At 66.3% G+C, this 57,138-nt stretch carries 48 protein-coding genes (2 of these 48 running past the window's edge); 12 read left to right on the top strand and 36 right to left on the bottom strand.

From position 1 onward, the window contains the following. Both AC13GI_RS14895 and gap read right to left on the bottom strand, forming a co-directional pair. Nucleotides 1–430, bottom strand: partial view of a DUF2339 domain-containing protein gene (locus AC13GI_RS14895; protein ID WP_380657599.1) — the 5' portion only. It extends 2,255 nt beyond the left edge of the window; the window shows 430 of its 2,685 coding nt (coding positions 1–430); its start codon is at nucleotides 428–430; its stop codon lies off the left edge, out of view. A 129-nt stretch (nucleotides 431–559) separates the two neighbouring features. Next, a complete protein-coding gene (gene gap / locus AC13GI_RS14890; RefSeq protein ID WP_025874252.1) occupies nucleotides 560–1,564 on the bottom strand; it encodes a type I glyceraldehyde-3-phosphate dehydrogenase in 1,005 nt (334 codons plus the stop codon). 193 nt (nucleotides 1,565–1,757) lie between these two features. Here gap and AC13GI_RS14885 point away from each other — a divergent pair, with 193 nt between their 5' ends. From AC13GI_RS14885 to AC13GI_RS14875, 3 genes are all read left to right on the top strand, one after another. Then, nucleotides 1,758–2,387: an OmpW/AlkL family protein gene (locus AC13GI_RS14885; RefSeq protein ID WP_099820845.1), complete on the top strand. Its 630-nt coding sequence runs from the start codon at nucleotides 1,758–1,760 to the stop codon at nucleotides 2,385–2,387. Between the two features lie 567 nt (nucleotides 2,388–2,954). Further along, nucleotides 2,955–3,773, top strand: coding sequence for a S1/P1 nuclease (locus AC13GI_RS14880; protein ID WP_482996698.1), 819 nt, complete (start codon nucleotides 2,955–2,957; stop codon nucleotides 3,771–3,773). Nucleotides 3,774–3,783: 10 nt separating this feature from the next. Then, nucleotides 3,784–4,584 (top strand): MBL fold metallo-hydrolase, encoded by an 801-nt coding sequence (locus tag AC13GI_RS14875; protein WP_482996697.1) that lies wholly within the window; start codon nucleotides 3,784–3,786, stop codon nucleotides 4,582–4,584. Nucleotides 4,585–4,625: 41 nt separating this feature from the next. On the opposite strand, the gene AC13GI_RS14870 is transcribed toward AC13GI_RS14875, so the two are convergent. The 3 genes from AC13GI_RS14870 to AC13GI_RS14860 are packed head-to-tail and all read right to left on the bottom strand — an operon-like array spanning nucleotide 4,626 to nucleotide 6,758. Beyond that, nucleotides 4,626–5,186 (bottom strand): hypothetical protein, encoded by a 561-nt coding sequence (locus AC13GI_RS14870; RefSeq protein WP_482996696.1) that lies wholly within the window; start codon nucleotides 5,184–5,186, stop codon nucleotides 4,626–4,628. Next, complete coding sequence (locus AC13GI_RS14865) at nucleotides 5,186–6,400, bottom strand: M56 family metallopeptidase (RefSeq protein ID WP_482996695.1); 1,215 nt, start codon at nucleotides 6,398–6,400, stop codon at nucleotides 5,186–5,188. The genes AC13GI_RS14870 and AC13GI_RS14865 overlap by 1 nt, the downstream gene beginning before the upstream one ends. After that, a complete protein-coding gene (locus AC13GI_RS14860; RefSeq protein ID WP_482996694.1) occupies nucleotides 6,393–6,758 on the bottom strand; it encodes a BlaI/MecI/CopY family transcriptional regulator in 366 nt (121 codons plus the stop codon). The genes AC13GI_RS14865 and AC13GI_RS14860 overlap by 8 nt, the downstream gene beginning before the upstream one ends. Before the next feature lie 118 nt (nucleotides 6,759–6,876). On the opposite strand from AC13GI_RS14860, the gene AC13GI_RS14855 reads away from it, so the two are divergent. From AC13GI_RS14855 to AC13GI_RS14845, 3 genes are all read left to right on the top strand, one after another. After that, on the top strand, nucleotides 6,877–7,434 hold the full coding sequence (locus tag AC13GI_RS14855) for a flavin reductase family protein (RefSeq protein ID WP_346580177.1): 558 nt from the start codon (nucleotides 6,877–6,879) through the stop codon (nucleotides 7,432–7,434). Nucleotides 7,435–7,466: 32 nt separating this feature from the next. Continuing rightward, nucleotides 7,467–9,419, top strand: a complete 1,953-nt coding sequence (locus AC13GI_RS14850; protein WP_482996693.1) for an acetyl-CoA hydrolase/transferase C-terminal domain-containing protein — start codon at nucleotides 7,467–7,469, stop codon at nucleotides 9,417–9,419. Nucleotides 9,420–9,518: 99 nt separating this feature from the next. Beyond that, nucleotides 9,519–10,067 carry an NADAR family protein gene (locus AC13GI_RS14845; protein ID WP_099820837.1) on the top strand — a complete coding sequence of 183 codons (549 nt, stop codon included), beginning with the start codon at nucleotides 9,519–9,521 and terminating at the stop codon, nucleotides 10,065–10,067. Nucleotides 10,068–10,176: 109 nt separating this feature from the next. Here the strand turns inward: AC13GI_RS14845 and tkt are convergent, their stop codons facing one another. From tkt to AC13GI_RS14780, 13 genes are all read right to left on the bottom strand, one after another. Continuing rightward, entirely contained in the window at nucleotides 10,177–12,174 is a 1,998-nt protein-coding gene (gene tkt / locus AC13GI_RS14840; RefSeq protein ID WP_099820836.1) for a transketolase, read from the bottom strand. 202 nt (nucleotides 12,175–12,376) lie between these two features. Then, entirely contained in the window at nucleotides 12,377–13,711 is a 1,335-nt protein-coding gene (locus AC13GI_RS14835) for a dicarboxylate/amino acid:cation symporter (RefSeq protein ID WP_099820835.1), read from the bottom strand. 57 nt (nucleotides 13,712–13,768) lie between these two features. Beyond that, nucleotides 13,769–15,469, bottom strand: a complete 1,701-nt coding sequence (locus AC13GI_RS14830) for a BatD family protein (RefSeq protein WP_482996692.1) — start codon at nucleotides 15,467–15,469, stop codon at nucleotides 13,769–13,771. After that, nucleotides 15,466–17,340, bottom strand: coding sequence for a tetratricopeptide repeat protein (locus tag AC13GI_RS14825; protein ID WP_482996699.1), 1,875 nt, complete (start codon nucleotides 17,338–17,340; stop codon nucleotides 15,466–15,468). The genes AC13GI_RS14830 and AC13GI_RS14825 overlap by 4 nt, the downstream gene beginning before the upstream one ends. A gap of 17 nt (nucleotides 17,341–17,357) precedes the next feature. After that, nucleotides 17,358–18,362, bottom strand: coding sequence for a vWA domain-containing protein (locus AC13GI_RS14820; protein ID WP_482996691.1), 1,005 nt, complete (start codon nucleotides 18,360–18,362; stop codon nucleotides 17,358–17,360). After that, nucleotides 18,359–18,808 carry a DUF4381 domain-containing protein gene (locus tag AC13GI_RS14815; RefSeq protein ID WP_482996690.1) on the bottom strand — a complete coding sequence of 150 codons (450 nt, stop codon included), beginning with the start codon at nucleotides 18,806–18,808 and terminating at the stop codon, nucleotides 18,359–18,361. Before AC13GI_RS14815 ends, AC13GI_RS14820 begins: the two co-directional genes overlap by 4 nt. Next, nucleotides 18,805–19,734, bottom strand: coding sequence for a DUF58 domain-containing protein (locus AC13GI_RS14810; RefSeq protein ID WP_482996689.1), 930 nt, complete (start codon nucleotides 19,732–19,734; stop codon nucleotides 18,805–18,807). The genes AC13GI_RS14815 and AC13GI_RS14810 overlap by 4 nt, the downstream gene beginning before the upstream one ends. 8 nt (nucleotides 19,735–19,742) lie before the next feature. Continuing rightward, nucleotides 19,743–20,768: an AAA family ATPase gene (locus AC13GI_RS14805; RefSeq protein ID WP_099820830.1), complete on the bottom strand. Its 1,026-nt coding sequence runs from the start codon at nucleotides 20,766–20,768 to the stop codon at nucleotides 19,743–19,745. A 307-nt stretch (nucleotides 20,769–21,075) separates the two neighbouring features. After that, entirely contained in the window at nucleotides 21,076–23,046 is a 1,971-nt protein-coding gene (locus AC13GI_RS14800) for a type IV pilus secretin PilQ (protein ID WP_482996688.1), read from the bottom strand. 21 nt (nucleotides 23,047–23,067) lie between these two features. Next, the gene (locus AC13GI_RS14795) at nucleotides 23,068–23,574 is read right to left on the bottom strand and encodes a pilus assembly protein PilP (protein ID WP_080150643.1); all 507 of its coding nucleotides are present in this window, start codon (nucleotides 23,572–23,574) and stop codon (nucleotides 23,068–23,070) included. A gap of 26 nt (nucleotides 23,575–23,600) precedes the next feature. Continuing rightward, nucleotides 23,601–24,257 (bottom strand): type IV pilus inner membrane component PilO, encoded by a 657-nt coding sequence (locus tag AC13GI_RS14790; protein ID WP_099820828.1) that lies wholly within the window; start codon nucleotides 24,255–24,257, stop codon nucleotides 23,601–23,603. After that, a complete protein-coding gene (locus tag AC13GI_RS14785) occupies nucleotides 24,254–25,150 on the bottom strand; it encodes a PilN domain-containing protein (RefSeq protein ID WP_482996687.1) in 897 nt (298 codons plus the stop codon). The genes AC13GI_RS14790 and AC13GI_RS14785 overlap by 4 nt, the downstream gene beginning before the upstream one ends. After that, entirely contained in the window at nucleotides 25,150–26,208 is a 1,059-nt protein-coding gene (locus AC13GI_RS14780; protein WP_032951624.1) for a pilus assembly protein PilM, read from the bottom strand. The genes AC13GI_RS14785 and AC13GI_RS14780 overlap by 1 nt, the downstream gene beginning before the upstream one ends. Before the next feature lie 217 nt (nucleotides 26,209–26,425). Here AC13GI_RS14780 and AC13GI_RS14775 point away from each other — a divergent pair, with 217 nt between their 5' ends. Both AC13GI_RS14775 and AC13GI_RS14770 read left to right on the top strand, forming a co-directional pair. After that, nucleotides 26,426–28,849, top strand: coding sequence for a penicillin-binding protein 1A (locus tag AC13GI_RS14775; RefSeq protein WP_482996686.1), 2,424 nt, complete (start codon nucleotides 26,426–26,428; stop codon nucleotides 28,847–28,849). Between the two features lie 234 nt (nucleotides 28,850–29,083). After that, on the top strand, nucleotides 29,084–29,728 hold the full coding sequence (locus tag AC13GI_RS14770) for a hypothetical protein (RefSeq protein ID WP_482996685.1): 645 nt from the start codon (nucleotides 29,084–29,086) through the stop codon (nucleotides 29,726–29,728). Nucleotides 29,729–29,804: 76 nt separating this feature from the next. Here AC13GI_RS14770 and AC13GI_RS14765 read toward each other — a convergent pair whose 3' ends face one another. From AC13GI_RS14765 to AC13GI_RS14730, 8 genes are all read right to left on the bottom strand, one after another. Further along, nucleotides 29,805–30,542, bottom strand: coding sequence for a hypothetical protein (locus tag AC13GI_RS14765; protein WP_482996684.1), 738 nt, complete (start codon nucleotides 30,540–30,542; stop codon nucleotides 29,805–29,807). 69 nt (nucleotides 30,543–30,611) lie between these two features. Further along, the gene (locus AC13GI_RS14760; RefSeq protein ID WP_482996683.1) at nucleotides 30,612–35,870 is read right to left on the bottom strand and encodes an ESPR-type extended signal peptide-containing protein; all 5,259 of its coding nucleotides are present in this window, start codon (nucleotides 35,868–35,870) and stop codon (nucleotides 30,612–30,614) included. Between the two features lie 62 nt (nucleotides 35,871–35,932). Then, nucleotides 35,933–36,640: a pilus assembly protein gene (locus AC13GI_RS14755; RefSeq protein ID WP_482996682.1), complete on the bottom strand. Its 708-nt coding sequence runs from the start codon at nucleotides 36,638–36,640 to the stop codon at nucleotides 35,933–35,935. 17 nt (nucleotides 36,641–36,657) lie between these two features. Further along, complete coding sequence (locus AC13GI_RS14750) at nucleotides 36,658–37,791, bottom strand: CfaE/CblD family pilus tip adhesin (RefSeq protein WP_482996681.1); 1,134 nt, start codon at nucleotides 37,789–37,791, stop codon at nucleotides 36,658–36,660. Further along, nucleotides 37,788–40,511, bottom strand: coding sequence for a TcfC E-set like domain-containing protein (locus AC13GI_RS14745; RefSeq protein WP_482996680.1), 2,724 nt, complete (start codon nucleotides 40,509–40,511; stop codon nucleotides 37,788–37,790). The genes AC13GI_RS14750 and AC13GI_RS14745 overlap by 4 nt, the downstream gene beginning before the upstream one ends. 51 nt (nucleotides 40,512–40,562) lie before the next feature. Beyond that, nucleotides 40,563–41,069 carry a CS1 type fimbrial major subunit gene (locus AC13GI_RS14740; protein WP_482996679.1) on the bottom strand — a complete coding sequence of 169 codons (507 nt, stop codon included), beginning with the start codon at nucleotides 41,067–41,069 and terminating at the stop codon, nucleotides 40,563–40,565. A gap of 292 nt (nucleotides 41,070–41,361) precedes the next feature. After that, on the bottom strand, nucleotides 41,362–41,727 hold the full coding sequence (locus tag AC13GI_RS14735) for a NirD/YgiW/YdeI family stress tolerance protein (protein ID WP_428705328.1): 366 nt from the start codon (nucleotides 41,725–41,727) through the stop codon (nucleotides 41,362–41,364). A gap of 109 nt (nucleotides 41,728–41,836) precedes the next feature. Continuing rightward, a complete protein-coding gene (locus tag AC13GI_RS14730) occupies nucleotides 41,837–42,604 on the bottom strand; it encodes an alpha/beta fold hydrolase (RefSeq protein ID WP_482996678.1) in 768 nt (255 codons plus the stop codon). 93 nt (nucleotides 42,605–42,697) lie between these two features. On the opposite strand from AC13GI_RS14730, the gene AC13GI_RS14725 reads away from it, so the two are divergent. Next, nucleotides 42,698–43,471 (top strand): AraC family transcriptional regulator, encoded by a 774-nt coding sequence (locus tag AC13GI_RS14725; RefSeq protein ID WP_482996677.1) that lies wholly within the window; start codon nucleotides 42,698–42,700, stop codon nucleotides 43,469–43,471. 276 nt (nucleotides 43,472–43,747) lie between these two features. Here the strand turns inward: AC13GI_RS14725 and AC13GI_RS14720 are convergent, their stop codons facing one another. From AC13GI_RS14720 to AC13GI_RS14705, 4 genes are all read right to left on the bottom strand, one after another. Continuing rightward, entirely contained in the window at nucleotides 43,748–44,839 is a 1,092-nt protein-coding gene (locus AC13GI_RS14720; protein ID WP_482996676.1) for a hypothetical protein, read from the bottom strand. Between the two features lie 267 nt (nucleotides 44,840–45,106). Continuing rightward, entirely contained in the window at nucleotides 45,107–46,384 is a 1,278-nt protein-coding gene (locus AC13GI_RS14715) for a citrate synthase (RefSeq protein WP_033831906.1), read from the bottom strand. Nucleotides 46,385–46,680: 296 nt separating this feature from the next. Next, the gene (locus AC13GI_RS14710) at nucleotides 46,681–46,923 is read right to left on the bottom strand and encodes a type B 50S ribosomal protein L31 (RefSeq protein ID WP_010484049.1); all 243 of its coding nucleotides are present in this window, start codon (nucleotides 46,921–46,923) and stop codon (nucleotides 46,681–46,683) included. An 87-nt stretch (nucleotides 46,924–47,010) separates the two neighbouring features. Continuing rightward, nucleotides 47,011–47,949 carry a nucleoside hydrolase gene (locus tag AC13GI_RS14705; protein ID WP_099820816.1) on the bottom strand — a complete coding sequence of 313 codons (939 nt, stop codon included), beginning with the start codon at nucleotides 47,947–47,949 and terminating at the stop codon, nucleotides 47,011–47,013. A gap of 802 nt (nucleotides 47,950–48,751) precedes the next feature. On the opposite strand from AC13GI_RS14705, the gene AC13GI_RS14700 reads away from it, so the two are divergent. Next, nucleotides 48,752–49,162: a hypothetical protein gene (locus AC13GI_RS14700; protein WP_482996675.1), complete on the top strand. Its 411-nt coding sequence runs from the start codon at nucleotides 48,752–48,754 to the stop codon at nucleotides 49,160–49,162. 183 nt (nucleotides 49,163–49,345) lie between these two features. Here AC13GI_RS14700 and recG read toward each other — a convergent pair whose 3' ends face one another. The 6 genes from recG to AC13GI_RS14670 form a co-directional block, all read right to left on the bottom strand. Next, complete coding sequence (gene recG, locus AC13GI_RS14695) at nucleotides 49,346–51,457, bottom strand: ATP-dependent DNA helicase RecG (RefSeq protein WP_236512674.1); 2,112 nt, start codon at nucleotides 51,455–51,457, stop codon at nucleotides 49,346–49,348. Nucleotides 51,458–51,464: 7 nt separating this feature from the next. Then, complete coding sequence (locus AC13GI_RS14690; RefSeq protein ID WP_025874214.1) at nucleotides 51,465–51,851, bottom strand: RidA family protein; 387 nt, start codon at nucleotides 51,849–51,851, stop codon at nucleotides 51,465–51,467. 193 nt (nucleotides 51,852–52,044) lie between these two features. Beyond that, nucleotides 52,045–54,207 carry a RelA/SpoT family protein gene (locus tag AC13GI_RS14685; protein ID WP_025874213.1) on the bottom strand — a complete coding sequence of 721 codons (2,163 nt, stop codon included), beginning with the start codon at nucleotides 54,205–54,207 and terminating at the stop codon, nucleotides 52,045–52,047. Between the two features lie 106 nt (nucleotides 54,208–54,313). Then, a complete protein-coding gene (rpoZ, locus tag AC13GI_RS14680; RefSeq protein WP_005410877.1) occupies nucleotides 54,314–54,613 on the bottom strand; it encodes a DNA-directed RNA polymerase subunit omega in 300 nt (99 codons plus the stop codon). 110 nt (nucleotides 54,614–54,723) lie between these two features. After that, on the bottom strand, nucleotides 54,724–55,386 hold the full coding sequence (gene gmk / locus AC13GI_RS14675; protein ID WP_033831917.1) for a guanylate kinase: 663 nt from the start codon (nucleotides 55,384–55,386) through the stop codon (nucleotides 54,724–54,726). After that, nucleotides 55,383–56,243, bottom strand: a complete 861-nt coding sequence (locus AC13GI_RS14670; RefSeq protein ID WP_380658001.1) for a YicC/YloC family endoribonuclease — start codon at nucleotides 56,241–56,243, stop codon at nucleotides 55,383–55,385. Before AC13GI_RS14670 ends, gmk begins: the two co-directional genes overlap by 4 nt. Nucleotides 56,244–56,365: 122 nt before the next feature. Between AC13GI_RS14670 and rph the strand changes: the two genes are divergently transcribed. Both rph and AC13GI_RS14660 read left to right on the top strand, forming a co-directional pair. Then, entirely contained in the window at nucleotides 56,366–57,091 is a 726-nt protein-coding gene (rph, locus tag AC13GI_RS14665) for a ribonuclease PH (protein ID WP_025874210.1), read from the top strand. After that, nucleotides 57,088–57,138: the 5' portion of a VOC family protein gene (locus AC13GI_RS14660; protein ID WP_380657998.1), read on the top strand. Its footprint extends 336 nt past the window's final position; the window shows 51 of its 387 coding nt (coding positions 1–51); it begins with the start codon at nucleotides 57,088–57,090; its stop codon lies off the right edge, out of view. The genes rph and AC13GI_RS14660 overlap by 4 nt, the downstream gene beginning before the upstream one ends.

Genomic DNA, 57,138 nt, shown 5'->3' with positions numbered 1-57,138 from the left:
CCTGGGTGAACCAGTGTTTGACCGCGCCAATCGCGCGCTCGACCAGGTTCGGCAGGGCCGGTTCTGCCGGCAACGGCGGCAATGCGGGCTCCGGTGGCAACGGTGGTGGCGGCAGCGGACGCGCGGGCTGGGCCGGCAGCGGCAACTCTTCGCGGGCGGCGACCGGCGCTGATGCAGGGGTTGCCGTGGGCCGCAGGAACGAGGGCTCGCTGCTGGGCTCGCGTGTTGCCGCAGGCGCGCGCGGCGGCTCGGCTACTGCCGAGGGCGCACGGCCTACCGTCCCGACCGGGATGGGCGCGACCTGCACGGTCTGTGCGGCCTCCAGCGCGGCGACCCGCCGGCGCAGGCCGGCAATCATCACCAGCGCCACCACCAGCAGCAGCGGTATCGCCAGCAGGACCAGTACTGCCAGGACCAAGAGTGCTTCCATTCCTCGCCTTCCAATGCGATCCCGCGCGCCACGATGGCGGCGGTCGACCGGCCCATGCTACGTCAGGCCGGGCCCCTTAAACGACGAACCCCGGCCAGGCCGGGGTTCGTGCGACGATCTTCGCAGGCCTTACTTGGCTGCGACGACCTTGGCCATTTCCAGGCACTTGTTGGAGTAGCCCCACTCGTTGTCGTACCACGACACGAGCTTGACGAAGGTGCCGTCGAGGGCGATGCCGGCGTCGGCATCGAACACCGAAGTGTGGGTTTCACCGCGGAAATCGGTGGCAACCACCTTGTCCTCGGTGTAGCCCAGGATGCCCTTCAGCGCGCCTTCGCTCTGTGCCTTCACTTCGGCGCAGATCTCGGCGTAGGTCGCTTCCTTTTCCAGCTCGACGGTCAGATCGACCACCGACACGTCCGAGGTCGGCACGCGGAAGCTCATGCCGGTCAGCTTCTTGTTCAGTTCCGGAATGACCACGCCGACGGCCTTGGCCGCACCGGTGGAGGACGGAATGATGTTCTCCAGGATGCCGCGGCCGCCGCGCCAGTCCTTGTTGGACGGGCCATCGACGGTCTTCTGGGTGGCGGTGGCCGCATGCACGGTGGTCATCAGGCCGCGCTTGATGCCCCACTTGTCATTGATGACCTTGGCCAGCGGCGCCAGGCAGTTGGTGGTGCACGAGGCGTTGGAGATGATCGCCTGGCCGGCGTAGGTCTTGTCGTTCACGCCGAACACGAACATCGGCGTGTCGTCCTTCGACGGTGCCGACAGGATGACCTTCTTGGCGCCGGCATCGATGTGCTTCTGCGCGCTGACCTTGTCCAGGAACAGGCCGGTGGCTTCGAGCACGACGTCGACGCCGACTTCGTCCCACTTCAGGTTGGACGGATCGCGTTCCTGGGTCAGGCGGATCTTCTTGCCGTTGACCAGCAGATCCTTGCCATCGACGGCTACGTCGGCCTTGAAACGGCCGTGCACGGAGTCGTACTTGAGCATGTAGGCCAGGTAATCCGGCTCCAGCAGATCGTTGATGGCCACGATTTCGATGTCGTCGCCGAAGTTCAGCACCGCCGAGCGCAGGACGTTACGCCCGATGCGACCGAAACCGTTGATACCAACCTTGATTGCCATGTTCTCAAGCTCCTGCAGCCGCGACAGGTGCGGCGGGGTGGATAGGGCCCACAAGTCTAGCAGGCCGGCCTTGACCACCGCGGGCCAAGGCCGGCGCCCGGACGGGGGCCGGACAGGATTTGATCCGGATCAAAGCGTTAGCGCGGCGTGAGGCCGAGACTGGCCACATCCACCCAGCAACGAGATCCCCCCCATGCGCAAGACCTCCCCCCTGATCGTGGCCAGCCTGGCCGCCGCCCTGTCGCTGGCCGCTGCCCCGGCCATGGCCCAGTCCAAGGGTGACTGGACCATTTCCGCCGGCGTGCACCAGGTCGCCCCGAAGTCGAACAACGGCTGGCTGGCCGGCGGCACCCTGAAGGTCGACGTCGACAACGACGTCAAGCCGACCATCACCGGTGAGTATTTCATCGCCGACAACCTCGGCATCGAAGTGCTGGCGGCGTTGCCGTTCAAGCACGACATCAACATCAACGGCCTGGGCCGCGTGGGCAGCACCAAGCAGCTGCCGCCGGTGGTCACCCTGCAGTACCACTTCAACAGCAAGGGCAAGGTGTCGCCGTTCGTCGGCGCCGGCCTGAACTACACCACCTTCTTCAGCGAAGACACCACCGGTGCGCTGGCAGGCAGCAAGTTGAAGCTGCAGGATTCGTGGGGCCTGGCCGCGCATGCGGGCATCGACTTCGCGATTGGCGAGAAGGGCGCCCTGCGCGTGGACATGCGCTGGATCGACATCGACAGCAAGGTGAAGCTGGACGGCGAGAAGATCGGCACGGTCAACATCGATCCGCTGGTCTACGGCGCGTCCTACGTCTTCAAGTTCTAAGGGGTTGTTTGGCGGGGGTTTCGCCCCCGCTCCCCCGCTACAGGCAAAACCCTCGCAGCATGTTGCCCCGGTATGTGTGTGCCGGGGCTTTTTTGTTGGACACGACCGGCGCAGGTACCGGTGTAGGTCGAGGCAGGGGAAGGGGCCGGGACACGCCGTAAACCCATCCCTGGGGGCTCGATGGCGCCATCCATGGCGCCAACGGTCCCGTCCCCTTCCCCTGCCTCGCCCTTCCATTTTCCACGCGCGCGCAAGCGCAAGCAGAAGCCGGCAACCGCATTGCGCAGTTGCCGTCGGCTGCATGCGATTGCGGGCTGCAGGATGTGATCCTGCATTTGACTGTGATTCTGCTTTTGTCGTTTGCATCCGCCAACGCGGCCATGTTGGATGGTGGCTGCAGGGGCAGGCGGTGCGGGACCGTCCGCGGCATGGATGCCGCGGCCGAGCCTACAGGGACGTACTTGCGGCGTGTCCCGCAGCGCCTGTCCCTGCAGCCATCCGCCCAGAGAACAGGAACGCGCCGCTTTCCATCAACCACCCATCTCCCCCGCTGGCTAGAATGAGCGGATGAAAGCACTGCACTCCCTGTTCCTCGCCGCCGCCATCGCGCCGGCCCTGCTGACCCTGTCCGCACCCGCCCATGCCTGGGGCGCGCAAGGCCACCGCCTGGTCGCCGAAGTGGCCGACAGCCGCCTCAACCCGACCGCGCGCGCCGAAGTCGACCGCCTGCTGGCCACCGAACCCGGCGCCACCCTGGCCAGCATCGCGCCCTGGGCCGACCAGCTGCGCGCCAAGGACCCCGGCCTGGGCCGTCGCTCGGCCGGCTGGCACTACGTCAACATCGCCGAAGATGGCTGCCATTACGAGGCGCCGAAGCACTGCAAGAGCGGCAACTGCATCGTCGAAGCGCTGAAGGCGCAAAGCGCGATCCTCGGCGACCGCAGCCTGACCGATGGCGAGCGCCTGCAGGCGCTGAAGTTCGTCGTGCACCTGGTCGGCGACATCCATCAGCCGATGCACGCCGGCTACGGCCATGACAAGGGCGGCAACGATTTCCAGCTGCAGTTCGGCAACCGCGGCACCAACCTGCACTCGCTGTGGGACAGCGGCATGCTCAATACCCGCAAGGTCGACGATGCCGGTTACCTGCCGGTGCTGCGCGCGCTGCCGGCGCCGAAGCTGGCACGCCAGTCCAACCCGCAGCGTGATCCGGTCAGCTGGGCTGAAGCCAGCTGCCGCATTTCCGTGCAACCTGGCGTTTACCCTGCCTCGCGTAAGATCGGCGACGACTACACCACGCGCTACCGGCCTGTGGCCGAAGCGCAGCTGCGACTGGCCGGCGAAAACCTGGCGCAGTTGCTGAACCGCGTGCTCGCCACACGCTGAGGAGTATCCGATGTCGGTCCAGGTGCAATCGTTCTTCCACCGTGACAGCAATACCTTCAGCTACCTGGTCAGCGACCCGGCCAGCAGGGAGGCCGCGCTGATCGACCCGGTACTGGATTACGACCCGGACACCGACGCCAGCAGCGAATCGCCGGTGCGTGCGATGCTCGACGCCATCGCGCAGCAGCAGCTGCACGTGCGCTGGCTGCTGGAAACCCATGCCCACGCCGACCACGTGTCGGCGGGGCGGCGGCTCAAGCAGCGGTTCCCGCAGGCGACGTTGGCCATCGGCGAAGGCATCCGCGCGGTGCAGGCCACGTTCGCACCGCGCTATGGCCTGCAGCTGCCCGAGGAACATGCGGTCTTCGATCACCTGTTCGCCGATGGCGAGACCTTCGCACTGGGTGAGTTGCAGGGACGCATCATCGCCGTGCCCGGCCACACCAGCGACAGCATCGCTTATCTGATCGACGATGCTGTCTTCACCGGCGATTCGCTGTTCATGCCCGATGGCGGCACCGCGCGCTGCGACTTCCCCGGCGGCGACGCCGCGCAGCTGTACCGCTCGATCCAGCGCCTGCTTGCCCTGCCCGATGCCACCCGCGTGTTCGTCTGCCACGACTACGGCCCGGGCGGCCGCGATTTCGCCAATGAAACCACCATCGGCGAACAGCGCGCGCACAACATCCACGTGCATGAGGGCGTGGCCGAAGCCGAGTTCGTCAGCGTGCGTCAGGCGCGTGATGCGACGCTGGCAGAGCCACAGCTGATGCAGCCGGCGGTGAAGGCCAACATCCAGGGCGGGGCGTGAGGGCTGCATAGCCGCCTCATCGCTCCGGCAATGACGCGGCGTCATTTGCCCTGCGTGCGCACCACATGCTGGCCCTTCACGATCTCGAAGGTGAAGGCATACAGCAGGCTCACCGGCACTGGCTCAACGCGCTCGGCGCCTTCGCAGTCGCCACGGTCGTTCGGCACCTTGCCGGGTGCGAAGTGGCAGACGGCGGCGGGAGAATACTTCCACAATGCCACCGCCTCCTGCGCCGCCTGCAGCAGAGGCGCATTCTCGCTTGCCGCGCCTGCAGCGCATTCGCTGCGGTCGACCAGCGCCAGGCTTCGCTCGACAGCCCCTTCGGCATCGATCACCACCTGCAGGCAGATCGTGGTTGGCGCCAGCTCGGTGCGCGGGTCACGGTGACCGATCTGCGGATCCGGCGCTGCATACAGCTGCGGCATCCGATAGCCTTCGGTTGCTCCCAGCGTGTACGCCTGCACCTGGCTGCTGCCACCTTTCCCTTCCGCATGCAGGCGTTGATGGCCGACGCTTTCATTGCGGGTATCGACGGTGGTCAGCCGTTCCCGGGTAGCGCAGCCTGCCAGCATCCCCGCTGCCAACAGCAGCGCGATGCGCATCACCTGGCGGTCTCCGTCACGTCGTCGCTCTCATCCATGGCGAAGGTGATCGGAATACGCACGGCACCCGCCACCGGCTTGCCGTTCTTCAGCGCCGGGCGATAGGTCCAGCTTCGCGCTGCTGCAATCGACACTGCGTCGAACACGCCCGGATTGGTGGCGCTCACTACACGCACATCGCTGACAGCACCCTGCGCATCAACGTCGACGCGGAGCACCACGACGCCTGCCTGGCTCTGCTCGAACGCGCTCTTCGGGTAGCTCGGCGGCGGCATCTTGTCGACCTGGATCTCCCGATCCATGACGGCCGCCGCTGGGCCGACCGCCATTGCGCCACTCTGGCTGGCCCACGCCACCGCCCCCATCCCCAGGCACAACCCGACCACCAGCACCTGACCCGACACCCACGGCAATGCCTTCCGCTTGGACTGCTGCAACATGGCGATACGCTCCTTCAACACGGGTTGGCTGCGCCAATGGCAGACCGCCGGCGCAACCGGGTGGACCAGCTGCGCCTTCAGCAGCGTGCTGGCGTACAGGCCGCGCAGCGCGGGCTGCGGGGCAATGGTGCGGGCATCGCAGGCCAGTTCCTGGTCACGCAGGAAACGACGTGCGGCCCATGGCAGCAGCGGGTGGAACCAGAACATCGCGCGCATCAGCAGCAGCACGCCGTTGGCCCAGTGATCGCCGTTGCGACGATGGCTGCGCTCGTGCTGCAGGATCAGGCGCTGCTCCTGCGCGGTGAACTGCTGGTCGAAATCGGGGCCGACCACGATGCGTGGCCGCCACAGGCCCACCAGCGCCGGTAGCCCGGGATCGCCACTGGCCTGCCAGCTGCCATCGGCACGCGCCCGCAGGCCGCCCATGCCACGTTCGAAGCGGCGCTGTGCTCGCAGGTCGCGCAACAGGCAGACGGCCGCGCCCAGCGCCCACACCAACAACAGCAGCAAGGGCCATTGCAGAGATGATGCAGGCAGGGCCTCCACTGCTTCGGGCACGACCTTCAGCGGCAAGGTCGGCACATGCTGCAACAGCGCGACCTGCGGCAGGGGAAGCAACAGCGCCGCGAGCAGCAGCGGCAGCAGCCACCAGCTGCGATACACCAGTCCAGCGCCGCCCAGCCGCAACAGCAGCGGCCGCACCGCCGCCTGCAGGACCACGCCCAGCGCCAGCCACAGGCTGGCCTGCCACAGCCCATCAAGCAGCTCATTCATGGTCCAGCTCCTGGATCAGCTTCTTCAGTTCGGTGATGTCCTGCGCGCTGAGCTGGCCGCGCTCGCTGAAATGCGCCACCAGCGGCGCCACACGGCCTTCAAACACACGCCCGATGAAGTCCCGGCTCTGCGTCTCGACCCATGCCTGGCGCTGCAGCAGCGGCCGGTACAGATAGCGCCGGCCGTCGCGCTCGGCGGCGATCGCGCCCTTGGTCAGCAGGCGGTTGAGCAGGGTCTTGATGGTCGGCTCGGCCCAGTCGCGGTGGGCCAGAGCGGCCACGACCTCATCGGCGGTACGCGGTGCCTGCTGCCACAGCACCTCCATCACTACGGCCTCGGCTTCGCTGATCGGGGTCATGGTTTACATCCGTAATCGACAATTCGATTACGCGCGTAATCGAACCGACTGTCAACCCCTCGACCCGTACTTCATCGCGCCTGCGCCAGCATGGGGGGCCTCCACCGCAGGTACCGGCATGAAGCCTTTGCGCAAGCGTGATTTCCCGGTCGAGCAGGCCCGGCGCTTTCTCGAGCCCGGCCCCATCGTGCTGGTCAGCACCGCCTGGCGTGGCCAGCGCAACCTGATGACGATGGGCTGGCACATGGTGATGGGCTTCTCGCCCTCGCTGGTGGCCACCTACCTGTGGAACGAGAACCACAGCTTCGGCCTGGCCCGTGGCAGCGGCGAGTGCGTGATCAACGTGCCCGGGGTCGAACTGCTGGACACCGTGGTTGACATCGGCAACTGCAGCGGCCGCGACGTCGACAAGTTCGAACGGTTCGGCCTGGATGCGGTGCCGGCGCGGGACGTGGGGGCACCCTTGGTGGGCCAATGCCATTCCAGTTTCGAGTGCCGCCTGCATGACGACAGCCAGGTCGAATCGAGCAATCTCTTCATCTGGGAAATCGTGCGCGCGCACGTTGCGCCGCGCCCCAAGCTGCCGCGCACGGTGCATTACCGCGGCGATGGCCGGTTCATGGTGTCCGGCGCCGAAGTCTCGCGTCGACGGCGGTTCAAGCCCGACATGCTGTAATGCCAGCACTCCCCCCAGCAGGACCGCCCCGGATGACCGAACACCTCACCGACCTCGACGCCGCCGTTGACTGGCTGTTCGCGCGCGTGGATGGGCCGCTGCGGATCGGTGCGCCGCTGGCGCTGGGCAAACCCCACCGCCTGCTCAACGCCCTGTATGCGCGTGTGGAACAGGACCCGTCACGGCCGCTGCAGCTGTATACCGCGCTGTCGTTGAACCCGCCGCGGGCGAAGGGAGACGGCCTGGAGGCGCGCTTCATGGCGCCGTTCGCGGCGCGCCATTTCGGTGAAGACTTTCCGCGCCTGGCCTACGCCGATGCAATCGCGCGTGACGCATTGCCAGCGCATGTGCAGGTGGAAGAGTTCTACATGCAGTCCGGCGCCCTGCTCGGTTCGCGACAGGCACAGTCCAGCTACACCAGCCTCAACTATACCCATGCTGCCGACGCCGTCGCCCAGCGCGCGCCGCAGGTGATCGTGCAGAAAGTAGCGATGCGCCCGGACGACCGGCGCCTGTCGCTGTCCTGCAACAACGACATCACCCAGGACACGCTGGACGCGATGACCGCGCGCGGCCTGCCGCGCCCGCTACTGGTCGCCGAGATCGATCCGCAGCTGCCGTATCTGGGCGGCACGGCCACGGTCGACGTGTCCTTCTTCGATCTGGTCATCACCCCGCCAGCACCGTATCCGGCGTTGTTCGGGCTGCCGCGGCAACCGGTGGCCGACGCCGACTACGCCATCGGCCTGTATGCCAGCACCCTGGTGCGCGACGGCGGCACGCTGCAGATCGGCATCGGCACCTTGGCCGATGCACTCAGCCATGCACTGGTACTGCGCCACACCGACAACGCGCGCTACCGGCGCGTGCTGGATGCGCTGGACCCGCAACTGGCCAGCCATCCGCTGGTACAGGAGATCGGCGGGCTGGAGCCGTTCGAGATCGGCCTGTACGGCTGCAGCGAAATGCTCAACGAGGGCTTCCGCCGGCTGGTGCAGACTGGTGTGATCAAGCGCAAGGTGCATGATGACCTGGCGCTGATGCAACGCATCGAGAACGGCAGCACGCTGTCCATCGACCACGCCACGCTGGAGGCGGAGGGCGAATACCTGCACGGCGCGTTCTACCTGGGCTCATCCGAATTCTACGAATGGCTGCGCACCCTGCCCGAGGACGAATGCCGGGCGATCGGCATGCGCCGCATCAGCGAGATCAACCAGTTGTACGGAGGCAACGAAACACTGGAACGCCTGCAGCGCCGGCATGCGCGCTTCTTCAATTCCTGCATGATGGCCACCGCACCGGGCGCAGCGGTGTCCGATGCACTGGAAGACGGCCGTGTGGTCTCCGGTGTGGGCGGCCAGTACAACTTCGTAGCGATGGCGCATGCGCTGCCGGAAGCGCGCAGTGTGTTGATGTTCCGCGCCGCCCGTGATGATCGTGGCCAGCGCGAATCCAATGTGCGCTGGAATTATGGGCACACGACCATTCCGCGCCACCTGCGTGACATCTATCTCAACGAGTACGGCATCGCCGATGTGCGCGGCCTTACCGATGACGACTGCGTACACGCGATGGTGGCGATCACCGAAGCGCCGTTCCAGGGCGCACTGCTGCAGCAGGCCTTCGCGGCGCGCAAGCTGGCAGCAACGGCACAACCCGATGTGCAGCGGCAGCAGCGCAACACACCACAGGCACTGGCGGCGGCGCTGGCGCCGTTCCGCAACGATGGCACCCTGCCCGATTATCCGTTGGGCAGCGACTTCACCGAGATCGAACAGGTGCTGGTGAAGGCACTGGGCTGGCTGAAGGCCAACACGCAGACGCGCGGCAGCAAGCTGCGCACCGTGTGGGACGCGCTGTGGCAGCCTGCAGGTGATGGCGACGCGGTGTACCTCCAGCGGATGGAACTGCAGTCGCCCAAGGACTTCGGCGAACGGCTCAATGCACGGTTGTTGAGGCTGGCCCTGGCGCGCACCGCGTAATCGCGCGGATGGTAGCGCCGGGCCATGCCCGGCGGATAACGATCAGTGCCAACCAGGGTTGGCACCTACCGCAGTGGCGCGGCACGCTATCCTGTGCGGATGAACAACGATTCCCGTTTCCTGCATGACCTGCAACGGCGCCACGCCGATGGCGAGCACCTGCGCTATCTCTGCTTCTGGGGCCACCAGCCGCCGCGCACGGGCGTGGCGGCGTCGTGTTTCAGCCAGTGGTACGACGCAGGTTTCAACATCGACGGCGTGCACTACCCCACCGCCGAGCACTTCATGATGGCCGGCAAGGCGCGACTGTTTGGTGCCACCGACATCCTCGAACAGGTTCTCGCCAGCCGCACGCCTGACAAGGTGAAAGCGCTGGGCCGGAAGATCGAGGGCTTCGACGAGGCGCTCTGGGCGCAGGCGCGCTACGCCCTGGTGGTCGAAGGCAATCGGGCCAAGTTCTCGCAGAATGCGGCGCTGGGCGATTTCCTGCGCGCCACGGAAGATCAGGTCCTGGTGGAAGCCAGTCCGGTGGATGTTGTCTGGGGAATCGGCCTGGCCAAGGATCACGCCGACGCGCACAACCCGGCGCAGTGGCGCGGATTGAATCTTTTGGGGTTTGCGCTGATGGACGTGCGGGACGCGATGTAACGCCTATCCACGCATGGCGTGGATCTACTGACGCGCGGGCGATTCGTTTCGCTCCGCAAACGAGAAAGGCCGGCTTGCGCCGGCCTCCCCGTATTCCATGCAGCGCGGCTTACAGCGCCTTGGCCGCTTCCACCACGTGCGCGGTGGTGATGCCGAAGTGCTGGTACAGCTTGTCGGCCGGGGCCGACGCACCGAAGGTGTCGATACCGATCACTGCGCCGTCCAGGCCGACGAACTGGCGCCAGAAGCCGGTGATGCCGGCTTCGATCGCCACGCGCTTGCGCACGGCGTTCGGCAGCACCGATTCGCGGTAGGCCGCATCCTGGCGCAGGAACACATCGGTGGACGGCATCGAGACCACGCGGGTCTTCAGGCCGGCCGCGTCCAGCTGCGCCTTCGCCTCGGTCGCCAGCGAGACTTCCGAACCGGTCGCGATCAGGATCACGTCCGGGGTGCCCGCGGCATCGGCCAGCACGTAGCCACCGCGCTCGATCTGTGCGATCTGCTCGGCGTCGCGCGGCTGGTGCGGCAGGTTCTGGCGGCTGAACACCAGGCAGCTCGGGCCGTCCTGGCGGGTGATCGCAGCCTTCCAACTCACGGCCGACTCGACCGCATCGCACGGGCGCCACACGTCGTTGTTCGGGATGTAGCGCAGCGAGGCCAGGTGCTCCACCGGCTGGTGGGTCGGGCCGTCTTCGCCCAGGCCGATCGAGTCGTGGGTGTAGACGTGGATGGCGTGAGCCGGGATCAGCGCGCTCATGCGCACGGCATTGCGGGCGTAATCGCTGAACACCAGGAAGGTGGCGTCGAACGGAATGAAACCACCGTGCAGGGCCAGGCCGTTGGCGATCGCGGTCATGCCGAACTCGCGCACACCGTAGTACACGTAGTTGGCATTGGCATCGTCGGTGGCGACGGATTTGCTGCCCTTCCACAGGGTCAGGTTCGAGTGTGCCAGGTCGGCCGAACCGCCCACGATTTCCGGCAGCAGCGGCGCGAACGCCTCGATGGCCAGCTGCGACGCCTTGCGCGAGGCAATGGTCTGGCCTTCGGCGGCAACCTGGGCGATGTAGGCGTCGGCCTTGGCAACGAAGTCGGCCGGCAGATCGCCATGCGAGCGACGGGTCAGTTCAGCGGCTTCGGCCGGGTACTGCGCAGCGTACTTGTCGAACTGCTGCTCCCACTCGGCCTGGCGCAGGGTGCCGGTACCGCCGGCACGCCAGCCGGCGTAGATCTCTTCCGGAATCTCGAACGGGCCGTAGTTCCAGTCCAGCGCCTTGCGGGTGGCTTCCAGTTCGTCCTTGCCCAGCGGTGCGCCGTGACTGGATTCCTTGCCGGCCTTGTTCGGCGAACCAAAGCCAATCGTGGTGCGGCAGCAGATCAGGGTCGGCTTGCCGTCCTGCGACAGGGCCGCTTCGATACCGGCCTTGATGCTCTCCGGATCGTGGCCATCGACGCCGCGGATCACGTTCCAGCCATAGGCCTCGAAACGCTCCGGGGTGTTGTCGGTGAACCAGCCTTCGGTGTTGCCGTCGATGGAGATGTGGTTGTCATCCCAGAAGCAGACGAGCTTGTGCAGGCCCCAGGTGCCGGCCAGCGAGGCGGCTTCGTGGGAAATGCCTTCCATCAGGCAGCCGTCACCCATGAACACCCAGGTGCGGTGGTCGACGATTTCCAGCTCCGGGCGGTTGAAGCGCTGTGCCAGCAGCTTCTCGGCCAAGGCAAAACCGACGGCATTGGCGAAACCCTGGCCCAGCGGACCGGTGGTGGTCTCCACGCCCGGGGTCTCATGACGCTCCGGATGGCCAGCAGTGTGGCTGCCCAGCTGGCGGAAGGCCTTCAGCTGCTCGATCGGCAGGTCATAGCCGCTCAGGTGCAGCAGCGCGTACTGCAGCATCGAGCCGTGGCCGTTGGACAGCACGAAGCGGTCGCGGTTGAACCACTGCGGGTTGTTCGGGTTGTGACGGTGGTAGTCGTTCCAGAGGACTTCGGCGATGTCGGCCATGCCCATGGGCATGCCGGGGTGGCCGGACTTTGCGGTTTCAACCGCATCGGCGGCAAGGAAGCGGATGGCGTTGGCCAACTGGCGACGGGTAGGCTGCGTCATGGTTCTGTCGGAATCGGGAGGCGGCCGCGGAACTGCGGGCGGCCTATTGTCCCACAGACGCCGGGTGGGGTCAGGCCAACAAGGGCGGTCGTGCCGGCCGCTGGCCGGCAACGTCGTGATTTCCGCTGGATTCCGCATGTGAAAAGGGGTCGGAGCCCTTTCCTGCGGAAAGGGATCCGACCCCGATCAGGTATTGCCTGGGTCAGTTGTCCAGACGGGCCGCGGCGGCAGCGGCCTCGGCCGGAGTGTCCGGCGCTTCCCCCTTGGCCACCAGGGTGGTCAGGGCCAAGTCGCCGGTCACGTTCAGCGCGGTGCGGCACATGTCCAGGAAGTGGTTCACGCCCAGAATCAGGCCGATGCCCAGCGGATTGACGCCGACCATCGCACAGATCATCGCCACCACCGGCAGCGAGCCGGACGGCACACCGGCCGTACCGATGCCACCAAGGATGCAGACCGCCATCACCATGACCTGCTGGCCGATGCTCAGGTCGACACCGAAGAACTGGGCCAGGAAGATCACCGTCACGCCCTCGAACAGCGCGGTGCCGTTCTGGTTGGCGGTGGCGCCCACGGTCAGCACGAAGCGCGACACGCGCTGCGGCAGGCCCATCTGGTCGGCCACGCGCAGCGCGGTCGGCAGGGTTGCGTTGCTGGAGGCGGTGGAGAAGGCCATCACCGTCGCCTCCTGGGTCTGCCGGAAGAACGCCAGCGGCGAACGCCCCGACAGCCATACCGCGGTGCCGTAGGTCACCACCATGTGCAGGCCGAGTGCCAGCACCACCACGCCCACGTAGGCACCCAGGCGGATGATCAGGTCGAAGCCGAACAGCGCAGCCAGGTTGAACATGAAGCAGGCCACGGCATACGGCGCCAGGCGGATGACCAGGTTGATCAGGGTCATCGAGATTTCGAACACGCCTTCGATGGCGCGACGCAGCGGGGCCACCTTGGCCTCGTCGGTCAGCACCATGCCGATACCGAACATCAGCGCAAAGAACATCAGCGACAGGATCGCGCCATTGTCCGAAGCGGCCTGCAGCACGTTGCTCGGCACGATCGACAGCAGCATGTCCATGCCCTTCGGCGTGCCATGGATGCCAGCCACGATTTCCTTGCTGCGCTCGGCGTTCTCCGACAGCATCAGCGCGGCCACCTGCGGGTCGACGCCGGCACCGGGCTTGAGCAGATTGACCAGCACCAGGCCGATACCCACGGCGATGCCGGACAGCAGCACGGTGTAGGCCAACGTCTTCCAGCCGATGCGGCCAAGGGCGCGGATGTCGCCCATCTCCGACACGCCCATGATCAGCGCCGAGAAGATCAGCGGCACGATCAGCATGAAGATCAGGTTGAGGAACAGGCCCGAAGCCGGGGTGGTGACGTAGTCCATTACCCACTTGGCACCGGTCTGCAGGCCTTCGACGCTGCCGCCCAGGGCATGCACGATCAGTCCCAGGACCAGGCCGATCGCAAAGCCGATGCCCATCTTCCAATGCAGGGGCAACTTCTTCTTGTCGGCAGCAGCTGCTGTCATGCGCGGGATTCCTCGAAAAATGAATCTACTCTAACAAAGCGCGCAAGCCGCGCCGGTTCAGGGTTGCCGCGGCGGATACAGCGGTGGCAGCCCAGTGTCGACGGCGCCGCTGGCGGCCGACCAGTGCGGTCCGTCACGGAAGCTCTCGCGCAGGCGGGCCCGCAGCGCGCTGACCTCCCCCAGCCCGCCCCAGCGCGCCTGCTGCAACGCCTGCAGGGTCTGCCGCTGGGCCGGATCGGCCAGCCGCTCGATCACCTGTTCCAGACGCTCCACGCCCGCCATCGAACACAGCAGCGCCTCCACCTGGTCAAAGCCCTCGCCATCGATGGCCCGGCGCAGCTCGGCCACGCTGGCACGCGACGAAGGCGCAGGTGCAATGGCCCCGGGGCGGGTAACCGTACGGGCGTGGGCGACCGCATGGCGACCACGTCGCCATCCCCATGCCAGGGTCAACAGCCACAGCAGCGCCAGGCCTGCGGCGGCGGCCATCCACGGCCACGGCCGGGTACCGGCTGCGGTCGGTGCAAGAGAGGACGCAACAGCGGGTGCGGCAGCTTCCGGCAGCGCGGCATCGGTATCGATGGGTTGCGCCACGGGCGCGCCGGCCCGGCCCGCCGCCACGGCCAGCTGCAGATCCGGCAGGCTGGCCTGCTGGGCACTGCCGCTGTCCACATTCCACCACGCCACGCGCGGCCCGGGCACACGCAGCGATCCCACCTGCCGCGGCACGATCGAATAGCGCCGGGTGATCTTCAGGCGTGGCGTGCTGCCGTTGAAGGTCTCCTCGTACTGGGCCGGTTCGGCGAACACCTGTGCGGCATCGCCGAGGTCAGGCACGGGCAGATCGGTGAACTGCGCCCGGGTAGCGCCGTTGGCGATTGCTTCGACCATCACGGTGGCGGCTTCGCCCGTGCGCGCAGTGCTGGGTGCGGCGGTGTAGCGCAGCTGCAGGCTGTGCAGTGGCAACCATGGCTGCACGGCCTGCGCCGGTTGCGCCTGCACCTGCAGCGTGCGTTCGGCACCGACGGCATTCATGCGGCCATCGCCACCGCTGCCGAAGAAGTCATCGAAGAAGCCCCCGGCACTGCGGCCGGTGAAGCGCGCGCCAGGCAGGCGCAACGCACCGCTGCGCTCGGGGATCAGCAGGAAGCGACGTTCGACTACGTTGTAGCGACGGCCGTTGACCTGGCGCACGTCGCTGCGGTCCTCGCCCACCCGCTGCAGCGACGCGCCACTGGGGGTGTCGAGCACCAGTTCGCCCGACGCCAGCTGCGAGGCGAAGTACAGCCTGACCACCACGCCCACGCTCTGCTGCACGTAGGGCGTCGGGTCATCCACCTCGGTTTCGATGAAGGCGGTGGCATTGCTCTGCGGGGTGGCCACCACGGCATCACTGACCTGCAGCACCAAGGGCACCGTGCGTGCACTGCCGACCTGCAACGAAGGCACCTGCAGCGTACCGGTGCGGCGCGGCGTCAGCGCAACCGTATAGAGGTTGCGCTGTTGGACGCCACCGTTGCTCCACTGCACCTGGCGATTGCTGCTCTGCGCACTGAGCACGAAATCGGCATTCAACGGTGCATAGTCCGGTGCACCTTCGTCGGTCTCGATGTGCAGGGTGACCGCGTCACCGGCGGCGATGCTGTCCTGTTCCAGCCAGGCGCGCGTCTGCGCCATGGCCACCATCGGCAGCCACAGCAGCAGCATCGCCAGCACAGGCAGAGGCCACCGGAATTGCCTGCTCGCCATGCCTGTCATCGCCCTTCCCTCTTTCTACGTTCGTTTTCCAACTGGAACTTGGCCCGCAGCAGTGCCCCCGGATCATCCGGTACGCGCCGCATCCAGGCCTCCACGGCCTGCTGCTCCTCGCGCTGTTGCGGCGTGCCGCCATCGCCGCGCACTGCCGTCTTGCCGGCGTCGCCAGCACGCGCCTGCTGCAGGGCCTGCTGCATGCGCTGACGCTGCTGGGCGTCGGCCTGCGCCTGGGCCTGCGCGTCGGACGCCTGCGGCGGTGGCGGCCTCGCACCCTGCTGGCCGGAGCCTGCAGACGTCGGATTCTGCTGGCCTTGTTGGCCCTGCGGTTGCCGCTGGCCTTGTTGGCCTTGTTGCGGATTCTGCTGACCCTGTTGCGGCTGATTCTGCTGACCTTGTTGGCCTTGCTGGCCCGGTTGATTCTGCTGCTGGCCCTGCTGGCCTTGCTGGCCTTGCTGGCCCGGTTGATTCTGCTGCTGGCCCTGCTGCTGGCCCGGCTGCGGCTTCTGCTGCCCCTTGCCCTGCCCCTGGTCATTGTTCGACGGCGGCTTGCGCTTGCGCGCAGCGTCGACCACGGCGCGGTTGGCGACGGCGTCGGCCATCTGCGGGTGGCGCGTCAGGGCCTTGTCGTAGGCGGCGATGGCGCCGTCGTAGTCACCCTGGCGGGCAAGCACGTTGCCGAGGTTGTACCAGCCGGCATCGCTGTCGATGCCTTCGAACTGCTTGCGGGCAGTAGCGAAATCACCTTGACGGTAGGCCTGCACGCCCGCGGCCAGGCGCGCGTGCTCACGCTGGTCGGCACGTTCCCACAACGTGCCCGCTGCCGCTGCAGGTGTCGGCGCGCGCGGCTGCGCCTGCAGCTGCCCGCTCAAGGGCAGAAGACCCACGGCCAGTACCGCCGCCAGTACCGCGCGACGACGGAATGCCAGCAGTGCCAGCAGCATCACCGGCGGCAACAACCAATAGCCTTCGTCCTGCCATTGCCGGGCCTGCCCCGGCCTCTGCAATGCGCCGCCATCGCTGGCATCCAGCACATCCAATGCCTGCAGATCGCGATCATCGTTGGCGATGCGCTGGTAACGCCCGCCGCCTGCGGTGGCGACGGCACGCAGGCTGGTTTCATCCAGCGCGGCCTGTGCGATCTGGCCTTGACCATCGCGGTAGGCGGCGCCGGACGGCGTGCCCAGGCCCAGCACCGACACCTGCAGGCCGAGACCACGCGCCTGCGTTGCCGCAAGCACCGCTTCGCTGTCGGCCTGGTCGCTGACCAGGAGAATCTGGCCGCGCAGGGCACCGGTCTGGCGCAGCAACCGCACCGCCCAGTCGATGCCACGGTCGGCGCGCTGGCCATCACGCGGCATCACCTCCGGCGCCAGCGCGTCCAGGTACAGCGCCACGTTGGCCGCGTCGTCGGTCAACGGCGCCACGGTATAGGCGTCTTCGGCATAGACCACCAGGCCTACCTGCCCGCCTTGACGGGCGCGCAGCAACGCACCGATTTTTGCCCGCGCCTGCAGCAGGCGCGAGGGAGGAAGGTCGGTCGCGGTGATGCGGCTGGACAGATCCAGCACCACCACCAGCGGCGCGCTGGCCTGATAGACCGGCTGCGCCTGCTGCCGCCAGCTGGGTCCAGCCATCGCCAGTGCAGCCAGGGTCCAGCCCAGCAGCAACGCCCAGGGCAGGCGCGCGCGTCGCTTCCCCTCTCCAGCCAGCAAATGCGACAACAGATGGGCATCGACCGCCTGCCGCCAAGCATCGCTGCGCCGTTGCCGGTACACGGCCACCGCCACGATCAGCGGCAGTGCCGCCAGCATCCACAACCAGTCCGGACGCAGGAAATGCAGCGCGCTCCAATCGAATGCGCTCCAGTCGGGCATTTTCAGCAAGGTGGCGCTCATCGGCGACGCTCCGGCCATACCCACGCCAACGCGCCCAGCAGCAACGCGACAGCCAACGGCCACGCATAGCGCTCGTTGCGCGGACGCAGTGTCGGCCCCTTCGCGGCAATCGGCTCCAGCCTGTCCAGTTCGGCATAGATGCCGGCCAGCTGGTCGGTGTCACGCGCACGGAAGAAGCGACCACCGGTCATCTCGGCGATCCTGCGCAGCGTTGCCTCGTCCACCGGGTCGCGGTCGGCGGCCACGGGAATGCCGAAGAACCGCGCACTACCGTCGCTGCCAAAGGCCACGGTGTGCACGCGCACGCCTTCGGCACGTGCCAGCTCGGCCGCGCGCAGCGGCTCCAGCACACCGGCGTTGCTGACGCCGTCGGTCAGCAGGATCAGTACACGCTGCCCTTCGGGCTGGCTGCGCAGGCGTTTGACCGCCAGCGCGATGGCATCACCAATGGCCGTCTCACGCCCGGCCAGGCCAACCACGCTGTCGCGCAGTTGATCGCGCACGCTGGACAGATCCGCGGTCAACGGCGTGAGTGTGTAGGCACGATCGCCGAACACCAGCAGGCCGACGCGATCGCCGGCACGACGATCGAGGAAATCAGCCAGCACCGCCTTGGCAGCCGTCAGACGCTCGACCGGCTGTGCGCCAAGCACCATGTCCGGCTCGCTCATGCTGCCGGATACATCCATCGCCAGCATCATCTGCCGGCCTTCCTGTGGCGGGGTGATCGCCTCACCCAGTTGCTGCGGTCGCGCCATCGCCACGCACAGCGCCAGCCAGCCCAACCACAGCAAGCCGCTGCGCAACCAGGAAACCCCGACGCGGCCGCCGCCCGCCAGTGCTTCCAGTTCGGCAGCGGCGTAAGGCACGCGCAGCGCAGCGCCAGGTTCGGCACGCCGTTTCCACGCGTACATCAGGATCGGCAACGGCAGTGCCAGCAGCGCCAGCGGCCACGCCAGCTGCAGATCCGGCCAGGGCCAGTAAGCTGCCAGCGCGCTCATCGACGGCGCTCCTGCAGCAACGCCAGGTAGCGCGCCCGCGCCCACGCGCGCACATCGGCCACGGCGGCGGCATCCACATGGGGACGATAGGCCCCCTCGGCCAGCAGGTTGCGCTGCGCAGCCGGAAGGGTGTCCTTGGGATCGACATACTGCCACCACGCGACATCGCGCAGCGCTTCGCTGCCGGGGCGTGCCTGACGCGCCGCACGCCGCAGCAGGCTGGCGATGGCGGCCAGTTCCGACGGTTCGCCGGTCACAGCAGCGATCTCCTGATCGAACAGACGCAGCCACTGTTGCCGGCGGCGACGGCGACGCCAGGCCACCGCAGCAACGATCACCAGCACCAGCAGGATCAGGGCGATCAGCATCAGCCAACCGGGAGCCGGCGGCCACCACGAGGGCGAAGCCGGCAACTGCACATCACGCAGTGGCAGGGAGGCACTCATGCCGGCACCTCCGTCGCTGCCGGTGCCAGCCAGGCATCGCTGGCCGCGTCGGTGGAAAGCACCTGCACATCGACGCGACGCGCGGCGAGCTGGCTGCGCAGCTGCTGCAGGGGTTCGACGAAATGCGCCTGCCAGTGCGCCTGTACATCGCTGCGGCGCAGGTCCAGGCCGATGCGCTGCTGTGCGGCGAGAAACTGCAAGGGGGCCGCCGGCGGCTGCAGCTCGAGCGGATCGACCAGCAGCAGCAGACTCAGGTCATGGTGCTGGGCCAGTGCGCTCCAGCGCGCTGGCGGAATGCGGATCGCCTGCAGCGGATCGGCCAGCACCAGCATCCGCGCGCCGGGGCGCAGCACCCGCCCAGCATGGTCCAGCGCGCGCTCCAGGCCGAGGTCATCGGCCGGTGGCTGCGCGTACCAGCGCGTGAGTGCATCAAGTACACGCAGTACCCCACGGGCACCGCCGGCCGGTGCGATCGGCGCCTCACGATCACTGCCGCGCAATGCACCGATGCGGTCGCCGCGACGCTGCGCAGACCATGCCGCGACGGCGCCGGCACGTGCTGCCTGCACCGATTTGAAGCGAACGCGGGTACCGAAATACAGCGCAGGCGACGTATCGGCAACGATCAGGGTGACCCGCTCGCGTTCTGCCTGGAACAGTTTGGTGTGCGTGCGACCGGTGCGCGCAGTGACGCGCCAGTCGATGTGGCGCGCGTCGTCGCCCGCCACGTACTCGCGTGATTCGGCATATTCCATGCCTCGTCCGCGCAGCGGCGACGGCGCCTGGCCTGCGCTGCCCGCGCGCCCTCGACGAGGCGGCGGCGGGCGCTGCGCCAGGCGGCGCAATGCCACCAGCTCGGCCAGCTGTGGGCGCAGACCATCGCCATCACTGGTGCTCGGAGCAGGTCCGTTGGGCGTGCCGGTCATGCGCGCACTCAGGGTGCCGGTACCCGGGCCAGCAGTTCCTGTACCAGGCGTTCGCCATCCCAACCTTCGGCGATGGCTTCATAGCTGGGCAGGACCCGATGGCGCAGCACATCGGCCGCCACGGCGCGCACGTCGTCAGGGGTGACGAAATCACGCCCTGCCAACCACGCCCGCGCCCGCGCGCACCGCTCCAGTGCGATGGAGCCACGGGGGCTGGCGCCCCACGCGATGCGGCGCCCCAGCGAGGCGTCGTAGCGCGAAGGGTCGCGCGAGGCCAGCACCAGTTCGATCAGGTAGCGCTCCAGCGCGGGGGCCATGTGCAGTTCCAGCACCTCGCGGCGCGCATCGAAGACATCCTGCATCGGCAGCTTTTCCGGCGCCACTGCGGTTTCACCAAGCGCACCTCGGGCACGCTCGCGGGCCAGCCGCAGGATTTCCGACTCGGCCGTCTGGTCCGGATAACCGATGCGTACGTGCATCAGGAAACGATCCAGCTGTGCTTCCGGCAGCGGGAAGGTGCCTTCCTGCTCGATCGGGTTCTGCGTGGCCATCACCAGGAACAACGAGGGCAGCGCGTAGGTGTGACGGCCGACGGTCACCTGGCGTTCGCCCATCGCTTCCAGCAGCGCGGACTGCACTTTGGCGGGCGCGCGGTTGATTTCGTCGGCCAGCAGGATCGGGTGGAAGATCGGCCCCGGCACGAACTCGAAGCGCCCTTCCTGCGGGCGCCAGATCTCGGTACCGGTCAGGTCGGAAGGCAACAGATCCGGGGTGAACTGCACCCGCGCGAAGTCTGCTTCCAACCGTGCCGCCAAGGCGCGGATGGCCGTGGTCTTGGCCAGGCCCGGAGCGCCTTCCACCAGCAGGTGGCCATCGGCCAGCAAGGCGATCAGCAGGCGTTCGACCAACGCCGCCTGACCGACGATCTCGGCTGACAGTGCATCGCGCAGGTCGCTGAAGGCCGCATGCAGGCGCGAGGTGATGGGGGCAGGCGGCGGAGAAACGGATTCGGGCATCGGCGGAGGCAGGTTCATGGGGGCCTTTGACCGGCGCAGGATGGCTCGGGTTCCCCACATCATCGCAGGCCGTCCGGCTGCTGGCATCAAGAACGGCTGAACAGCCTCCACGCATGGCGTGGATCTACTCGCCCATCCACGCATGGCGTGGATCTACTTGAGGGACGTGGCGTGGATCCATTGCGCCCATCCACGCATGGCGTGGATCTACTTGAGGACGTGGCGTGGATCCATTGCGCCCATCCACGCATGGCGTGGATCTACCTTGGCAAACGACGCGGGGCCGCACATGGCGGCCCCGGTCGGATGCAGCAGGTGAAACGCCTCAGTTCTGGCGGGCCACGCGCAGGACCTTCGGGGTCACGAACACCAGCAGTTCGGCCTTGTCCTTGTTGCGGCCACGCTTCTTGAACAGGTTGCCGAGGAACGGCACATCGCCCAGGAACGGTACCTTGCTGACACTGTTGCGGTCGGTGAACTCGTAGACGCCACCGATCACCACGGTCTGGCCATCTTCCACCAGCACGGCGGTATTGACCTCGCGGCGGTTGATGGACGGCACCGTGCCGTAGCCCTGCAGCTGGATCAGCTGGTCGACCTCATCCTTCTTCACCGCCATGTTGAGGAACACGCGGTTGTCGTTGGTGATGGTCGGGGTGACCTTCAGTTCCAGAACCACTTCCTTGAACTGGACGTTCGGGGTCTGTGCGCCACCTGCGGCACCGCCACCACTGATGGTGACGTAGCCGATTTCCTTGCCCTGCTTGATCAGCGCTTCACGCTGGTTGGTGGTCACCACGCGCGGGTTGGAAATCACTTCGCCACGCGACTCTTCCTGCATGGCCGACAGTTCAACGTCGAGCAGATAGCCAGCATTGAGGATCGACAGTGCCAGCGAACCCGGGTTGCTGGCCGCTGCCACCGGCAGGTTCCAGTTCAGGCCGCGGGTGATGGTGGGGCCCACCGGCACCGGCGCCGGCCCCGTCCTGCCACCAGCCACCCATTGGTTGAACGCGTTCTGGTTGGCAATGGACGTAGTGACTTCCGAGTCGCGGTTCTTGGCATTGGAGTCCAGGTCGCCGCTGAAGTACACGTTGTCACGGCTGCCGCTGATGCCGAACTTGGCGCCCAGCTCGCGCGCGAAGGTATCAGTGGCGATGACGATGCGGGCTTCGATCAACACCTGGTCAACCGGACGGTCGATGACGTTGATCAACTCACGCATACGCGCGATCTTCTTCGGAATGTCGCTGATCATCAGCGTGTTGGTGCGTTCGTCAGCGACGATGCGGCCACGTGCCGAGAGGAAGCCACTTTCTTCCTGCGAGCTACCGCCGCCGCTTCCACCGCCACCACCGCCACCGATGCCCTTGGCCTCGGTCAGTGCTTTGAAGATCTGCGTGGCGCTGTGGTAGTTGATCTGGACGTAGTCGGTCACCAGGTCTTCGCGGTTTTCGATGGCGATGCGCGCGTCTTCCTTCTCCTGCTCGAACTTGGCCAGCTCGGACTGCGGCGCAACCCACACCACGCTGCCGTCACGACGCTTGTCCAGGCCCTTGGCACGCAGCACGATATCCAGTGCCTGGTCCCACGGCACGTTGACCAGGCGCAGGGTCACATTGCCCTGTACCGAGTCGGAGGCCACCACGTTCAGATTCGACTCTTCGGCGATCAACTGCAGCACGGTGCGCACGGGCACGTCCTGGAAGTTGAAGGTCACCGGCTTGCCGGCATAGCCGCGCTGCGGCACGCCCTTGGCGGCCTGGGTCACGCTGCCGGCAGTGACTGCGCCAACGGCGGCCTGCGCCTGCCGCGGACTGATCTCCACCACATACTCGTTGCCACTCTGGTAGGCCAGCGACTCGACCGGACCGCCCGTGCTCAGCACCAGCTGGGTGCCGGCGCCGGACGGCTTGGCGTCGATGCGCTGCACCGGGGTGGCGAAGTCGGTGACGTTCATCGGCTTCTGCAGGTTGGCCGGCAGGCGCGCGTTGCCGACATCGACCACCACGCTGTTGCCCTGGCTGCGCAGGTCGGGCATGGCGCCCTGGCCGTCGAACTGCAGGATCAGGCGGCCCGCGCCGTCATCGCCACGCTTGAAATCGATGCGTGCGACCGACAGGCCTGCCGGTGCAGCGGCCGGCGTGGCCGCCAGCGCCGTGCCGGTCGGCTTTTCCGACGGTGCGGCGGCCAGCGCCGGAGCGCAGGCCAGCATCAACGCGACTCCCAGCGCGCTGATGCGGTTCAAGGTAGTGCGCCGGATGGGACGCAGCCCCTTGGCTTGGTGAAAGGTCATCGTGCTATCCCCAGTAAACGATCATTGATCTTCCAGCGCGAGCGTTGCTGGACGTTCCAGCCAGCCACCCGCGCCATCCGGCACCAGTTCGATCAGCTCCACGCGGTCTTCGAAGACCGCGGTGACCCGCCCGTCGCTCTGCCCCAGGTAACCGCCGGGACGCACCCGATAGGTCACCTTGTCCGGCCCCATCACCAGCGCCACGGTGCCGGCGCCTGTTCCGATGGTGCCGACCATGTCCAGCGCGTCCAGCGGGAAGCCTTCCATCGGCTCCTTGCGCCGGTTCGGGTCTGGCCGCAGCCCCCCATTCCCCTGCTGCGGATTGGTCCAGGCATCGGTGAACGGATCGCGCATGCCCTGCGCGGAATACTCGAAGGTCTCGAACTGCTGCATCACCGGCAGCGGCTCCAGCGGCTGCGCCGGTCGCGCACGCTCGCTTTCGACCCACTTTTCCAGGTTGGGTGCATCACCCGGCGTGCTGGTCACGCCGCGGCCACAGGCGGCCAGCAGCAGCACCGTCAACGCCATGCCACCACGTGCAATGAAGGAACGGATCACTTCTTCGCCTCCTTGCCCGCTTCAGCCTTCTGCTGTTCCTCGACCTCGGCCTCATCCAGGTAGCGGTAGGTCTTGACCGTACCGGACAGTTCCAAAGCACCGGCCCGGATGTTGCCGCCGGTCTTGTCCTTCGGCTTGAGGTTGATGTCGTGCATGGTCAGGATCACCACCCGCGGCAACGAGGCCACGCCGCTGACGAAGGCACCGAACTGGTGGTAACTACCCACCATCCGCAGCTTGATCGGCTTCTCGGCGTAGAACTCCTTGATCTGCTCCTGCTCAGGCTCGAACAGCTCGTTGGCCAGGCCGCTGGACAGCGCGGTCTGCGAGATGTCGATGATCAGGTCCGGCATCTCGGTCTTGCTGGGCAGCTGCCGCAGCATCTGCTGCAGGACCTGCTCCATCTGTGCCAGCTGCTGCTTCAACGGTTCCAGGTTGACTGCGCGTTCCTGTTCCTTGGTGAACTCGGCCCGCAGCTCGGTTTCCCGCGATTCCAGTCCAGCCAGTTCCTCGCGCTTGCCGCTGATCAGCAGCATCCACAGCACGAACATGATCACCAGGGCGATCAGCGAGCAGAACACGATCTTCGCGTTCCTCGGCCAGTTGCCGATGTCGTTGAAATCGAGGTTCTTGATGTCGACTTTCTTGCTCATGCGCGATCCCCCTGCAGCGGGGCGTGGAAGGCCTGCGGCGGCTGCGCCAGGCGGCTGCCCTCAGGCTTGGTGGCCGGTGCGGCCGGTGCAGGCTTGGCGGGCGCAGGCGTTGCCGCCGGTGCCGGGGCCTGTGCCGGAGCCGTTGCAGGCGTGGCCGCCGGTGCCGTAGCCGTCCCCGGCTGCGGTGCGGCAGCGGCAGGCGCCGCGGCGGCGGGCCCGGCACTGAGCGGTGCGACCGTCGGTGCCGCTGGTGCGGTGCTGGCCACGCTGCCATCAGGGTTCAGGCCCGGCGTGGTCGCCGCTTCCTCGCTCTGCGCGGGCAGCTTGACCTTGACCTTGAACACGTAGGGCAATGCCTTGATGTCGGCCACCGGACCGGTCGCGCGCCCGTCCTTGTCCTTGTCCGGCTCACGCGCCTCGATGATCGCCAGCTCCGGATTGGTCATCCAGCCGGAGACTTCGAGGTTGCGCATGTAGGCCGAGACCCGGGCGTTGGACTGGGTGCGGCCCTCCAGGGTCAGCACGTCGCCTTCCTGCTGCAGGGCGGTCAGCACCACGCCATCGGGAATGGTGCGGACCAGCGCATCGAACAGGTGGACCATCTGCGAGCGCTTGGCCTGCAGCTGCTCGATCACCGCCTTGCGGGCCAGCAATCGGTTCTTCTGCTCGTCGAGGCGATCGATTTCCTTGTTCTGCTCCTTGACCTTGTCGATCTCGGTCTGCAGGTAAGCGTTGCGATCGTTCTGCCCGCTGACCTGCATGTCGTAGTAGAACCAGATCAACAGCGACAGCAGCAGGCCACCCAGCGCGGCCATGCCCAGCATGACGCCGAACTCGCGCTGGCGTTGCTTGCGCCGTTCGGCGCGCCAGGGCAATAGATTGATGCGTGCCATCAGTCAAAGCTCCTCAGCGCCAGACCGGTCGCGATCATCAGCGCGGGGGCGTCCTGGGCCAGCGCGTGCGCCTGCACCTTCGGCCCCAGGGTCATCTGTGCCAGCGGGTTGGCGACCACGGTCGGCACGCCCAGCTGTTCCTCGACCATCTCCGGCAGGCCTGCAAGGGCGGCACAGCCGCCAGCCAGCACAATGTGATCGACCCGGTTGAACTCGCTGCCGGCGTAGAAGAACTGCAGCAGACGGCTGATCTGCTGCACCGTGGCTTCCTTGAACGGCTCCAGCACTTCCATCTCGTAGCTTTCCGGCAGCCCGCCCTGGCGCTTGGCCAGACCGGCTTCCTCGTAGCTCAGGCCATAACGGCGCATGATCTCGTCGGTCAGCTGCTTGCCACCGAACACCTGTTCGCGGCTGTACAGGCTGCGGCCACCGCGCAGTACGTTGAGGGTGGTCATGGTGGCGCCGATATCGACCAGCGCAACCACGCCCTCGGCCGAAACCGGCAGCTCGCTGGCCACCAGGGCGAAGGCGTTCTCGACCGCGAAGGCCTCCACGTCCATCACCTTGGCCTGCAGGCCCCCCAGTTCCAGTGCGGACTGGCGCAGCTCCACATTTTCCGAACGCGAGGCAGCCAGCAGCACCTGGACCATTTCCGGGTTGTTCGGGATCGCCCCGATCACCTCGAAGTCCAGGTTCACTTCCTCGATCGGATACGGAATGTAGTTGACCGCTTCCAGCTCGATCTGGGCTTCCATGTCGTTCTCGTCCAGGTCGGCCGGCATCGGGATCACCTTGGTGATCACCGCCGAACCGGCCACGGCCGCAGCGGCCAGCTTGGCCTTGCTGCCGGAACGGTTCATCGCCCGGCGGATGGCCTCTCCCACGGCCTCCACTTCGACGATGTTCTTCTCCACCACCGCGTTCGGCGGCAGCGGTTCCACGGCATAATGTTCCACACGGAAACGGTTGCCGCTACGGGAAAGCTGCAACAGCTTTACCGCAGTCGAACTGATGTCGACGCCAATGAGTGGCGACTGACTTTTTGGGATGAGCCCCACGGTTTCTCCCCTGCCGACGGGCACTTGGACGCAAGAGCTGCGTCCGCGCATTAATAACGTATTCTTAGCAAATGGCAACCGCCCTGCTGTGACATCCCTCACAGGATGAACACGCAGCCCCTAGCGTCCCCTTGCACTCCCCAGTGCCGGCCCCAGCCGCCACCTTGCGTAATCTATACTCTGCGACCACGAAATTCGCAATCGGAATCTGACACCGATGACCCGTCTCCGCCGCTGGCTGCGCTGGATCTTCCTTGTTGTCCTGGTCCTGGCGCTGGTCGGAGCGGCCGCCGTTGGCGGCCTGTACTACGCCGTTTCTTCCAAGCTTCCCGACGTGCAGACCCTGCGCGACGTGGAAATGCAGGAGCCGATGTACGTCTACGCTGCCGATGGCAAGCTGATGGCGGTGTTCGGTGAGACCCGGCGTACCCCCATCACCATGAAGGACGTGCCGGAGAAGCTGAAGCAGGCGTTCCTGGCGACCGAGGATGCCCGCTTCTACGAGCACGGCGGCGTGGACTACAAGGGCATCGGTCGCGCGGTGTGGCTGCTGGCCACCACCAACGACAAGCGCGTGCCCGGTGGCTCCACCATCACCCAGCAGGTGGCCCGCCAGTTCTTCCTCAGCTCCGAGTACAGCTATACCCGCAAGCTGGCCGAGATCCTGCTGGCGCGCAAGATCGAGTCCGAGCTGAGCAAGGACGAGATCTTCGAGCTGTACCTGAACAAGAGTTTCTTCGGCAACCGCGCCTACGGCGTGGCCGCTGCTGCCGAGTTCTACTACGGCAAGAAGCTGGGCGAGCTGGACCTGGACGAGATGGCCTCGCTGGCCGGCATCCCCAAGTTCCCGTCCTCGGGCAACCCGATCTCCAACCCGGAGCGCGCCCGTCAGCGCCGTGACAACTATGTGCTGCAGCGCATGGCCGACCTGAAGTTCGTCAGCCAGGCCGAGGCCGACGCGGCCAAGGCCGTGCCGATGCACGCCACCGCGCACGAGCCGCCGGTGCAGGTCGATGCCCCGTACGTGGCCGAGCTGGTACGCCAGGAAATGATCGCCCGCTTCGGCGGCGACGTGGTCAACAAGGGTTACCACGTCACCACCACGATCGATTCGACCCTGCAGACCGCGGCCAACCTGTCGGTGCGCGACGGCCTGCTGCTGTACGACCATCGCCACGGCTGGCACGGCGTGGAGAAGCAGGTACAGCTGGGTGCCGGCGATGACGCCGCTGCACTGGCCGAGCACCTGCGCGGCATGTTCGGCCAGTCCGGCCTGCTGCCGGCGATCGTCGCCAGCACCGGCGCCGACGGCAGCGCCACCGTAGTGCTGGCCAACCGCAGCGAGATCGTGCTGCCGGCTGGTGCCGCCAAGTGGGCCAACAAGAGCCCGGCCAAGCTGGTACAGCGCGGCGACATCGTGCGCGTGCGCGCCGGTGCCAAGGAAGGCGAGTGGCTGCTCGACCAGCTGCCGCGCGGCCAGTCCGCGCTGGTCTCGCTGGACGCCCACAGCGGCGCACTGAAGGCGCTGGTCGGTGGCTTCAGCTTCTCCGGCAACAAGTTCAACCGTGCCACCCAGGCCCGTCGCCAGCCGGGGTCGAGCTTCAAGCCGTTCGTCTATGCGGCCGCCTTCGACAAGGGTTACAACCCGGCCTCGATCGTGCTCGACGCCCCGGTCGTGTTCCGCGACCGCCGCGGCAAGACCTGGGCGCCGCAGAACGACGGTGGTGGCTTCCGTGGCCCGATGCGGCTGCGTGAAGCGCTGGTGCAGTCGCGCAACCTGGTCTCGGTGCGCCTGCTTGATGGCATGGGCGTGGACTACGCGCGCAAGTACATCAGCCAGTTCGGCTTTGCCGAATCCGAGCTGCCGCCGAACCTGTCGATGTCGCTGGGTACCGCCTCGCTGACGCCGCTGTCGGTGGCCCGCGGCTATGCCGTGTTCGCCAACGGCGGCTCGCGCGTGGACACCTGGCTGATCGACCAGGTCAACGACCGCGATGGCAACCTGGTGTTCAAGGAAAACCCGGCGATGGCCTGCCGCGACTGCGCCGGCAGCAGCGACCAGCCGGTGAACCAGGTGGTGGACGGCTTCAACTTCGGCGCCCCGGCCCCCAAGGTCGACGCCACCGCCGCCAAGGCGGAAGCCAAGACCGAAACGCCGGCCGCACCGGCCAATCCGGACGCGCGTACCGCACCGCGTGCGATCGACGCCCGTACTGCCTACCAGCTGGTGTCGATGATGCGCGACGTGGTCCAGCGCGGTACCGGCGCGCAGGCCAAGGTGCTCGGCCGCGAGGACGTGGGCGGCAAGACCGGCTCCACCAATGACCACCGCGACGCCTGGTTCTCCGGCTTCGGTGGCCCGTATGTGACCACCGTGTGGGTGGGCCGCGACGACTTCCGTTCGCTGGGCTACCGCGAATACGGTGGCAAGGCGGCCCTGCCGATCTGGATCGACTACATGCGCACCGCGCTGAAGGACACCCCGATCGCGCAGAACGAACCGCCGAGCGGCATGGTCCAGGCCACCCTCAACGGTGCGGTGGAGTGGGTGAAGGTGGAAGACATGGACCGCCTGACCGACTACGACCTCAACCTGCAGAGCACCCCGCAGGCCGACGCGGCCGCGTTCGATATCTTCTGAGGCCAGGCTTGGTAGGTGCCAACCTTGGTTGGCACTGCCCTTTGTAGAGCCGAGCCCATGCTCGGCTCCGGTGGCCCGCGGTAGAGCAGCCGAGCATAGGCTCGGCTCTACAGCATCAACGGCACCCTCTTGCTCGGGTAAACGCCAACCCTCGTTGGCACCTCCGTGAAATACCCACGCAGATGTCACATGCCTGCGCTAGTCTGTAGCCAGGTCGCAATAGGGAGTCATCGCATGCACCGCGCTCACCAGCATGCTGCCAGCCAGACCCGCGAACGGCGTCATCGCCTCGCCCACGAAGCCGCCCGGCTGATGGCCGAAGGCGGAATCCGCGACTTCCACCAGGCCAAGCTCAAGGCTGCCAGCCGTCTTGGCATCCACGACGATGCCTCGCTGCCCCGCAACATCGAAATCGAACAGGCGCTGCGCGAATACCAGCGGCTGTTCTCCGGCCCACAACACGGCAACGAACTGCAGCGGCGCCGCGAATCCGCGTTACGCGCGCTGGAGTTCCTGCACGGCTTCTCGCCGCGCCTGGCCGGGCCCGTGCTGGACGGTACCGCCGATGCCAACAGCCCCGTGCAGCTGCACCTGCACAGTGACGACCCGGAGGCCGTGCATCGCTTCCTGGACGAGCATCGCATTCCCGCCGAATCGCGTACGCGACGCCTGCGACTGGACCGCGAGCGCAACCTGGACGTGCCGGTGTGGGTGTTCAGTGCCGAAGAACTGACCTTCGACCTCGCGGTGCTGCCCTACGACGCCCTGCGCCAGGCGCCGCTGTCGCCGGTGGATGAAAAACCCATGCGCCGGGCGTCGGCCACGCAGCTGCGGCAGCTGCTGGCCGAGATGGAGATAACCGCCTACATCGGCGGGTGACCGGTGCAGAGCCGAGCCCATGCTCGGCTCAGGGCTGCCGCGATCTGCGCCAAGAGCAGCCGGGCATGGCTCGGCGCTACTGGAAGATCAGCTGTTCCTCGGACGGGGTTGCCAATCGCGCCAACCACGGCACTGCGGCACGATGTGGATACTCGGCCATCATGCGTGCATGCATCTTCTGCAGGTCATGCAGGTTCCAGGCGTGCGAATACACATCCTGGAAATCGTCCGCCCAACCACTGCGCACCCGCATGCGTTCGCCATCAAGGTTCGGCACCAGGTACCACGGCACCTGCAGGATCTCGGCCAGGGCCTTGTTGCGTACGGCGCTATCGCGCCCCGACCGCTGCAGCTGTTCGATGCGGAAACTCACCCGCCGGCAGGGAAAAGGCATGCACGCACCGGTCGCGTTGATGTAGTCGGCGATGTCGGCGTACATGTCCGCCTGCAGCTTCATCGCCACCGGGTCCTGCAGTGTCTGCCGCACCCGCAACGTGCGCTGGGTACTGCCGCGGATCTCGGCGGCACTATAGAAGGGATCACCCGGCGTCGTGCCGCCGTGGCGCACCAGCACGATGCGATGGATCGCTTCATCGGTCAGCACTTCCACCCGCACGGCCGCGGCCTGCGGATGGATGCGCGGCTGCGGCACGTTCAGCACGCGCCAGAACCCCCACACCATCAGCCCCATGCAGATCATCAGCAGCAGACATGCCAGCGTCCACGTATCCATGTCGTGGGTGACGTAGCGGATGCGGGCGCGCCAGACGTAGTAGCGCCGGTAGGTCATGAAGCGGCTCATGAAGTTGTACATCGCAATTTCCTCTGCAATGGCCCCGGCGCGGCGGGGCTCGTTACGCGCACCACGCCGGGGCGTCATGGCTTACCAGCCGATGCCCACACCCACGCCCATGCTGCGTTCACCACTGTTGGTGAACGCACCATTGAGGCTGAAGGTGGCTGAGCCCTTGTCGTTGAGTACGCGCTGGTAGCCCACCGCCATGGCCGACTCGCCCTCGGCGTAGCCCACGCCCGCGCCGAGGCGGTTGTAGGTGGCCAGGCCAGCGGTGTTCATGGCCATGGCCGTCTGCGCACTGCTCATCGCCGCCATGCGGTTGAAGCGCTTGTCCATCTTGTCCAAGCGACGCTCGAAGTTGCTGATGGCGCCATCGGTGTACTCGTTGGCGCGGGCCAGCATCTTCTCCAGTTCGGCGGTATCGACCTGCGGCGCGGGCGACGGCGTGTCGTCCTGCTTCGACTTCGGCTGCGGCGTAAGCGACGTGGCCTCGCCTGCCGAGGCCACCTGCGGCGAATCGCTGGCATCCGGCGTCGGCGTGACCTGTTCGGTCGGCGCAGCGGAAGCGGTAGCCACCGCACGCGACTGCGGCTGGCCATCCACACGCTGCTCCAGACCATCCATGCGGCCATTGAGCTGCTGCTGCACGGCGTGCAGCTGGCCACCGTTGACCGCCTCGCGGCTGCCGGCGGCAATCAGGCCGTTGGCCACGTTGGAGATGACCATGCCGTTGGCGCCGGCCAGCGTGAGCTGGGCGGTGCCGTCGCTGCGGGTGGAGGGAGCTTCCTGGAAGACCGAGCGGAGCTGGGTTTCGACGCGGTCTACACGGGAACCGGTGGTGACTACGGCGGAGTCGAGGGTAGTGAGTGCGTCGTTGACGGTGCTTTGGTGCTGACCCTGGATGTTGAATCCGGGGGTGGTGACGTTGCCGTTGGCGTCGATGTTGCCGCCGAGGGCGGACAGGGCGCCGCGGAGCTGGCCGATGGTGGCTGCGTCGTTGGTGTTGCGGCCGTTGGCTACACCCGTGAGGCGGCGCTTCAGCCAGTCATTGCCGAAAGACACAGTGTCTGCATCATCGGCAATAGATTGATAGCCGATGGCAACCGAATTGCTGGCATTAGAACGGACCTCACTCCCTGCACCGAGAGCGATGCCCCCTCTAGCAGCCACTTGGGTCCTGCCACCCACGGCGAAGCCGTCTTCCGCTTGCTCATGGACGTAGGAAGCGCGCCCCAATGCCACCGAATTCTTTCCTTGGGCCGTTGCCCATGCACCCACAGCGACGCCGCCTTCTGAGCGCAACGACGCCTTTGCGTTCTTGCCAATAGCTACCCCAGCTGGGCCTGCTTCAGCTGGATACTGCCAGTCCTCAGGCATCCAGCCAAATGCGAGATTGCTGCCCTTTTCTTCGATGGAGTGCAGTCTCAGGTTCGTGCTGTACAGCTGGCTCCCACGCACCACATCCGAACTATCAGCGGCGAGGCGCGCATCGGCGACACCGGTCAGGCGTGCGCCACCGAAATCAATGGGGTTCCCATCGCTGGTCTCGGTCAGCAGATTCCTCTGATCCAAACTCCAATCGCGCTGCATCGCATCAAGGTCGCGTCGATTACGTTCGATCTTCTGCTCTGTGGCATACAGCTGATTGCCAGTCACCGCATCACGACTACCCTCTCCAATTCGGCCATCGGCCAGATTCGACAGAACCATGCCTTGCGCGCCTGCCAGATTCAGTTGGCCCACTTCATCCGCCCGGGTTGAGGGCGACTGTTGGAACGTCGCACGCAGCTGACCTTCGAGGTCATCTACGCGACTGTCTGACCTGACCACCGCCCCATCGAGTGCAATCAAGGCGTCTCCGACATTGTTCTGCCTGCCACCTTGCACGTTATAAGCTGGCCCAACAACGTTCCCCAAAGCATCCAAGCCTGCACCGCCACCGAGTCCAGCAAGAGCTTCGTTCAGCTGCGCGATTGTGGAGACGTCACCCTCTGCGATACCCCGACTTACATTCACCAATCGGCGTTGGTACAGACTCGTTCCAAAGGAGACGGTGTCAGATTCCCTTGCAACTGATCCGGCCCCCACGGCGACGGATCTGGCCGCAGTGGCATCAACCCTACTATTCGCGCCAACCGCCGTTGTTTCGACTGCCGCTGCGCGTGAACCAGCACCGAGCGCGAAAGAACTCTCCGCCCCCTTCTCCACAAGGGCCCCTCTGCCGAGGGCTACAGAGTTCTTGCCACTCGCGTTGGCATATGCCCCTACCGCGGTTCCTCCCTCATGTTCAACGCTTGCCTGCGCCGAATCACCGATGGCCACGCCAAAGGCGCCCGACCTAGCGGCTTCGCTGAGGCTGTCGCTTCCAATACTGAGGAACATTCCAGCGCTCTCGATTGCATTGACGCGCTCATTGGTCACAAACAACTGCCCACCGTTCACAGCATCCGTGCTGGCCGCAGAACTGATATCCCCGGCCGCCACACCCGAAACGCGCGCGCCCTCCATATCCACCAGGCGGCGGTCAGTACTGAACTTCACCACACCATCCAGATCCGGATCGAAGTTGTCGAAATCCGTACGCAGCGCATCCAGCTCGATCCGGTTGTCGGCGATACGTCCGTCTTGATCCGCCAGTTGCTGTGTATGCCCGGCCAGCGCTTGTCGCTGCGTCTCCACCAAGCTATTGGTTGCAAACAGCTGCTGTCCGGTCACCGCATCGGTACTGGAGGTACTGAGCACGCCATTGGCCAGGTTCTGCAGCTTGCGCTTGGCGCCGGTCTTGTTGGCAACGTCAATCACGGTGCCGGTGTTGTCCGCGCCCAGACGCAGGTTTCCACTTGCGGAAACCTGCCCCACCAAGCCATCCAGAACTGCCACACGCGCTTGCGCACCGTCTGCGGTCGTCTTCACTGCGGCGACGCTACTGTTGGTGGCATGCAGCTGCTTGCCGGTCACCGCCTCGGTACTTGAAGTGCCCAGCGCCCCATCCTTTACCCCAGAGATGCTGCGAACGGCATTGGACTTGTTGCGGACATCCAGCACGGTACCTGTGTTCTCACCACCCAGCCGGACATTGCCACTGGCAGACACCTGCCCCACCAGACCAGCCAAAGCATCGGCTTTCTGTACAGCGCCATCGGCCACGCCACGGGCAGCATCGGCCGCCGTCTTCGCTGTGGTTGCCGCAGTGCGCACGCTGGTCACTTCGCTGTTGGTGGCATTGAGCTGCTGCCCGGTCACCGCATCAGTGCTGGACGTGCTCAGCACGCCGTTGGCCAGGTTCTGCAGCTTGCGCCTGGTACCCGCCTTGTTGGCAACGTCGATGATCGTGCCTGTATTTTCCGCACCTACCCGCACGCTCCCGCTCGCCGACACCTGCCCCACCAGGCCATCCAGTACCGCCACCCGCGCCTGCGCGCCGTCTGCAGTCACCTTCACCGCCGCCATGCTGGTATTGGTGGCGTGCAACTGTTTGCCGGTCACCGCGTCACTACTCGAGGTATTCAAGGCGCCATCCGCCACGTTGACCACTTTGCGCTTCAACGAGCCATTGCCCACCGAGACCTGATTGGTGGCAGTGGTTGTTGAGCCATTACCTAGCGCCACAGAGCCCGCGTGCGTCGCACTTGAGCGGTCGCCGAGTGCAAGCGCGCTCTGTGCCGTGGCGTTCGCCTGATTTCCCACTGCAGAGGCATACAGGCTGCTGGCGACAGCGCCGCGCCCCACTGCCGTCGCTTGATTGGCCGACGCATTGCTCTGGAAGCCGAGCGCCGTGGCATAGGTGCCTTTGCCGGACGCCTCGTGACCGACGGCAATGCCTCGATCACCGGTTGCAACAGCGTCCAGTCCGAGTGCCACCGCACCGTTGCCGCTGCGGGTACCAGCACCGATGGACACACCCGCGTTGCCACTGATCTTGTTGCCCGCGTCATCCACCGTCGCGCGAGCGTCCGCGCCCATGGCGACACTCTTGCCGTTGTAGGCCTTGGCGTTGTTGCCCAGTGCCGTGCTGATGCCATAGCTCACCTGCTCTGCCACAGCGCCCGCGCCCAGTGCCACGGCACTGGCATTCAGCCGCGCAGTCACTGCATCAGCCGCTACCTGCGCCTTGCTGACATTGGCGTTGGTTGCAGTGAGCTGCTTGCCCGTGACCGCCTCGGTACTGGAGGTGGTCAGCGCGGCATCAGCCAGCCCGGTGAGCCGGCGGTTGGCATTGGACTTGTTGCGCACGTCCAGCACGGTGCCGGTGTTCTCACCGCCCAGGCGTACATTGCCGCTCGCCGATACCTGGCTGACCAGGCCGATGACTGCGTTGGCCTTGTTCAGTGCTGTGTTGGCGTTGGTGTTTGCCGTATTGGCCGTGGATTGGGCGGCGGTGGCGGCGGTCTTCGCCGCGGCGGCGGCGGTCTGCGCGCTGGCTACATTCGTGTTCGTGGCATTCAACTGCTTGCCTGTCACCGCGTCAGTACTGGTTGTCGACAGGCGTGCATCGGCCACATTCACGATACGCCGCTTGGTGCTGCCATTGCCCACCGAGACGGTATTGGATTCATTGGCCAACGAATGGGATCCCAATGCAAGGCTGCCGGATTTCTCGGCCTTCGCACCGTAGCCGAGCGCCACCCCGTCGTAGCCGGAGTTGGATTCACCACCGATTGCGATCGCGCCGGTGAATCCGCCGGTTCCTGCGTACGCATTGCCGCCGATAGCAATCTTTGAGATGCCTGCCCCGGCATCCGTCATGGACCCACTTCCCACGGCTATGGAGTTCTCGGTGCGAGCCTTGGCATTCTGCCCAAGCGCGGTTGCTCCAGTGCCATTGGCCTCACTGTAGGTGCCTACAGCAGTGCCATACCCGCCATTCTTGGTGATGGCATAGTGGCCGAGCGCAATACTGTTGTCTCCCCACGCCTCCGAGAGGCTTCCCAGCGTCACGCTTCGCGCACCTGCGGCGCGGCTGCTGATGCCTGCCGCAAGACTATGTTCACCGCTGGCACGTGCTTCCGACCCCAGTGCCATGGACTCCTTGCCGTCGATGACACTCCAGTTGGAGCGCGACGTGTTGCTGTACACGTCGCCACGATTGACTGCCCGGATCTCGAACGCACGCCCGTTGTCGCCGGTCGTTGCAGCGAAGGCACTCAGTGTCTGCCGTGCCCACCAGGCCGCGTCATCTTCCTCGTCCTCGCTCGCTCCAGCAGCCGGCACTACCAGCAACGAAAGAAGCAGGAGACCACCAGCACGAAGAGAGACAGATGCCTTGCCGCGCGATGGCGTAAATTCGCTGGCCACTACCCAGCACTGCCGGGCTCGATTCCACAGACGACGATATATGCGATTCATTGAATCTCCTTAACTGAGGGTGCGAAGAGATGCCCCACCAGAGAACCCGGCGGGGCTGGTGATCAACCGGCGCTGGGCGCCAGCGTCTGTACGTGTTCGCGATGACCATCGCGGGTGAGGCGGTAACGCAGTTGCAGCGTGTGCCCGGGCTGCACGGGGAAAGGCAGTTCCAATGCACTGCCGGGATACAGGCTTTGCGACACGTCGTGCGCGGTGCAGCGCGCGCCATCGCAGTCAGCAATGCTGGTGATGCCGACACGCACCGTGCCGGTGTTGCGCAGGCGGTTTCCTTCCACCTTCATCGCCATGGCCGGCTGCGCGGGCAGCACATTGACCAGCGCGCCCCAGACCAGGCTGACGCCGACATTGGCCTGTGCGCGCTCGCCCTCGCCTGCGTGCTCAACGCCTTCAGGGCCACGCACGCCTTCGAAGTACACGCGGTAGGCGGTTTCCTTTTCGACCGGCTGCAGCGGAATCACCCGGATCAGGCGATTGCCACCACCAGCCAGCGCGAACTTGCCGGGCGTGATGGCGATGGCTGCTTCGCCAGGCTCGACCTCAACCTCGTGTTCTTCTGCACCGGCCGGGTCGACGATGCGCTTGATCGAGGCCTGCACGTACTGCGGCTGGGTGGACTGCGAATAGATGCGGATCTGTGCGCCCTTCTTCACGTCCACCGACGTGCGCATGGGATGCACCGTGAGGTTGGCGTGGGCAGGCACCGCCATCAGCAGCGACAAGGGAAGCAGGCAGCGAATGAGAGGCTTCATCGGGGGCTCCATGGGAATCAGGGCGTGACAGTGGGAACGCGCAGTTCCACCTTGAGATCGCCGTCGTAGTAGCCGGGGCGTTTGCTGCTGACCGGCACGCGAGGGGTTTCCAGCACCAGTGGCGTGGGCACGCAGAACACCGGCTGGGTCATGCCGGGCAGCAGCACCAGGCGCAGCTTTGCGGTGTCGATGCCGTGCAGCAGCTGCTCCACGCCGTTGCGCATGGGCAGAGCGCTGCCGTTGTGATCGAGGGTGACGGTGTAGTCCACGCGCTGCGTGGCATCGCTGCCACCGTCGGAGTGCCAGACCGAGTAGCCGGAGGGCCCCGGAGGGCGTGGTCCACCGTCGCGCACGGTGACGCCCAGGTACTGGCTCTGCGAGCCCAGTCCGTCGTAAAGGCACATGTCGAGTTGGGTTCGGCCGCCGACGGTCTGTGCAAGCGGGTCATACTGCAGGTTCAGGCCGACGTGTGGCGTGACCTGGTCGAAGAGCGGGAAGTAGATGGAGACCGCGTTGTAGTCGGTGATGGTGAAGTCGAAGGTGATGACATTGGTCAGCACCGTCCCTTGCGCCGGATCCACTTTGAGATCGAGCTGGAGCTCACCGTGCCACTTACCCGCAACGAGCCTCCTGAGTTCTTCTTGCGGAAGTACAAGCCTTACTCCGGTACCTAGCGGATCATCAACGTTGCATTGGTCCCAAGCTGCCGAGTACAGCGGATATACGTGCTGGGTCCAAAAATCGCCAGCGCATGCACGACCCGACACGATCCGTCGCAACCAACCGTTCAATCTCACTTCTGTTGGTAGACCGGATCGTTGTTCGACCATCCTGAGTACGATTTCCGACGATCCGAACAGCACATCCTCATCGCCAGAGGTTCTGCAGCTGCCTTGCGAAGGATCCACACTGGATCGGCAGGTCAGATGTATCTGGCCAAGCTTGCGCGACACGTCATGACTGAAGCCCAGAACCGTCCTGTCTGGCCAAATCTCCAGATCACCAGGCATGGAGGATCGATCCCAACCAAGCGTCACCTGCTGGACTATTGGACTGGGGTCGGTCTCCGGCGGCTGCTGCGCCATCGCCCGCGGCGCCAACACCACCAGCGCACACAGCACCGCCATCACCCACCACACCCGCCGGTTCACTGCGCACCTCCCGCGGCCGCGGTCTGCGGCGTGGCGGCAATCAATGCCTGCTCCTGCAGCAGTCGCGTCACGCGTGCCTGATGGCGGATGTCGGCCGGCAGCTGCGCCACAGCCAATGGCTCGCACTGCACGGTGCCCACCAGCATCACCACGCTGCGGCGCTCACGTACCTGCAGCGGGCAGTGCAGCAGCCGGTCTTCCTGCAGCAGGTACAGGGTCTTCTCGCGTCGTGGGAAGTCGGCCACGAAGCCTCCATTGCTGCCGGTGCCGGGCACCGGCGCGTTGAGAATGCGGGCGCCGCGCAACGGTGCACCGGCGATGTCGTGGGCGTTGCCGATGAAGGTGTAGGTCACTTCAATCGGCACCGGCATGCGCACCAGCCGCCCAGGCGAGAGGAACAGCGGGCGCGCCCCGCCCACACCGCTCACGCGCACGGCGGCGATGCTGTCCAGGGCGCTGGCGTCCTGCACCTCGGCGCGGTGCGATTGGTAGGCGGAAATCGGCAGCAGGCGACGTTCGCCCAGCTTCAGGCGCTGTCGGCGCAGCCCGCCTACCTGCAGTTCGGCGGCCACGCCGGTCAGATCCAGGTCGTCGGTGCCATCCACCTGCACCGCCAGCCCGGCATCGGCGCCCACGCCTGCGCCCCAGTACAGCCCGCGCGAGCCGATGGCCAGGCCGGAACTGTGCGTGGCGCTGTACGCCACCTCGTTGCCACCCTGGTGCTGATAGCGCGATACCGTAGCGCCGGTCTGGCCGATGCGGTTCTGCAGCTGCCCGCTCAGCGTGGCGCTGTAGCGTTCGTTGTTGTTGCCGCGTAGTTCGCCAGACACTTCGCGGTACTGGTCTTCGTAGTCCTGGCGCAGGGTCTGGCCGGCGCTGTAATTGACGTCGGGCCGCGCGTGCTGCGGCTGGCGCACGTCCACACCGTAGCGCCGCTGCGAGCTGCCGCGGTCGCCGCGCTGCAGGCGGTTGAGGCTGAAGTTGAAATAGATGCCGCGGTCACGGCCATCGCGCAGGCCGCCACCACTGGTCTGCTGCCACACGCCGATGCGGCTGGAGACACTGAACTCGCCCCAGCGCTGGCTGCGGCTGTGGCTGGCCTGCCAGGTGCGGCTGAGCTGCGGCACGCGTGTGGGTTGTGGAATCCACGGCGGCAACAGCGGGTCGAGCCCGGCCAGCGGATCATCCCCCAGCCCCGTTTGCACGGTGCCTGCGCGCCAGGTCTGGCGGCGGGTATAGGCCACGTAGGCATTGCCGCCAGCCACCGGCAGCGCCATCGAGGCACTGAGCGAGTCGGCACAGCCCAGCCGGTCGCGCGCGTCGTCCTCGAACTGGCAGGCGCGACCACGCATGCGCTGGTGGTACACATTCCACGAGGCACGGCGGCGGTAGGACAGTTGATGCTGCTGGCCACGGCTGCCATCACTGCCATGCATGCCGCTGAACGTGCCGCGGATCTCCTGGGTGGCGAACACATGGCGCAGGTCCAGCCGCAGTTCGCCATAGCTGAAACCGCCCAGGTCGGCGAGGCCGGCCGTCACCGCCACGTTGCGCGACATCGGCACGCGCACGCCGCCCATCGCCGCCAGCTCGCCGTCGAAGCGGTCGCTGCGGCGCTCGTTGCGGCGGCCGCCCTGCAGGAACCACTGCACGCTGCTGTCGGTCCAGTCGCCGCCCTTGTCGAACGGCGCGTCCTCGCTGCGCACCAGCACGCCGTCTTCGTAGATGCGCAGGGTGATGGTGTAGTTGCCCAGCGGGAACCGGCGCGTGTCGAGCTGGTTGATGCCCGCCTGCAGGTAGAAGGTCTGCAGCAGGCGCTCGCCGTCGAAGGCATCCACGCGTGCATCGCGTGCCAGCAGCACGGTGAGCGGCGTGGCCTGCACGGCGGCGGCGGAATCCACGTAGGCCTGCGTGGTACCCAGGCGCAGGCCCTGGAAGCGGTCCATCGGCAGCATGCTGAAGCTGAAGGTGCCGCCCTGCGGACTGCTCAGGTTGCGGCGGTCCATGCGCCCGGCCTGCAGGTAGTGCTGCTGCCCCAGGTCATGACGGTAGTAGGTGTTGTCCAGCTGGAAATCACGGCGGGCACGGCCACCGCGGTAGTGCTGCTGGCTGAAGGTCCAGTCGGCGGACAGGTGCCCGCGCTGGAACACGCCCAGCGCGCCCATGCCCTGTGCGGCCAGCGACTGGTAGCCACGGCCGCCACTGACATTGAACGTGTGCTGGTGCAGAAAGGCGTTTTCGGCATTGGCGCTGACCTGGTGGTAACGCTCGGCGGCCGGTTCGCCGGGAATCCATTGGCGGGCGACGAACAGGCGCACGGCGCCCTCGCCTTCGTCATACAGCGCGCGCACGGCGGTGGGCTCCTCGGGGGGATCGATGTACCCGCAACCGGCACTGGCGCCGCCGTAACGGCAGGCCAGGTGACTGTTGCGCGGCAGTGGTTGCGACAGCGCTGGCAACAACGCCGCCTGTGCCTCGGCGGGCAACTGCAATGCCTGCAGCGCCTCGGCCGGGGCTTCCAGCTGCACGTGCTCCAGGGTCACGCGTACCGGCACCAGCCCGGTCGAACGACCGAACAGGCGTACCTCGAGTTGTTCGGTCTGGCCTTCGACCAGATCCTCGAAACCGGCGGGAACGCCGCGCGCCGCGACCAGGGGCGTGGCCAACGACAGGGCGAGCGCGACCGCCAGCCGGGTGACGGCGGGTGCGGGAGATTTCATGGGGGTGTTACCGGAAGCGGCCGGCCCGGCATGCGGGCCGGCGCGGGCGCCTTACGGGCTGGTGGTCTTCTGCTGCATGGCGATGGTGACGATGCCTTCGTACTGGCCACCGGCAGTGATCGGCGCCTGGTTGGTCTGCGCGATACGCAGCGGCATCGGAATCGATGCGCCCGGCAGCGCGCCATCGAACAGGTCGGAGGCAAGGAAGTCCTGCGCGGCCACGGTCAATGCCTTGCCGTTGAGACTGACGGTCAGCGGCACCGGGGTGCCAGCGCCCGAGGTGTGCAGCAACTGCGGCGCGCTGCCGACGCGCACTTCGATGTCCTGGTCGATATCGTTGGAGTAGATACGCACCTGCTGCGACCACGGCACCAGGCCGTTGACCGGGTTGTGGACCAGGTTCACCACCGAATCCAGCGCGGTGCCGTCGGCCTTCAGCATGGCCAGGGTCGGGTCGACGCTGGCCCAGACCTTGATGTCGGCGTCGAAGGCATGGGCGGACAGCGAAACGGTAGCCAACGCTGCAGCGAGCGTGGCCTTCTTCAGAATGGCGTGCATGTGTGTCTCTCTCGGACAGGGGGATATGAAAGCTCCCCTCCCCAAGGAGAAAGGGAGGGAAGCGCCGTCCGCAGAGGTGGGTGCGGCCGACGAGAGAATGGTAGGTATGCCTACCCCGCACCGGCCATTCAAGCTTTCCTAAATAACTGAACGTTAAGAAGATTCCTTGAAGGAGTTCAATGTTTGAGGGTTATGCAAATTTCCTCATCCGGTCTTTGCAACAACCCTCATTGCGCGGCATGCACTGTGCCGAGTCGAACCATGCTCGTCGCCTGTGTGCCGCGCCGTCGCCTCAACGCGTGCTGACGATCCGCACATGATCCACGTCGATGTCGGTGGGCTTGAAGCGGTGCGTGTCCACTTCACCGTGCAGCTCCACCACGGTGGTCGCGCTGACGGCCTGATGGCTGGGCAGATCCTTGTCGTCGATTTCCACATCGATTTCGCCGGTGGCGTCCTTGAAGCGGTAGCGCTCGTGTCCGATCTTGGCCACCAGGGTGCCCTGCAGCACCACCGGCTGGTCGTCACGCTGGTCGCGCGCCTCGGCCACCGTGGTGACGGCACTGGTGGCGCCCGGGCCGGTGTACTGGGCATAGGCGCCAGCGCTGAGCAGGCTCAAGGAGGTAGCAAAGAGCGCGAGGGTGAGTCGTCGGTTCATGGTGTTCTCCATGCAGGGATAAGTACCCTCAGGTTCTATCGCCTCGAATGTGATGCCCATGCAATAGATCCGAAAAGATGTGAAAACGACATCCCATGTCAGAAACCATTCATTCCGGACCCGACGCGTCTTTCAGGAACGATTCCATGGCCGCCACCAGGGCCAGCGGCGTCTCGTTCATCGGGTAATGCCCGGCCTCCTCCAGAACCTCTATCGTGGCCTGCCGGTAACGGCGCAGGCAGGTGCGCTCCATCAGTGCACGGTTGAAGGTGGGATCGTGGCCACCTACCAGCACCCTCAACCGATGAGTGCCGACGATCTCATTGCTGAAATCGGTATCCGCCCACGCTGGAAGATAGGCGGCAAATGCCGCAGGTGAAGCATGTGCCGCCGAGTACGCAGCCTTCCAGTCGAGCCATTGCGCCGGCAGCCGTCCGCCGGTACTGCGATCGATGATGGCCCGACGGATGCTTACGTCTCCGGCTGCGGCTTCAAGCAGGCCTCGCGTCGCGGCGTCGTAGGCAATGCCGCCGCAGGGCACCGGCGCAATGGCCACCATGCCGCGCACCCGTTCCGGCGCAAGCACCGCCATGCGTTCAATGGCCATGCCGCCCATCGAATGACCTGCCACGCTGAAGCGTTCGTGGCCCAGGCCAGTCATCAGATCCAGTGCATCGGATGCAATCTCGTCGATGGTGTACGCGCCGGCCGCATCGCGCATGCCGCCGTAGCCACGACAGTCCATGAAGAGGTAGCTGAAGTCGTCGCGCGACAGCCAGGGCTCGATCGGCTCGAACGCATGCGCGTCGCCGAACCAGCCATGCAGGACCAGGACAGGGTGTGATCCGTGCCCCACGCGATGAAAGGTATTGGCCATGGGATTCCAGTGCGGTTGGGGGAATCCCCGATGCTAGGCAGCGCACCTCACTGGCACCGTCGATGACGGGTCAATCGCTATAGAATCCGGGCCATGCGCGACTCGCTGCTTGACCCCTACGAAGACCTGCCACGCGATGTCGTGGTCACCTCGAACGACTACGCCGCCGAGTTCACGTTTCCCCGTCATGCCCACCGGCGCGGGCAGTTCGCGTTTGCAGCGCGCGGCACCATCAGTGTGGCCACGCAGCAGGGGCGCTGGCTGGTTCCGCCACGGCGCGCCTGCTGGGTGCCTGCAGGCCTGGCGCATGAGATGACCATGCGGGGGCCGGTAACGATGCTCAACGCCTTTCTCTCCGCCGAGGCGGCCGACGCAGTGGCGCTCCCGGAGCACTGCCGGGTGTACGCGGTCTCTGCGCTGCTGCAGCAGCTGCTGGAGGCGGCGGTGGACCTGCCTCCGCTGTACGACGAAGACGGGCGTGCAGGCAAACTGATGCAGTTGCTGGTGGCGGAAATCGCATCGATGCCGGCCCTTTCCCTGCATGCACCGCTACCTGCCGATGCACGCCTTGCACGTGTCTGTCGTGCCCTGTTCGATACACCCTCGCTGGCAACCCGCCTTGATGACGTTGCCGCCGAGGCAGGCATGAGCCGGCGCTCGTTCACGCGCCTGTTCCGCGCCGATACCGGGGTGGGTTTTGCCGAGTGGCGGCAACAGGTGTGCCTGCTGGTGGCCATCGAGCGGCTGGGACAGGGCCAGGCGGTGACGCGTGTCGCGCTGGACCTGGGCTATGCAAGCCCGAGTGCGTTTTCTGCTGCCTTCCGGCGTGTGCTGGGATGTTCGCCGAGCCGGTACGCAGAGACGTAGCACCGGGCCGGCGTCTGGCTGCCGTGATTTGCTTTTGTAGAGTCGAGCCATGCTCGACTGCTGTTCGCGCTTCGCGCATGGGTCGAGCGTGGCTCGACGCTACACATGCTTATGCGCAACCGGATGGCATCAGGCCGCCTTGCGGCGGCCTGATGGGACTTACTCAACAACACGCTCTCAGAAGAAGATCGCGTACAGGATCAACAGCGGAATCGGTACGCCCAGGAACCAGAGCAGAAGCGTCTTCATGGCAGGTCTCCTTGCATCAGATGCGGATTACAGGTCGCGGCGACGGCCGCCCCAGGTGGCGCTGAGGCTGGCGAAGAACGCGCCGATCAGCAGGGTGATGAACAGCCACAACGCGGCATACGCTGTGGCCTTGCGGGCATCATCGGCAGCCTGCTTGGCGGTGGTCTTGGCCTTTTCCAGCGCAGCACGCATGCGGGTCTGCACCTCGGTCACACGGGCCTGCGCTTCGGCCGGGCTCATGCCCGTCTCGCGCGCGATCAGCTGCGACAGGTACTGGGTGTCGGCCGGGTCCAGGCCATCCCCCTGCAGACTGTTGACGATGATGCGGTTCACTTCGGCACGCACTTCGCGGCGGTCACCCATGGGGCCATTGCCCGGCATCGGACGTGGCGGCGGCGGGGCCGTGCGCGCGTCGCGTGAGCCAACGCTGGCGACGGCAGGCGGCGGCGGTGCGGCAGGGTCCATCGGGCCATTGCCCGGTGCTGCGCCCGGTGCCGGCGGAGGTGCACCGGCGGCGTCCGGGCCCGGCGGGGTGGCGTTGCGGAACAGCGAATCCACCCAGTAGTTGAGGTCGCCTTCCTGACCGCCGGCAGCCGCCGTGCCGACACCGGCAGCAGCAACGCCTGCAGTGGAGACCGCGGCGCCTGCGGTGGCACCGGCCACCTTTGCGCCGGCGCCCAGCACGCCACCGATGGCCGAGGTCAGCAGACCGGCAGTGAGCAGCGTGGCCACGGCCCAGGACACAAAGCCGTGCGCGGTATCGCGGAAGTAGGTTTCATCGCCGTGGATCTGCGTCCACTTGGTGCGCAGGCGGCCAGCCAGATAGCCGCCCAGACCGGAAGCGGCCAGCGCGGTGAAGGTGAGCCACGCGACGCTGGTCCAGCCGAAGGTTTCCTTGGAAACGCCCTCGAACGACCACGGCGATACCGAGGACAGGCCAAGGCCTACACCCAGGATGAGCAGGATGAGGGACAGTGCAGCGGCGGCAACGGCGCCGGCGAAAATGGCGCCCCAGGAGACCGCGCTTTCGCTTGGCGGTGGCACAACGGGAGTGGCCACCACGGTGGCGATGTCAGGACCGAGTGGATCGCGCTCGGGTAGGTCGAATCGGGTACTCATGGGGTCGAACGCTCCGTATCAGGTGCTGCGGGTGCAGTTGGTGTCCTGAGGCTGCGCGAGCGCTTGTGAAGCTGATGAGACCCTTGAATCACGCGCTCTTGGCGTGGCGGACATCGTGCCAACAGCCGGGGCGCAGTAGATCCACGCCACGCGTGGATGGTTTTCTGCAGATGTCCAAAGCTTGCCAACCAAGGTTGGCATCTACCAGAAGCAAAAAAAAACGCCCCGCAATCGCGGGGCGTCTTCAGCACAAACTACGCAGAGCGATCAGCCCTGGTAGTCGCGCACGTCGTGGCCGGTGTAAACCTGGCGCGGACGGCCGATCTTCATTTCCGGGTCGACCTGCTGTTCCAGCCAATGCGAGACCCAGCCGGAAGTGCGGCCCAGGGCGAACATGACGGTGAACATCTCGGTCGGGATCTGCAGCGCCTTGTAGATGATGCCGCTGTAGAAATCGACGTTCGGGTACAGCTTGCGGGCGACGAAGTACTCGTCCTGCAGCGCGGCCTGTTCCAGCTTCACGGCCACGTCCAGCAGCGGATCCTGCACGCCCAGCTGCTTGAGCACCTTGCCGGTCATCTCACCGATGACCTTCGCGCGCGGATCGAAGTTCTTGTACACGCGGTGGCCGAAGCCCATCAGGCGGAAGCCGGAGGTCTTGTCCTTGGCCTTGAGCACGGCCGATTCGACGTTGTCGGCGCTGCCGATCTCTTCCAGCATCTTCAGCACGGCTTCGTTGGCACCGCCGTGGGCCGGACCCCACAGCGCGGTGACGCCAGCGGCGACCGACGCGTACGGGTTGGCACCGGTCGAACCGACCAGGCGCACGGTCGAGGTCGACGCGTTCTGCTCGTGGTCGGCGTGCAGGATGAACAGCAGGTCCAGCGCCTTGACCACGTCCTGGTTCAGTTCGTACTTGCCATCGGCCGACTCGAAGGTCTGCTTCAGGAAGCGGCTGACGTAGTCCAGCGAGGTGTCCGGCTTGTTGGCCGGCAGGCCCTTGCCGTGGCGGTAGATCAGCGCCGACAGGGTCGGCACCTTGGCGATCAGGCGCACGGCGGCCTGGCGGCGCTGTTCGGCGTCGGACAGGTCCAGCGAGGCGTGGTAGATGCCCGACAGCTGCGCGATGGCGGCGGTCAGGATGGCCATCGGATGGGCATCCTTGGCGAAGCTGCCGATCAGGGTGTTGATCGACGCATCGACGTTGGCTTCGGCCGCCAGCTCGTCGGTGAAGGCCTTCAGCTGCTCGGCGCTCGGGCGCTCGCCGTTGATCAGCAGGTAGGCCACTTCGACGTAGCTCGACTTCTCCGACAGCTGCTCGATCGGGTAGCCGCGATACAGCAGCACGCCCTTGTCGCCGTCGATGTAGGTGATGGCGGACTTGCAGCTGGCCGTCGCGGTGAAACCGGAATCGTAGGTGAAATACCCCGTTTCCTTGGTCAGCTTCGCGATGTCGACGCAGTCGTTGCCGAGGGTGGGTTTGATGACGGGCAGAACGACCGACTTATCGCCGGCGTTGAGCGTGACCTGATCAAGATCGGACACTGTGTGCGCTCCTTCATGGGAAGGCGCCTGCCCAAGCGCATTGGTCAGGCACGTGAATGACGTCCTCGGCCTGTGCCGGGGATCAGGTCATTATCGCACAGCAGCATTTGCCGGGCGCTAGACAGAAGTCGTAGACGACAGGCAGCCGACACCCTGCCAGCGAGCGGCCGGGATCGGCAAACGCGTTGTCACAAGGACGCAGTGTTCCGTCCATCCAAACGCCCGTTGGGCAGGCGCCGGACAAAAACAAACGGCCGCGCAGAGCGCGGCCGTCGGTTCGAACCGGGTACGACGTATCAGCGCGCGTAGCGCTTCTGGAACTTGTCGATACGGCCCGAGGTGTCGATGACCTTGTGCTTGCCCGTGTAGAACGGATGCGAAGCCGAGGAAATTTCAACCTTCACCAGCGGGTAGTCGTTGCCGTCTTCCCACTTGATGGTTTCCTTCGTCGCCATGGTCGAGCGGGTCAGGATCTTGAAATCGGAGGTGACGTCATGGAAGACGACGTCGCGGTAGTTCGGATGGATATCGGCCTTCATGGGCTCACACCGTAAATGGGCTGGTGGTCAAGAGCGGCATTATAAGCACTGGTTGCCGCCCGGGGCAACCAGTGCGCGGGGCGGATCTCAGTCCGCGCCCAGGGCCTGGCGTACCAGGGCCTCGAAACGCCCCTGGTCGTAGGCCATCAGCAGATCGCAGTTGTCCGGCTGGCCGGTCTGGCGGTTCCAGTCGACGATGGTGGCGCCACGGCTGAACGTACCGTTCAGCTCCACATTCAGTGGCCGCGACTCGACCTGCAGCTGCCCTTCCGGGTTCAGCGCCCAGGCCATGGCCAGCGCATCGGCGGTGTACCAGCGCCCGCCCTTGCTGTCTTCGGACAGGCCACGGGTCTTGCGCGAGATCAGCTCGTAGAAGCGCGCGCGATCGGAATCGGCGCCCAGCCACTGCTCGGCTTCGGCCAGCGGCAGGCCGTGGGCAACGGTGGCTTCCCAGTCCGACACCAGCAGGTGCGGGAACGCGGTGAACACCACATGCGCGGCTTCCGGATCGAAGGCGATGTTGAATTCGGCAGCGGGGGTGATGTTGCCGTGGCAGGTGACTGCGCCCCCCATCACCACGATGCGCTTGATGCGCTGGGGCAGCGTCGGGTCAAGCTTCAGGGCCAGCGCCAGGTTGGTCAGCGGGCCAAGCATCACCAGCATCAGTTCGCCGGCATGCTGGTGCGACAAACGCAGGATCGCCAGCGCGGCGTGCTCGGCGTCGGCTTGGCGGCTCGGCGGCGGCAGGTCCACGTCGCCATAGCCGTCACGGCCATGCACGTGGGCGGCATCGACGGACGGATGCAGCAGCGGATCGGGGCTGCCAGCAAACACCGGCACGTCGGCGCGGCCGACGATGTCGCAGAGCTTGAGGGCGTTGCGGACGGTGTACTGCAGGCCTACGTTGCCGGCGGCGATGGTCAGGGCGACCACGTCATGCCGTTCATCGGCGAAGGCCATCAGCAGGGCCAGTGCGTCGTCGACACCGGGGTCGGTATCGATCAACAGCGGGATCTTCTTGGTCATCGTTGCCGTCTTCAGATCGGCAACGAAGTGTGAACCGGGAAGATGACCGTTGCAAGTGTGGGGGTTCGGGTTCGGCAGGGCGGCGCCCTGCACCCGCAGAGGCCGGAGCAACGGCAACGGCAAAAGCTGGGATTCCTTGGGATGGCGGGGTGGGTCCGGTGGCGGGGGGCGCCGTGAATACGTCCATGTAGGCTCGGTCGCGCCTTGCTCGTGTGCGCCGTCCTGCGCACACGGCAAGACCGGGGTTGGGCGTCCTGCCCAACCCGCCCGAGGCATGCCTCGGGCCCATGGCGCTCACGCCCCCGCCACCGGACCCACCCCGCCTTCGACAGTTCTGCGCGATCTGTCGGAACGGCGTCCTGCTCTGGTAGGTGTCGACCTTGGTCGACACAGTAGATCCACGCCATGCGTGGATGGATGTCGGAAGGATCAAGAAGGTTGACGTAATCGGCCTGCCCCGCAGGGCCACGCTGCAATTGCAGCGTTTTCGACTTTTCCAATGATTCTCATTGAAGCGACGAGGGCTGTCGTGGACATCATGAGAGGCCATCGACAACGGATGGCACGGGCTTCCAATCCCGTTTGACTGCCTTGTTGTTTACGCTTGCCTGCCGGCGTTGCGCGCGTGTTTCTGCGTGGCGTCCGGCAGGCAATCCGTCCGTGCGTTCTATGGCGGGCGGTGCGTGGGGGCCTCGTGCCCGCCGGCGTCCGCAAGGTAGTCACCGGTATTGGAACCACTCACCGTCCGCCACCCTCGCCTTCGCGTGGGTGGCCTCTTGCCTTGCGCACAAGGACTGACGACATGACCGCATCCCGCTATCCCTTCCTGTTCGCCACGCTGGGCGATGCCGCCGCCAGCATCCCCGATGAACTGGCGCAGGCGCTGGAAACCACCCTCGCCGCCCCCGCGACCGGACCTACGGACGACGGCTTCACCCTGCTGGGTTGCCTCAAGCGCATCCGCCAGGGCGAAGGTGCCGATGGTCAGCCGTGGCCGAGCCGCTGGCATACGCCGGGCCAACGTGCGGCGCTGGCCCGCATCGACCGCGCCAATGCCGGGTTGATCCTGCTGCTGGAGATGCTGCACGCCAGTGAGCGCGTGCGCGTGGACGGCGAAGAAGTGCAGCAGATAGGCGATGACATCCGCGAAGGACTGCTGCTGGCCTGCCGTGGTTTGTCCGAATACATGGGTACGCAGTTGCCGGCCGTCTAGCAAATGCCCAGTAGATCCACGCCATGCGTGGATAGGCTGTTGTGGAGTCGAGCCATGCTCGACTCACGCGCGCAGCGCGAACAGCAGCCGAGCATGGGCTCGGCTCTACCAGTCCGCGGCGGATGTCCTGGCCCTTGCGGGGTCAGAGCCCTTTGCTCGGCAAGGGGATCCGCCCCCAACCGGTCAGGCCGAGGCGTACCGCACGGCCGTGCCGATCCAGCGCTGCACCACGCGATCTGCAAGCGCCGGTTGCTGCGCCAGCAGGCGTTCGGCCAGCGCATGCACACCCGGCAGCAGGCCCGCATCGCGCGCCAGATCGGCGATGCGGAAACCGGCCAGGCCGGTCTGCCGGGTGCCCAGCAGTTCGCCGGGACCGCGCAGTTCCAGATCCTTCTCGGCGATGACGAAACCGTCGTTGGTCTCGCGCATGGTCTGCAGGCGTTCGCGCGCCATCTGCGAGAGCGGTGCCTGGTACAGCAGCACGCAGCGCGACACCGCCGAACCACGGCCGACGCGGCCACGCAGCTGGTGCAACTGGGCCAGGCCCAGGCGCTCGGCATTCTCGATCACCATCAGCGAGGCGTTGGGCACGTCCACGCCAACTTCGATCACGGTGGTGGCTACCAGCAGGTCGATGTCGCCGGCCTTGAACGCGACCATCGTTGCCAGCTTCTCGGCTGCTTTCAGCCGGCCATGCACCAGCCCCACGCGCACGCCGGGCAGCAGCGCCTGCAGCGACTCGTAGGTGGCCTGCGCGGGCGTGGCATCCAGTTCTTCACTTTCTTCGATGAGCGTGCATACCCAATAGACCTGCCGCCCTTCCTGGCAGGCCAAGGCGATGCGCTCGATCAGCTCGGGGCGACGATCATTGTTGAGTGCAACGGTCTGCACCGGCGTGCGGCCCGGCGGCAGTTCGTCGATGGCCGATACATCCAAGTCGGCATACTCGGACATCGCCAGCGTGCGCGGAATCGGCGTGGCGGTCATCACCAGCTGGTGTGGCACGTTGTTGCCGCCCTTGCCCTTGTCGCGCAGTGCAAGCCGCTGGTGCACGCCGAAGCGGTGCTGCTCATCGACGATGGCCAGGGCCAGATCCTGGAACACCACCGCTTCCTGCATCAGCGCGTGGGTACCCACCACCACCTGCGCTTCGCCGTTGGCGACCTGTTCCATCACCTTCGCGCGCGCCTTGCCGGTGACCTTGCCGGCCAACCACGCAATGCGCACGCCCAGCGGCTCCAGCCAGCCGCGCAGGTTGTTGAGATGTTGTTCGGCCAGCAGTTCGGTGGGGGCAGCCAGTGCGACCTGCTTGCCCTGCTCCACCGCCAGCATCGCCGCCAGCGCGGCCACCACGGTCTTGCCCGAGCCGACATCGCCCTGCACCAGCCGCAGCATCGGGCTGGGGCGCGCGAGGTCTTCGCGGATCTGCTTGAACACGCGCGCCTGCGCACCGGTCAGTGCGAATGGCAGCTGCTTGAGCAGCGCCTTGGCCAGCTTGCCGGGACCGGCCAGCGGCGGCGCGTGATGCGCCTGCAGCGCAATGCGCTGGCGACGCAGGCTGAGGTGGTGGGCCAGCAGTTCTTCCATCGCCAGCCGGCGCTGCGCCGGATGGGTGCCGGCAGCGAGCGCGGCCAGGTCTGCATCCGGCGGCGGCTGATGAACAGTAAGCAGCGCACTGCGCAACGAGGGCAGGCCGAGGCCATCGAGCCAGCCTGTCGGCAACAGTTCCAGCGTGCTTTCTTCCGGAAGGCGATCAAGTGCCTGGCCGATCAGCTTGCGCATCGTCATCGGGCCGACGCCTTCGACGGTGGGATACACCGGGTCGAGGCGGTCGCCGAGATCGGGATCGTCATTGCGCCCCAGCACCTGGTAACTGGGGTGGACGATCTCCAACCCCAGGTGCCCCGGCTTGGGCGTACCGAAGCAGCGCAGCCGGTTGCCGACCGCGAACTGGCCGACCTGCTGCTGGCGGAAGTGGAAGAAGCGCAGCACCAGAGTGCCCTGCCCTTCGTCCTCCACCGCCACCTTCAGCATCGGCCGGTAGCGCATGCCGCGCTCGACGGCGACCACCCGCACTTCCACCTGCGCCGGAATGCCGTTGCGCAGGTCTTCGATGCGGGTCAGCCGGGTGCGGTCTTCATAGCGCAGCGGCAGGTGCAGCCACAGATCCTGCAGGGTGGCCAGGCCACGCGCCTGCAGCTTGGCGGCCACGGCCGGACCGACGCCGGCGAGCATCGCAAGCGATGCTTCACCGGACGGTGCCAGTGCCGGGGTGACCGCCGCCTTGCGTGCCACGTGGCGGTCAGTCGATGACCATCACCGCGTCGACCTCGAAGTTGGCGCCCTTCGGCAGGCCGGAGACTTCGATGGTGGAACGGGCCGGGAACGGGGCCTGGAAATAGTCCTGCATCACGGCGTTGACCTTGGCGAATTCGGCCAGGTCGGTCAGGTACAGGCCGAGGCGCACGACCTTGTCCAGCGAACCGCCAGCAGCTTCGGCCACGGCCTTGAGGTTGTCGAAGGCGCGACGGGCCTGTGCTTCGACGTCACCCACGCCGACGATGTCGCCGGTGGCCGGATCGAGCGGAATCTGGCCGGAGAAATACACGGTGTTGCCGGCGCGCACGGCCTGCGAGTACGGGCCGATGGCGGCCGGGGCCTTTTCGGTGTTGATGATCTGGCGGGACATGGGTCGCTCCGGTGCGTTGGGGGAAAACAGAGCGGTGATTGTACCGGGTGGGGGTGCATCCACGCATGGCGTGGATCTACCGCGCCACTTCGGTTGGGGGGGGCCTTGCCGGGGGGTTTTGGTTTCTGCCCGCGGGGCGCGCGCGCGGGGCTTGGCCCGGCGCTACCAGGAATCATCCACGCATGGCGTGGAGCTACTGGCGGCGAACCGCCTGCACGACCGAGAGCCGCCTCAGGCGACGCATCACTTCGGCCAGGTGGTTGCGGTCGCGTACCTGGATGTTGAACGCCAGCACTGCGGCGTTGAAATCGCGGTCCAGGTAATCCACGCGCTCGATGTTGGAATGGCTCTGCGCGATTGCCGCGGCCAGCTGCGCGAGCACGCCGGTACCGTTCTCCACTTCCACCACCAGCGAGGTGTCGTAGTCGCCGGATACGGTGGTATCCCAGCCGATCAGCACCCAGCGCTCGGGCGACTTGCGCAACTCGGCCAGGTTCGGGCAGTCCATGCGGTGCACCACGATGCCCTTGCCGGCGGTGTGGTAGCCCATGATGTCGTCGCCCGGAATCGGCTGGCAGCAGCCGGCGAAGGTGACCACGCCACGCTCGCTGCCGTTGATCAGGATCTTTTCCTGCGAGCTGTGGCGCGAATGCGCGCCGCCGCGCAGTTCGGCGTAGGCCATCAGTGCCTGCGCGGCCTGGGTCGGCATCCAGTTGCCCAGCGCGACTTCGGCCAGCAGGGCCTCCAGGCGTGGGAACCGGTGCTCTGCAAGGAAGGCATCCAGACGGCCCTTCGGTAGGCGCTCCAGCGAGCTGTCCATGGCCTCCAGCGCGCGGTCCAGCATGCGGTGGCCCAGCTGCACGGCATCTTCGTGCTCCAGCTGCTTGAGCTGGTGGCGGATGGCGGTGCGCGCCTTGCTGGTGACCACGAACTCCAGCCACTGCGGCTTGGGCGTGGCCGAACGTGCAGTGATGATCTCCACCGACTGCCCCGACACCAGCTTGGTGCGCAGTGGCACCAGTTTCTTGTCCACGCGCGATGCCACCGCCATGTTGCCGACATCGGTATGCACGGCGTAGGCGAAGTCGAGCGCTGTGGAATTGCGCGGCAGCGCCAGGATCTTGCCCTTCGGCGTGAACAGGTAGACCTCGTCCGGGAACAGGTCGACCTTGACGTTGTCGAGGAACTCCAGCGACGAACCAGCGGCACGCTGCGAATCGATCAGTTCGACGATCCAGGCGTGCGCGCGGCTCTGCGCGCTGTTGGGCGAATCGCCGCCGAACTTGTAGGTCCAGTGCGCCGCCACGCCGCGCTCGGCGATCAGGTCCATCTCTTCGGTGCGGATCTGCACTTCGATCGGCGAACCATACGGGCCGAACAGCACCGTGTGCAGCGACTGGTAACCGTTGGCCTTGGGGATCGCGATGAAATCGCGGAAGCGCCCATCCAGCGGTTTGAATGCGGCATGCACTGCGCCCAGCGAGTGGTAGCACTGCGGCACGCCGCGCACGACCAGGCGGAAGCCGAACACGTCCATCACCTGGTCGAAGGATTTGTTCTCGTCGCGCATCTTGTTGTAGATGCTCCACGGGGTCTTGATGCGGCTGACCAGGCGGTGCTCGATGCCTTCCTTGGCCAGGCGCTGCGACAGCTGCACTTCAACCTGTGCCAGCGCCTCGCGGCGTACCACCGGCTGGCTGCGGATGTGCTTTTCCAGGATCGCATGGCGCCACGGGTACAGCGCCTTGAAGCCGAGGTTCTGCAGTTCGCTCTTGACCAGGCTCATGCCCAGCCGCTGCGCGATCGGGGCGTAGATCTCCAGCGTCTCGCGGGCGATGCGGCCCCGCGCTTCACGGCTCTGCGCGCCCAGCGTGCGCATGTTGTGCAGGCGGTCGGCCAGCTTGATCATGATCACGCGCAGGTCGCGTGACATCGCCAGCAGCATCTTGCGGAAGCTCTCGGCAGCCGCTTCCTGGCGGTCGCGGAACTTCAGCTTGTCCAGCTTGGTGACACCGTCCACCAGCTCGGCCACCGCTTCACCGAACTCGGCCGACAGCGCCTCGCGGGTCAGCGGGGTGTCTTCGATGGTGTCGTGCAGGATCGCGGCGATCAGCGCTTCCACGTCCAGGCCGAGCTCGGCCAGCACCTGGGCCACGGCCACCGGATGGGTGATGTAGGGCTCGCCCGACTTGCGCGTCTGCCCAGCGTGCGCGGAGGCGCCAACTTCCCACGCGCGGCGCAGCAGCGGCAGCTGCTCGGGCGGCAGGTAGTGGGCGGCGCGTTCGAGCTGGAGGACGTAATCGGGTACGGCGGCAGCGGGGACTGCGGCGACCTTGGCAGTGGGGCCTGGGTTCATGGCCAAAGCCTATGCCAGCGCGACGTTTACGGCAAACCCTGAATGCGAAACAGCCCGCACGGGGCGGGCTGTTCGGCGTATCCAGCGATGACGTTGATCGATGCGATCAATCGTCGTTCTTGGACATGTCTTCGTCGGCGACCACTTCAGCGGCGGCCCACTCCAGCGCTTCGCGCTCGGCGCGCTCACGCTCTGCCTTCTCGACTTCGTCGATCAGCGCGTTGTCGATCTTGCGGGCAGCGATCTCGCGCAGTGCCAGCACGGTCGGCTTGTCCTCGGTCTCGCTGTTGTCCAGCGTGGCCTGCACGCCATTGGCGAGCTGACGGGCGCGCTTGGAGGCCATCATCACCAGCTCGAAACGGTTGTTAACGACTTCCAGGCAATCTTCTACGGTAATGCGGGCCATACGGGCTCCCGGCGACCGGTCGGCCGCTCAGTCGAATGAGGGAAAGGGGACGGAGTGTACTGGCAGGGGCTGGACAAAATCAAGCCAACCCCCACCGGACCCTTTAGGAATCAATCAGTTGAACTCGCATCCGGGGTCAACAGGGCCTGGATCAGGCCGGCATGGCGGACCTTCTGGGCGTCCCGGCGCAGGCGGCTGGCGGTGAAGATCGCGCACAGTTCGTCCACGGCGGTGTCGAACACTTCATTGACGATGACGTAGTCGAACTCGTTGAAGTGCAGCATTTCATCGCGGGCAGCGCCCAGGCGCTGGGCGATGACCGCCTCGCTGTCCTGGCCGCGCTTGCGCATGCGGTCCTGCAGGGCCTGCTTGGACGGCGGCAGGATGAACACCGTCACCGTGCCCGGCACCAGCTGGCGTACCTGCTGCGCGCCCTGCCAGTCGATCTCCAGCAGCACGTCCTGGCCGGCGTTCAGCTGCGGCTCCACCGACTGCCGGGCGGTGCCTTTCCAGTCGCCATGCACCCAGGCATGTTCGAAGAAGTCGCCGGCGGCGATCATCTCCTCGAACTTCTCCGCGCTGACGAAGTGGTAGTGCTGGCCGTTCACTTCACCCGGGCGCATGGCCCGTGAGGTGAACGAGATCGACAGCGCGATCTGCGGGTCGCGCGCCAGGGTGGCGTTGACGATGCTGCTCTTGCCGGCGCCGGAGGGCGCGGCAACGATGTACAGCGTGCCGCGTGCGATCGCGGCCGGGGGCGTGGAAATGCTCATTCGATGTTCTGCACCTGCTCGCGGATCTGGTCGATCAGCACCTTCAGCTCGACGGCGGCATTGGACGTGCGACTGTCCACCGACTTCGAGCCCAGCGTGTTGGCCTCGCGGTTGAACTCCTGCAGCAGGAAGTCCAGGCGGCGGCCGACCGGCTCGCGCTGCTTGAGCACGCGGCGGATCTCGACGATGTGGCTGGACAGCCGGTCCAGCTCCTCGTCCACGTCCAGCTTCTGCAGCCACATCACCAGTTCCTGCTCGGCGCGGCCCGGGTCGACCGGATGCGGCAGGTCGGCCAGGCGGGCGGCCAGCTTGGCGCGCTGGCCGTCGCGAATGGCCGGAATCAGCGTGCGGACCTCGGCGGCGATGCGCTCGATGGCGTCCACGCGCTCGGCGATGGCGGTGGCCAGCGTATTGCCTTCACGCTCGCGGGCGGCGATGAAGCCGTCCAGCACCTGGTCCAGCAGCGCCAGTGCTTCAACCTGCAGGGCCGCGGCATCGGTGGCCTCGCCCTGGGTCACGCCCGGCAACTGCAGCAGGTCGGTGAAGCTGACCTGCAGGTTGGGGAAATCGGAGGTCAGCCGGTGTGCCAGCTGGCCCAGCTGGCCCAGCAGCACCTCGTTGACCTGCAGGCTGGCGGCCGATTCCGGCGCGCGCAGGCGCATCACCAGATCCAGCTTGCCACGGCTCAGGCGCGCGGAAATGCGCTCGCGCAGCTGCGGTTCCAATGCGCGCAGTTCCTCGGGCAGGCGGGTGCCCACTTCCAGGAACCGGTGGTTGACCGAGCGCAGCTCGCAGCCCAGCGTTCCCCACGTAGTGGAGCGCTCGCCGCCGGCATAGGCCGTCATGCTTCGAATCATGGATGTTTCCGGTGCTTGCAAAGGGGGAATGGTACCCTAGCGGTCTCTTTTGAGCCCCTTTCCCCGCCCCGTGAAGGCCGCGGGGATGGTGGCGTACTCCCTTTTCCTACGGAACCTGCCCCATGTCCGATTTCCGCCCCAGTGGCCGTCAGCCCGATCAGCTGCGCCCGGTCGTCATCCAGCGCGGTTTCACCCGTCACGCCGAAGGTTCGGTGCTGGTCTGCTTCGGTGAAACCCGCGTGCTGTGCACGGCCAGCATCGAGAACCGGGTGCCGGGCTTCCTGCGTGGCAAGGGCGAAGGCTGGGTGACCGCCGAGTACGGCATGCTGCCGCGCGCCACCCACACCCGCAGCGACCGCGAAGCCGCACGCGGCAAGCAGGGCGGCCGCACGCTGGAGATCCAGCGCCTGATCGGCCGCAGCCTGCGTGCCTGCGTGGACCGCAACGCACTGGGCGAACGCACCATCACCCTCGATTGCGACGTGCTGCAGGCCGACGGTGGCACCCGTACTGCTGCCATCACCGGCGCCTACGTGGCCCTGGTCGACGCGGTGAACGTGCTGATGAAGCGCGGTGACATCAAGCGCAACCCGATCCTCGGCGCGGTGGCGGCGGTATCGGTCGGCGTCTACCGCGGCACCCCGGTGCTGGACCTGGATTACGCCGAAGACAGCGACTGCGACACCGACATGAACGTGGTGATGAACGACGGCGGCGGTTTCATCGAACTGCAGGGCACTGCCGAAGGCCATGCCTTCCGCCGTGACGAACTGGATGCGCTGCTGGGCCTGGCCGAAAAGGGCGTGACCGAGCTGCTGGCCGCGCAGCAGGCAGCGCTGTCGGCATGAACCGGCGCATTGCCCTGACCACCCTCGTGGTGGCCGATTACGACGAA

It is taken from the genome of Stenotrophomonas sp. 82F1 (assembly GCF_056861525.1).
Note: the sequence above shows the minus strand (reverse complement) of the source record. Positions and strands in the feature narration are given on the sequence as shown.

Excerpts from the sequence above, each read along its gene's own strand:
- AC13GI_RS14690 (WP_025874214.1), bottom strand. The coding sequence starts at position 51,851 with ATGTCCCGCCAGATCATCAACACCGAAAAGGCCCCGGCCGCCATCGGC.
- rpoZ (WP_005410877.1), bottom strand. The coding sequence starts at position 54,613 with ATGGCCCGCATTACCGTAGAAGATTGCCTGGAAGTCGTTAACAACCGT.
- AC13GI_RS14765 (WP_482996684.1), bottom strand. The coding sequence starts at position 30,542 with ATGTACAACTTCATGAGCCGCTTCATGACCTACCGGCGCTACTACGTC.
- AC13GI_RS14775 (WP_482996686.1), top strand. The coding sequence starts at position 26,426 with ATGACCCGTCTCCGCCGCTGGCTGCGCTGGATCTTCCTTGTTGTCCTG.
- rph (WP_025874210.1), top strand. The coding sequence starts at position 56,366 with ATGTCCGATTTCCGCCCCAGTGGCCGTCAGCCCGATCAGCTGCGCCCG.
- AC13GI_RS14875 (WP_482996697.1), top strand. The coding sequence starts at position 3,784 with ATGTCGGTCCAGGTGCAATCGTTCTTCCACCGTGACAGCAATACCTTC.
- AC13GI_RS14670 (WP_380658001.1), bottom strand. The coding sequence starts at position 56,243 with ATGATTCGAAGCATGACGGCCTATGCCGGCGGCGAGCGCTCCACTACG.
- AC13GI_RS14830 (WP_482996692.1), bottom strand. The coding sequence starts at position 15,469 with ATGACAGGCATGGCGAGCAGGCAATTCCGGTGGCCTCTGCCTGTGCTG.
- AC13GI_RS14720 (WP_482996676.1), bottom strand. The coding sequence starts at position 44,839 with ATGAGTACCCGATTCGACCTACCCGAGCGCGATCCACTCGGTCCTGAC.
- AC13GI_RS14785 (WP_482996687.1), bottom strand. The coding sequence starts at position 25,150 with ATGGCACGCATCAATCTATTGCCCTGGCGCGCCGAACGGCGCAAGCAA.
- AC13GI_RS14870 (WP_482996696.1), bottom strand. The coding sequence starts at position 5,186 with ATGCGCATCGCGCTGCTGTTGGCAGCGGGGATGCTGGCAGGCTGCGCT.
- AC13GI_RS14795 (WP_080150643.1), bottom strand. The coding sequence starts at position 23,574 with ATGGCGTTGACGGTGCTGCTGCTGGCCGCCTGTGGCCGCGGCGTGACC.
- AC13GI_RS14880 (WP_482996698.1), top strand. The coding sequence starts at position 2,955 with ATGAAAGCACTGCACTCCCTGTTCCTCGCCGCCGCCATCGCGCCGGCC.
- gmk (WP_033831917.1), bottom strand. The coding sequence starts at position 55,386 with ATGAGCATTTCCACGCCCCCGGCCGCGATCGCACGCGGCACGCTGTAC.
- gap (WP_025874252.1), bottom strand. The coding sequence starts at position 1,564 with ATGGCAATCAAGGTTGGTATCAACGGTTTCGGTCGCATCGGGCGTAAC.
- AC13GI_RS14825 (WP_482996699.1), bottom strand. The coding sequence starts at position 17,340 with ATGCCCGACTGGAGCGCATTCGATTGGAGCGCGCTGCATTTCCTGCGT.
- AC13GI_RS14735 (WP_428705328.1), bottom strand. The coding sequence starts at position 41,727 with ATGAACCGACGACTCACCCTCGCGCTCTTTGCTACCTCCTTGAGCCTG.
- AC13GI_RS14685 (WP_025874213.1), bottom strand. The coding sequence starts at position 54,207 with ATGAACCCAGGCCCCACTGCCAAGGTCGCCGCAGTCCCCGCTGCCGCC.
- AC13GI_RS14860 (WP_482996694.1), bottom strand. The coding sequence starts at position 6,758 with ATGACCCCGATCAGCGAAGCCGAGGCCGTAGTGATGGAGGTGCTGTGG.
- AC13GI_RS14705 (WP_099820816.1), bottom strand. The coding sequence starts at position 47,949 with ATGACCAAGAAGATCCCGCTGTTGATCGATACCGACCCCGGTGTCGAC.
- AC13GI_RS14810 (WP_482996689.1), bottom strand. The coding sequence starts at position 19,734 with ATGACCGGCACGCCCAACGGACCTGCTCCGAGCACCAGTGATGGCGAT.
- tkt (WP_099820836.1), bottom strand. The coding sequence starts at position 12,174 with ATGACGCAGCCTACCCGTCGCCAGTTGGCCAACGCCATCCGCTTCCTT.
- AC13GI_RS14835 (WP_099820835.1), bottom strand. The coding sequence starts at position 13,711 with ATGACAGCAGCTGCTGCCGACAAGAAGAAGTTGCCCCTGCATTGGAAG.
- AC13GI_RS14700 (WP_482996675.1), top strand. The coding sequence starts at position 48,752 with ATGACCGCATCCCGCTATCCCTTCCTGTTCGCCACGCTGGGCGATGCC.
- AC13GI_RS14865 (WP_482996695.1), bottom strand. The coding sequence starts at position 6,400 with ATGAATGAGCTGCTTGATGGGCTGTGGCAGGCCAGCCTGTGGCTGGCG.
- AC13GI_RS14770 (WP_482996685.1), top strand. The coding sequence starts at position 29,084 with ATGCACCGCGCTCACCAGCATGCTGCCAGCCAGACCCGCGAACGGCGT.
- AC13GI_RS14850 (WP_482996693.1), top strand. The coding sequence starts at position 7,467 with ATGACCGAACACCTCACCGACCTCGACGCCGCCGTTGACTGGCTGTTC.
- AC13GI_RS14760 (WP_482996683.1), bottom strand. The coding sequence starts at position 35,870 with ATGAATCGCATATATCGTCGTCTGTGGAATCGAGCCCGGCAGTGCTGG.
- AC13GI_RS14745 (WP_482996680.1), bottom strand. The coding sequence starts at position 40,511 with ATGAAATCTCCCGCACCCGCCGTCACCCGGCTGGCGGTCGCGCTCGCC.
- AC13GI_RS14730 (WP_482996678.1), bottom strand. The coding sequence starts at position 42,604 with ATGGCCAATACCTTTCATCGCGTGGGGCACGGATCACACCCTGTCCTG.
- AC13GI_RS14725 (WP_482996677.1), top strand. The coding sequence starts at position 42,698 with ATGCGCGACTCGCTGCTTGACCCCTACGAAGACCTGCCACGCGATGTC.
- AC13GI_RS14820 (WP_482996691.1), bottom strand. The coding sequence starts at position 18,362 with ATGAGCGCGCTGGCAGCTTACTGGCCCTGGCCGGATCTGCAGCTGGCG.
- AC13GI_RS14790 (WP_099820828.1), bottom strand. The coding sequence starts at position 24,257 with ATGAGCAAGAAAGTCGACATCAAGAACCTCGATTTCAACGACATCGGC.
- AC13GI_RS14855 (WP_346580177.1), top strand. The coding sequence starts at position 6,877 with ATGAAGCCTTTGCGCAAGCGTGATTTCCCGGTCGAGCAGGCCCGGCGC.
- AC13GI_RS14740 (WP_482996679.1), bottom strand. The coding sequence starts at position 41,069 with ATGCACGCCATTCTGAAGAAGGCCACGCTCGCTGCAGCGTTGGCTACC.
- AC13GI_RS14805 (WP_099820830.1), bottom strand. The coding sequence starts at position 20,768 with ATGAACCTGCCTCCGCCGATGCCCGAATCCGTTTCTCCGCCGCCTGCC.
- AC13GI_RS14885 (WP_099820845.1), top strand. The coding sequence starts at position 1,758 with ATGCGCAAGACCTCCCCCCTGATCGTGGCCAGCCTGGCCGCCGCCCTG.
- AC13GI_RS14815 (WP_482996690.1), bottom strand. The coding sequence starts at position 18,808 with ATGAGTGCCTCCCTGCCACTGCGTGATGTGCAGTTGCCGGCTTCGCCC.
- AC13GI_RS14755 (WP_482996682.1), bottom strand. The coding sequence starts at position 36,640 with ATGAAGCCTCTCATTCGCTGCCTGCTTCCCTTGTCGCTGCTGATGGCG.
- AC13GI_RS14845 (WP_099820837.1), top strand. The coding sequence starts at position 9,519 with ATGAACAACGATTCCCGTTTCCTGCATGACCTGCAACGGCGCCACGCC.
- AC13GI_RS14800 (WP_482996688.1), bottom strand. The coding sequence starts at position 23,046 with ATGACCTTTCACCAAGCCAAGGGGCTGCGTCCCATCCGGCGCACTACC.
- AC13GI_RS14710 (WP_010484049.1), bottom strand. The coding sequence starts at position 46,923 with ATGAAGGCCGATATCCATCCGAACTACCGCGACGTCGTCTTCCATGAC.